At 63.0% G+C, this 40,646-nt stretch carries 30 protein-coding genes and 2 pseudogenes; 14 read left to right on the forward strand and 18 right to left on the reverse strand.

Features of this window, described 5'->3' with window-relative positions; genetic code table 11:
• Nucleotides 1-37: 37 nt before the first annotated feature.
• The 6 genes from JYP50_RS19355 to JYP50_RS19380 form a co-directional block, all read right to left on the reverse strand.
• Entirely contained in the window at nucleotides 38-637 is a 600-nt protein-coding gene (locus JYP50_RS19355; RefSeq protein WP_206562216.1) for a hypothetical protein, read from the reverse strand.
• Between the two features lie 27 nt (nucleotides 638-664).
• Entirely contained in the window at nucleotides 665-1,111 is a 447-nt protein-coding gene (locus tag JYP50_RS19360) for a GNAT family N-acetyltransferase (protein ID WP_206562217.1), read from the reverse strand.
• 99 nt (nucleotides 1,112-1,210) lie between these two features.
• Nucleotides 1,211-1,651: a GNAT family N-acetyltransferase gene (locus JYP50_RS19365; RefSeq protein ID WP_206562218.1), complete on the reverse strand. Its 441-nt coding sequence runs from the start codon at nucleotides 1,649-1,651 to the stop codon at nucleotides 1,211-1,213.
• 233 nt (nucleotides 1,652-1,884) lie between these two features.
• Nucleotides 1,885-2,670, reverse strand: coding sequence for a type 1 glutamine amidotransferase domain-containing protein (locus tag JYP50_RS19370; RefSeq protein ID WP_347136855.1), 786 nt, complete (start codon nucleotides 2,668-2,670; stop codon nucleotides 1,885-1,887).
• A 1,018-nt stretch (nucleotides 2,671-3,688) separates the two neighbouring features.
• Nucleotides 3,689-4,324, reverse strand: a complete 636-nt coding sequence (locus JYP50_RS19375; RefSeq protein ID WP_206562219.1) for a hypothetical protein — start codon at nucleotides 4,322-4,324, stop codon at nucleotides 3,689-3,691.
• A gap of 516 nt (nucleotides 4,325-4,840) precedes the next feature.
• Nucleotides 4,841-5,044 carry a hypothetical protein gene (locus tag JYP50_RS19380; RefSeq protein WP_206562220.1) on the reverse strand — a complete coding sequence of 68 codons (204 nt, stop codon included), beginning with the start codon at nucleotides 5,042-5,044 and terminating at the stop codon, nucleotides 4,841-4,843.
• Nucleotides 5,045-5,322: 278 nt separating this feature from the next.
• Here JYP50_RS19380 and JYP50_RS22295 point away from each other — a divergent pair.
• A pseudogene (locus tag JYP50_RS22295) lies at nucleotides 5,323-5,778 on the forward strand (phage integrase N-terminal SAM-like domain-containing protein); the annotation flags it as partial.
• A 70-nt stretch (nucleotides 5,779-5,848) separates the two neighbouring features.
• Nucleotides 5,849-6,154, forward strand: a complete 306-nt coding sequence (locus JYP50_RS22300; protein WP_206562221.1) for a tyrosine-type recombinase/integrase — start codon at nucleotides 5,849-5,851, stop codon at nucleotides 6,152-6,154.
• A gap of 54 nt (nucleotides 6,155-6,208) precedes the next feature.
• Here JYP50_RS22300 and JYP50_RS19395 read toward each other — a convergent pair whose 3' ends face one another.
• The 3 genes from JYP50_RS19395 to JYP50_RS19405 form a co-directional block, all read right to left on the reverse strand.
• Complete coding sequence (locus tag JYP50_RS19395; RefSeq protein ID WP_206562222.1) at nucleotides 6,209-9,319, reverse strand: efflux RND transporter permease subunit; 3,111 nt, start codon at nucleotides 9,317-9,319, stop codon at nucleotides 6,209-6,211.
• A gap of 2 nt (nucleotides 9,320-9,321) precedes the next feature.
• Entirely contained in the window at nucleotides 9,322-10,449 is a 1,128-nt protein-coding gene (locus JYP50_RS19400) for an efflux RND transporter periplasmic adaptor subunit (protein WP_206562223.1), read from the reverse strand.
• 266 nt (nucleotides 10,450-10,715) lie between these two features.
• Nucleotides 10,716-13,004, reverse strand: coding sequence for an arylsulfatase (locus tag JYP50_RS19405; protein WP_206562224.1), 2,289 nt, complete (start codon nucleotides 13,002-13,004; stop codon nucleotides 10,716-10,718).
• Nucleotides 13,005-13,231: 227 nt separating this feature from the next.
• Here JYP50_RS19405 and JYP50_RS19410 point away from each other — a divergent pair, with 227 nt between their 5' ends.
• Together JYP50_RS19410 and JYP50_RS19415 are read left to right on the forward strand one after the other, a co-directional pair.
• Entirely contained in the window at nucleotides 13,232-13,618 is a 387-nt protein-coding gene (locus tag JYP50_RS19410; RefSeq protein WP_206562225.1) for a hypothetical protein, read from the forward strand.
• Entirely contained in the window at nucleotides 13,611-15,203 is a 1,593-nt protein-coding gene (locus JYP50_RS19415) for a DUF4214 domain-containing protein (RefSeq protein ID WP_206562226.1), read from the forward strand. The genes JYP50_RS19410 and JYP50_RS19415 overlap by 8 nt, the downstream gene beginning before the upstream one ends.
• On the opposite strand, the gene JYP50_RS19420 is transcribed toward JYP50_RS19415, so the two are convergent.
• From JYP50_RS19420 to gpmI, 4 genes are all read right to left on the reverse strand, one after another.
• On the reverse strand, nucleotides 15,188-16,063 hold the full coding sequence (locus JYP50_RS19420; RefSeq protein ID WP_206562227.1) for a divergent polysaccharide deacetylase family protein: 876 nt from the start codon (nucleotides 16,061-16,063) through the stop codon (nucleotides 15,188-15,190). The genes JYP50_RS19415 and JYP50_RS19420 overlap by 16 nt on opposite strands.
• The gene (locus JYP50_RS19425; RefSeq protein WP_206562228.1) at nucleotides 16,008-17,324 is read right to left on the reverse strand and encodes a S41 family peptidase; all 1,317 of its coding nucleotides are present in this window, start codon (nucleotides 17,322-17,324) and stop codon (nucleotides 16,008-16,010) included. The genes JYP50_RS19420 and JYP50_RS19425 overlap by 56 nt, the downstream gene beginning before the upstream one ends.
• Nucleotides 17,325-17,407: 83 nt before the next feature.
• Nucleotides 17,408-18,580 (reverse strand): peptidoglycan DD-metalloendopeptidase family protein, encoded by a 1,173-nt coding sequence (locus JYP50_RS22205; RefSeq protein ID WP_206562229.1) that lies wholly within the window; start codon nucleotides 18,578-18,580, stop codon nucleotides 17,408-17,410.
• Between the two features lie 4 nt (nucleotides 18,581-18,584).
• Nucleotides 18,585-20,132, reverse strand: a complete 1,548-nt coding sequence (gene gpmI, locus JYP50_RS19435) for a 2,3-bisphosphoglycerate-independent phosphoglycerate mutase (protein WP_206562230.1) — start codon at nucleotides 20,130-20,132, stop codon at nucleotides 18,585-18,587.
• 182 nt (nucleotides 20,133-20,314) lie between these two features.
• On the opposite strand from gpmI, the gene JYP50_RS19440 reads away from it, so the two are divergent.
• From JYP50_RS19440 to secB, 9 genes are all read left to right on the forward strand, one after another.
• Nucleotides 20,315-21,739 carry a P1 family peptidase gene (locus tag JYP50_RS19440; protein ID WP_241263340.1) on the forward strand — a complete coding sequence of 475 codons (1,425 nt, stop codon included), beginning with the start codon at nucleotides 20,315-20,317 and terminating at the stop codon, nucleotides 21,737-21,739.
• 2 nt (nucleotides 21,740-21,741) lie between these two features.
• Nucleotides 21,742-22,299 (forward strand): RNA polymerase sigma factor, encoded by a 558-nt coding sequence (locus tag JYP50_RS19445; RefSeq protein ID WP_206562231.1) that lies wholly within the window; start codon nucleotides 21,742-21,744, stop codon nucleotides 22,297-22,299.
• Nucleotides 22,296-23,393: a FecR domain-containing protein gene (locus JYP50_RS19450; protein ID WP_206562232.1), complete on the forward strand. Its 1,098-nt coding sequence runs from the start codon at nucleotides 22,296-22,298 to the stop codon at nucleotides 23,391-23,393. Before JYP50_RS19445 ends, JYP50_RS19450 begins: the two co-directional genes overlap by 4 nt.
• Before the next feature lie 147 nt (nucleotides 23,394-23,540).
• Complete coding sequence (locus tag JYP50_RS19455; protein ID WP_206562233.1) at nucleotides 23,541-25,952, forward strand: TonB-dependent receptor domain-containing protein; 2,412 nt, start codon at nucleotides 23,541-23,543, stop codon at nucleotides 25,950-25,952.
• A gap of 323 nt (nucleotides 25,953-26,275) precedes the next feature.
• The gene (locus JYP50_RS19460) at nucleotides 26,276-29,632 is read left to right on the forward strand and encodes an amidohydrolase family protein (RefSeq protein ID WP_206562234.1); all 3,357 of its coding nucleotides are present in this window, start codon (nucleotides 26,276-26,278) and stop codon (nucleotides 29,630-29,632) included.
• A gap of 3 nt (nucleotides 29,633-29,635) precedes the next feature.
• Entirely contained in the window at nucleotides 29,636-32,944 is a 3,309-nt protein-coding gene (locus JYP50_RS22210) for an amidohydrolase family protein (protein WP_206562235.1), read from the forward strand.
• Nucleotides 32,945-33,332: 388 nt separating this feature from the next.
• Nucleotides 33,333-33,746, forward strand: coding sequence for a rhodanese-like domain-containing protein (locus JYP50_RS19470; RefSeq protein ID WP_206562236.1), 414 nt, complete (start codon nucleotides 33,333-33,335; stop codon nucleotides 33,744-33,746).
• Between the two features lie 15 nt (nucleotides 33,747-33,761).
• Entirely contained in the window at nucleotides 33,762-34,025 is a 264-nt protein-coding gene (gene grxC, locus JYP50_RS19475; protein ID WP_206562237.1) for a glutaredoxin 3, read from the forward strand.
• Between the two features lie 40 nt (nucleotides 34,026-34,065).
• On the forward strand, nucleotides 34,066-34,575 hold the full coding sequence (secB, locus tag JYP50_RS19480; protein ID WP_206562238.1) for a protein-export chaperone SecB: 510 nt from the start codon (nucleotides 34,066-34,068) through the stop codon (nucleotides 34,573-34,575).
• 239 nt (nucleotides 34,576-34,814) lie between these two features.
• Here the strand turns inward: secB and JYP50_RS19485 are convergent, their stop codons facing one another.
• The 5 genes from JYP50_RS19485 to JYP50_RS19505 all read right to left on the reverse strand — a co-directional run bounded on the left by JYP50_RS19485 (nucleotide 34,815) and on the right by JYP50_RS19505 (nucleotide 39,138).
• A complete protein-coding gene (locus JYP50_RS19485; protein ID WP_206562239.1) occupies nucleotides 34,815-35,291 on the reverse strand; it encodes a tRNA (cytidine(34)-2'-O)-methyltransferase in 477 nt (158 codons plus the stop codon).
• 32 nt (nucleotides 35,292-35,323) lie between these two features.
• Entirely contained in the window at nucleotides 35,324-36,727 is a 1,404-nt protein-coding gene (gene glnG / locus JYP50_RS19490; RefSeq protein WP_206562240.1) for a nitrogen regulation protein NR(I), read from the reverse strand.
• Nucleotides 36,711-37,781, reverse strand: coding sequence for a nitrogen regulation protein NR(II) (glnL, locus tag JYP50_RS19495; RefSeq protein ID WP_206562241.1), 1,071 nt, complete (start codon nucleotides 37,779-37,781; stop codon nucleotides 36,711-36,713). The genes glnG and glnL overlap by 17 nt, the downstream gene beginning before the upstream one ends.
• Before the next feature lie 270 nt (nucleotides 37,782-38,051).
• Nucleotides 38,052-38,588, reverse strand: a complete 537-nt coding sequence (locus JYP50_RS19500; RefSeq protein WP_206562242.1) for a DUF4124 domain-containing protein — start codon at nucleotides 38,586-38,588, stop codon at nucleotides 38,052-38,054.
• A gap of 61 nt (nucleotides 38,589-38,649) precedes the next feature.
• Complete coding sequence (locus tag JYP50_RS19505; RefSeq protein ID WP_206562243.1) at nucleotides 38,650-39,138, reverse strand: DUF4124 domain-containing protein; 489 nt, start codon at nucleotides 39,136-39,138, stop codon at nucleotides 38,650-38,652.
• Between the two features lie 1,184 nt (nucleotides 39,139-40,322).
• Between JYP50_RS19505 and JYP50_RS19510 the strand changes: the two are divergent.
• Nucleotides 40,323-40,646: pseudogene (locus JYP50_RS19510) on the forward strand (transposase); the annotation flags it as partial.

Raw genomic sequence — 40,646 nt, forward strand, 5'->3', positions numbered from 1 at the left:
GGCGAATAAGATGCGCAACGCGATGTCGCGCCACTATTCAGGGCGCCGAAATCACTTCCATCCTATCCGCGCGGCACAGGTTCTTACTTCTATCGAAGCTGCGAACGGGGTTGGTCACGTAGCGGACCCCCGACAATTTCACCGTTGCGCCTTTGGGTATGTCCCGCTTGACCGCGGTATCGTTTTCGTCGAGCTGGGCCGATGACCGGCAGTGGCGCTTCCAGTCGTCTCTTCCCTTTGCGTCAACCACGCCCGCTCCACGAAATATTCCGACAACATCCGGCAATGGCGCGTACTCGGGTGCCCAGGCAGGCGTGGGGGCTGGTTTCGTCGGCTCAAACTTTGCGTAGGCGGCCCGACATGCCTCAACCTCGGAGTCCGGCACCGAGGCGCCACCCTTTAGTTTCCTGGACGGAATCAGGCAGGCCCGGAAGCACTCGGTGTTCCTCGCCGAGCGACACTCCATTGCCTTCATCTCCAACTCTTCCCACAGCGTTTGTTGAGCCCGGGCAGCCGGGGTGAGCGCGCTGGTCAAAACCACTAGCGCGAGCGCAGTTTGTAAGGTGGTGCGGACCGATAACTTACCCATCAAGATATCCTTTTCAATGTAAGAATCGTTTTCGGAGGTATGTTTCATGCTTGGAGCAATACCTGGTCTGTGTCGCTAAATGTCAATATATAGCCGCAGCATATCCTTGTGTTGTATGCCATTTTCAAAAATTGGCGCCGAATAGTTGGATAGGAAATGATCCTTGATTATCGAATCCACTCTAAAACCGATGCGCTGATAGTAGCCGAGCTGATAGCCGAACGAACCCGTGCCGAGCTCAACCCTTTTGACGTCTCTATCCGCCAATGAAGCAAGGGTGAATTTCAGTAAATCAGAACCAATTCCGCGGCCTTGGTGTTCGGGATACACGGAAATATTATAGATTTCGGCGATCGCTGGGCCAATCATTCCGGCTACAGCCACGCCAAGGAGATCTGACTGCTGTGATACCGCAAAGCACCAGGAGTCGGGCAAGTAGGATGAAATGCTTTCCGTGGAAGGGTCGGCTTCGAGCAATAGACCAAGCGGTATGTCGGCACTGGCGATCTCTGAAAATAGCATTATGCAACCGGCCGCAGCGCTAGTCGCTGCGGTTTTTGATGTCGTGACTCGGGATTTCCACCAGGCCAAGGGCGCCCAGTTTTAGCGTACCGCCATGTGCTAAGTGTTGTATGTATAAAAGTGCCAAGTGCTTTTACCTGTATCCAAAGAGTCGTAGAGTTTTTGCGCGGTTTCATTACTCGGTGCCGTAACCCATTGTAACCTTGCCGCGCCATTTTGATCTGCAAAGCTTCGACAGTGTTCAATGAGTTTGCGAGCGATGCCCTTGCCACGATGATCGGGGCAAATATAGAGGTCGTTGAGGACAGCTACCTTTGCCGCGATTGTTGAAGTGAAGGTGAAATATACGGTGGCGAAACCAATGACTTTGCCTGATTCGCGGTAGGCAAATTGGCAGCCAAAGGGGTTGGCCTCATTGAACTGGGAAAAGAACTCGCGATTTCTCGAAGTTGATATATTTTTGACTTGGTAAAACTGCTGGTATTGCTCAATCAATGGCAATACTTCTTCAAGATCTTCTTCTGATACTGGCTCTATCACGTGATTCCTCATTGACGCCGACGAAGGCTAAATCCAAATATCCGCGAGTACCGCTGCCTTTGATTTATTCCGGCATAAAGTTGACCCATATATGACCCGGGGTCTCTTGCCAAATCCACTGTATCTTATTGCCAATGCACAGCACCGCCAACAGCGGAAGAACAAAAAGATATGTCGCGCGTGAGACACGACCTGTCCTGATTTACTGGGCGCCCTAGTACCCAGGCCTGGAATCATGGGTCATGACGCGACAGCAACCGCACCATTTCCTCCGCGACCAATGCAGCCGATGGCAAAAACATAGTTGAAACGATGCGTTGATCGACTACGACCGTATGCTTGTCAGCCAATGTGTCTTTATTCTGGGCGTGTGCTCCATTCTTGCGGAGTTGGTCCTCGACAAGGAACGGCAACAAGCTACCTTGCTTGGCCCATGACTTGGATCGTTCGGTCGAGTTCGGGAACCCCGCCACACGCTTTCCTTTCACCAGATAGCTGCCGTTCCTTAGCGTGGCATTGGCAAAGCCGCCAGGCCCATGTCCACAACCACCCACGACACCGCCATTTTCGTAAATGCCTCCGATGAGTTTCATTAGTTCCTCGTTGGACGCGACGTCGAACAAGATACCGTAGCCACCACCGACATACACGGCCTGATACTGGGCAATATCTATTTGACTTGGCTTTAGCGTGTTTGCAACCTTGCCCAAGAAGTTCTCATATTTTATGGCATAGCTACTAATGCCCAGCGGATCCATCATGAACTCAACTGGCCCGCCTTGAGGCGAAACGAAATCGACCTCATAACCGTGCATTACGAAGATATGAAAAGGTGGAGCATATTCCCAAAGGTTGTTTCGTGCATCGTGCTGCTCGGGGTCGCCCATGTCGACAACATTTGAAGCGACAAAGAGAATCTTGCTTTTTTCCGCAGAGAATGCTGCAGCCGGAGCAAGCACTAATGCAGCCAAGCAACACCTAAGCGCCAAAGCATACGCTTTCTTCGTCAATAGCTTCACGTTCAATGAGTCCTTTGTCTGGTGCACAATGCCTGTCGCAGCGGCATACCGCCGATATGCCGTCACATGTCTAAATCAAAATTGCAACCTTTGAAACTACTGTCGTACGGAGGTAGTAGATGAATGCTCGCTCCCCTCAGTCTACTAGCTTCAAATACCCCAACTGCGTTAACGACAAAACCCTCTAGATGTTCTCTATCGTAAGACTGGGAGATTTCCAAGGAAATTTTTGATCGAGCGCGTCCGGCTTGCATTGACTCGCAGTTGGGATACAAGAAATCTCCGTCGTAGGCGACTGCCAAAAAACCGTCTGTTTGAATCAGGTATCCTTCATAAACAACTAGATATTTTGTTAGCGAATACGTGTCAAACCTTTTTGTTTCCAGGGCTTTTGCGACGAAATGAATATCCTTGGCTTTGTCTTCCTCCGAGCGGAACTTTAGCCAGCAAGAACAAGCCTGCGCAGTTTGGGAAAACGATAAGGCTAGCATCAATGAAAGAATTCGCATGATTAGACTAATGCATAATGCAGGAATCAGCCGCCGAAGGTCGGCCTGGAAACTCTTGTTAACCGCGCCGCGACTAGCATTGGAAACCAAATACCAATCACTGCACAGATTTGAAAGTATGCAAGTCTATATGGGTGGGCCCAGCTTCCGGAATAGCCAACACTGAATCCTAGATAACTCACAAACAGCAGGCTTGTCACGCATGCAGCCAATAACGAGAACTTCGGAAATATCAAGTCCACAACTCCCTCTGCCATAGCCAGCACCCAATAAATTGCAGTGACTATACTTAAAGTCAAGCCCCAGGAATATCCACCCCTATACTCTCGTCCGATGCCATCGGCCACCAAGTGTCCCATACTGTAGGCAGCAACCAGTATCAGAACTCGAATCAGTGACTGCAACACAAGCAGGTATATCAGTCGCTTTTTCATCCCGGTTAGCGCTTCAAACAAAGTCCGGTTTAGAGCTGCGAAGCGGCGGGAAACCGGTCGCTGTGCAGCCGTTGGTTATGTTCTTCTCGAAATGCTGCACTTTCGAATTAATGGCGCAAGAGAGAAAGAATCAATCACCCCCGAAACCTGAACAAGCTCGCCTTTATTGATCGTAAGCAAAGCTTCTTTATGATTCTCCTCGAACACTGCGATGACATGGATACCATAATTTTGCTCATTTTTTGACGTTAAGCTCACCCACAAGTACCCGTCGCGCTCCTCGCTCACAGAAGAAAATGTAGCTGTCCAAGCCACTTTCTGCCCAACATAGTTCTTCTCGAACTGGTCCCGTTGTAGCTCCGTCAGATCCTTGTCTTTCCATGACTCATAAAAGAGATCCATATCATTTAGTAGCGAAGTTGACTCGACGATCTTCTCAAATTTATCGGCTCTATCCTCTAAAGTTTCCCCCGAAATTGGCTGATCCTGCGGGAGAGGCGAAACCGAATGTGTCGGGTTGGCATTAACCCTTTCCGGTTCGCTTCTCTGTAGTTGCTTTCGGATTTCTTCCACGTTGTTTTCAAGAACCGCTATCCGAAAATCCCGCGGTTTAACGAAAAGCACATCCATTACCTTCCATATACCCGCAACCAAAGGAATAAGCCCTGCAAAAAAACTAATGACAGGATTTTGTTGGATTATTTCCAGCACAAACTTTGTCCTCTATCAGACATAACGTCGCGTTAACCGGTGGCCTGCGGCGAAGCCGCGTTTAGGCTGTCCGGCGCCGCAAGGCGCGTAGTTGAACGCCTGGTTAATGGCGCTCTGGGAAAGCCATCCCGTGTACCCCGTTGCCGGAGCGAAAGCGTAGGCTTTCCTGAAACAAAGCCGCCGGGAACGGAACTACCAATAATGTCGTGCCCAGCGAAATCTACGCAAGCACCACCAGGAACGAAGCCACGTCTCCGCGGAGACGTTTTTGGGTTATAGATGGCACCAGGAACGGAAGCGCGTGGATATAAGTTGCGGAGAATTCCTGAGACTGGGTACTTTGATCGAAGTGCTTGAATCGTTGTGAACTCCATTTCTTGATTCCTTGGCGAATGCGCCCATTAACGCCCGCATTTGGGGCGGCGAAGCGACAGCGTAGCCGTCCCAGCCGCATGCCTTTTATGCGGCGAACAACATGCGCTTGTTATGTTTTGTAGCATCACTTTTGGATCACCTTTACTTATAAAACGTAACCTTCAGGCCATTTTTATTTTGTTCAAGGGACTTTACTTTTTTGCCGACATAATCAGGAAGCAAGTCTTTATTTCCAAGGTAGTAGGATTTACCTTTTTGGATAAGCGCTCCACTTTTAACCAATGACTCAAAATCTATCGGCTTTTCTAGTTCCTCATTCAACTTCTCATACTCCTCTCTATCCACAGTTCTTCTCCTTGAGAAACATAACAGTCCGTTAATGAGGCCTCCGGCCTCATAATATATATTAGGGGGTATACCTTTTAAGTTGCTGGCTTGGATGATTGCATGACAAGTCATTGATAAATCGAGCAAAATAAGTTGATCAAATTTGATGCTCGAAGAAAAAGGTAAAGCCCTCGATTCTTATCTCCGCAAAAGGTATAGCCGGCCTGCCGGAACATTTCAAGGACGAGGTGTGACCCATGGGGCGTTCGCCCTTTCTCAAGTCTGTCGAGGACTATATGCGGGTGCAGCGCTATAGCCGGCGGACGATCGACGCTTATTTGTACTGGATTCGTTACTTTATCCGTTACCACGGCATGCGGCAGCCCTCTGATTTGGGCGATGAGCATATCAAGGCCTTTCTCACTTTTCTGGCCACTGAGAGGCAGGTTTCCGCCGGTACACAGTCACTGGCGCTGAATGCTGTCGTTTTCCTGAAAACGAAATTTCTGGATCAGACCGTCGGCGATCTCTCGGGGTTCAGGCATTCCAGTCGGCAGCCGAAGCTGCCGGTGGTGCTGACTCGTGCCGAGGTGTCAGCGCTGTTGGGTGAGTTGCGCGGGCATCACTACCCGATGGCGGGCTTGATGTACGGCTCGGGTCTGCGTCGTATAGAGGTGGTGAGGCTGCGGGTGAAAGACGTCGATTTTGACTATCGTCAGCTGCGCATTATCAACGGCAAGGGAGGCAAGCACCGCCTGGTGACGCTGGCGGAGGAGTTGCTGCCGGCATTGAAGGCGCAGGTTGAGCAAGTGGGGTTAATGCTTGCGCAGGACCGGGGCGGCCAGGCAGTACGCCGGGGTGTGGTTGCCGGACGCCCTGGCCCGCAAGTACCCCAATGCCCCCTTCGAGCTGGGGTGGCATTACCTGTTCCCGGCTTCGCGCCTGAGTGTCGACCCGACCGGTGGCTGCCTGCGCCATTCCTTCGCCACGCACCTGCTCCAGGCGGGCGTGGATATACGCACGGTGCAGCAGCAGTTGGGGCATGCGGATGTGAAGACCACCGAGATTTCCACCCATGTCTTGCAGCGGGGTGCCCAGGGCGTGAAAAGCCCCTTGAGTTGCCTTTGAGGGGGGGGCGGTGCGAACAGCGGCCAGAGTCCGCTGTTCGCACCGTGGTGGAGGTTATGCCGGGCTCGGGGTCTTTGCGCCGATGGCGGACCGTTGTGCCGCCACGTCCCGGCCCAGGTACATGTACACCGCGGGCAGTACGTAGAGGGTGAACAGCGTGCCGATGGTCATGCCGGAGGCGATCACCAGGCCCATGGAGAAGCGCGCCGAGGCGCCGGGGCCGGTGGCGAACAGCAGCGGCACCATGGCCAGCACCAGGGCGGCGGTGGTCATCAGTACCGGGCGCAGGCGCACGGAGGCGGCCTCCTCGATGGCCTCGCGCTTGGCCATGCCCTCTTCCTGGAGGCGGTTGGCGAACTCCACGATCAGGATGCCGTGCTTGGAGATCACCCCGATCAGGGTCACCAGGCCCACCTGGGTGTAGATATTCAGGGTGGCGCCGGTGACCTGGAACATGGCCAGTACGTTCAGGCATAGCAGCGCGCCGCTGATCGACATCGGCACCGTCACCAGCATGATTATCGGGTCGCGGAAGGATTCAAACTGCGCCGCCAGTACCAGGTAGATCAGCAGCAGGGCAAAGAAGAAGGTCGCGACCAGCGAGCTGCCCTCGGTCTTGAACTGCCGGCTCAGGCCGGCGTAATCCACGGTGTACTCGCGGGTCAGCACCTCGTCGGCGATACCCTCCAGGGTGCCCAGCGCCTCGCCCAGGTCGATGCCGGGGCGCGGGATACCGCTGAGGGTGACCGCGTTCAGCTGCTGGAAGCCCTTCAGCGAGCGCGGTACCACCTCGGTCTCCAGCGTTACCAGCGTACTGAGGGGGATCAGCTTGCCGCTGCGGGTGCGGGTGTAATAGTTGCGCAGGTCCTCGGTGCTCATCCGTTCCTGGCGCTGCACCTGGGGGATCACCTTGTAGGAGCGGTTGTTCATCGAGAAGCGGTTGACGTAGCCGCCGGACAGCAGCGCGCTGAGGTCGGCGCTCAGGGTCTGCATGTCCACGCCCATCAGCGCCGCCTTGTTGCGGTCGATAAGCACCTTTTGCTGGGGCTTGTCGAGCTTCAGGTCCTGGTCGATAAAGATGAACTTGCCGCTTTCCCGGGCGCGCTTGAGCACCTCCCGGGCGCTGTCGTGGAGGATGGAGTACTCCAGCGTGGTGTTGATCACGAACTCCACCGGCATTACCCCGCTGGAGGGCAGCGGCGGCGGGTTGATCGCGTTCACCTGCAGCCCGGCGATGGCCTGGGCGCGGGGCTGGATGGTTTGCTCCAGTACCTGTGTGGAACTGCGCTGGCGCTCGTTCCAGGGCTTGAAGATAAAGCCGCCGAAGGCGCCGTTGGTGGTGCCGGCGCCGTCCGGGCTGGTGCCGTTGAACAGGAAGTTCACCGCGATTTCGTCGGTCTCGCGGGTGATCTGGCCAATCTCGTTGGTGTAGGTCTCCATGTAGTCGAGGGTGACGTAGGGGTCGGCCTCGGCGATGTAGAAGATCAGGCCCAGGTCCTCCGGCGGCGCCAGCTCAGAGGGCGAGCGCACGAACAGGAAGTAGCAGGAGGCGAGGATTACCGCGCCGAACACGATAACGCCAGCGCGGTCTTCCATTACCCGGTCCAGGTCGCGCTGGTATACCCGGCGCAGGGCCTCGAAGCGCTGGTCCAGCCAGTGCTCGAGTTTGTTGTCATTGCTGCCGGCGTCGCTCTTTAGCATCTTGGCGCACATCATCGGCGACAGGGTGAGGGCCACCACGCCGGAGATCAGCACCGCGCCCGCGAGAGTGAAGGCGAACTCGGTGAACAGGGTGCCGGTGAGGCCGCCGATGAAACCGATGGGCAGGTACACGGCCACCAGGGTGGTGGTCATGGCCACGATGGGCCAGGCCAGTTCCCGGGCGCCCTTGAGGGCGGCGTCCACCGGCGCCATGCCTTCCTCGATGTGGCGGTGAATGTTCTCCAGCACAATGATGGCGTCGTCCACCACAATGCCGATGGCCAGCACGATGGCCAGCAGGGTCAGCAGGTTGATGGAGAAGCCCATCAGCTGCATCAGGAACAGCCCGCCAATCAGCGACAGCGGCACCGCCACCGCGGGAATCAGCACCGAGCGCATGGAGCCCAGGAACAGGAAGATCACCACGATCACGATCACCATGGCCTCGATGATGGTGGCTTCCACGTCGTTGATGGCGTTCTCGATGTAGATGGTCGCGTCGTAGTTGATATTGCCGTTGATGCCCTCGGGCAGGCGCGGCTCGATGATGTTCTCGTAGACCTCGCGCACGCCGGCGATGACTTCCAGCGCGTTGGCGTCGGTGGCCACGTCCACCTGGATGAATACCGCTTCCTTGTCGATGAACATGGCCGAGGTGTCGTAGCCCTCGTTGCCCAGCTCCACCTCTGCTATGTCCCCCAGGCGGACGATGGCGCCGTCCTTCTCTCGCAGCACAAGCTGCTCGAAGCCCTCGATGGTGTTGATGTCGGTATTGGCCTTGAGGTTCACGGTGACCATGCTGCCCTTGGTGCCGCCCACCGCCGACAGTACGTTGTTGGCCTCCAGGGCGGCGCGCACTTCGCTGGCGGTTACGTCCAGGGCGCGCATGCGCTCCTGGTCGAGCCAGATGCGCATGGCGAACACCGCCGTGGTCTCCGCCGAGGCGCGCTGCACGCCGGGCAGGGTGGTCAGCTTGGGCTCCACTTCGCGGATCACATAATCCGCCACGCGGTTGATCGGCAGCTCGTCGCTGGTAAAGGAGATGTACATGCTGCCCACCTGCTCGCCGACGGCGAGGGTGATCACCGGGTTTTCGGACTGTCGCGGCAGCTCGTTGCGCAGCTTGTTGACCTTGGTCACCACCTGGGTCAGCACTTCGTCCGGGTTGGCGCCGGTGCGCACGTGGGCGGTGATGGTGCTGAACCCGCGGCTGGAGCTGGAGGTGATGTAGTCGATGTCCTCGGCAGTGGCGATCTCCTGCTCCAGGGGCGTGGTGATAAAGCCCTTGATCAGCTCGGCGTCGGCGCCGGTGTAGACGGTGGACACGGTGACGATGGCATTCTCGATCAGCGGGTATTCGCGCACGTTGAGTTCGTTGGCGGCGCGCAGGCCCAGCACCACCAGGAACAGGCTGATCACGGTGGCCAGCACCGGTTTGCGGATGAATATGTCGGTAAATTTCATGGTCAGCCGTTATCCGGGTGAGGTGCGAGACTGCTGGCGGGTTGTACCGAGTTGTCGATCTCCACCGGCACGCCGGTGTCCAGCTTCAGCAGGCCGCTGGTGGCGATGCGCTCGCCGGGCTCCAGGCCCTTCTCGATGGCCACCATGTCGCCGCGCACGGGCCCCAGGGTGACAAAACGCTGGGACACGGTCAGGCCCTCGCCCGCTTGCCTGATGACATAGACTGAGTTGCCGTAGGGCCGGTAGGCGATGGCGTTCTGCGGCACCACCACGCGCTCCACGTCCCCGCCCAGCGGCAGGCTCAGGCTGGCGAACATGCCGGGGCGCATCAGGTCGTCGCGGTTGACCAGGGTTGCCTGCAGGGCGAAGTTGCGGGTCTCGGGGTCCACCACCGGGGCAACGGCGGTGACCCGGCCCTCGAATGCCTCGCCGCCCAGGGCCTGCAGTGTCGCCTGTACCGGCATGCCGGTGGATACCTGCCGGCTGTACTGTTCGGGCAGGGTAAAGTCGACGTACAGTTGATCCAGCGATTGCAGCTCGATGATGGTGTCGCCCGCCTGCACGTAATCGCCCACGTTGTAGCGGCGGATGCCCAGGCGCCCGGAGTAGGGGGCGCGCAGGGTCTTCTGCGCGATGCGGGCTTTTTGCGCCTCGACCCGGGCCCGGGCCTGGTCCACCTGGCTGGCGCGCTGGTCGAGCTCCGACTTGGAGATGTTGCGCTGGGCCACCAGGCTGTTGGCCCGGCGCAGCTCGATCTGGGCCAGTTCACTGGCCGCTTCCAGGGCCGCCAGTTCCGCGCGGTCAGGGGCCGAGTTCAGGGTCATGATCACGTCGCCGGCGGCGACTTTGGCGCCGTTGTCGAAAAAGATTTCCTCCACCGTGCCCGGTACTTCGGTGGCCAGCTCCGCGCCCTGGATGGACGCCAGCGTGCCGACCGAACTTACCGCGGCCTGCCAGTTGGCGGTGGTGGCTTCGCCAGCGGTGATGATGGCGGTGGGCATGGGCATGTTGTCCATGAACTCGTTCATTTTCATTCGCCCGAACCACTGCATGCCCAGCAGGCCGCCAAAGATCAGCAGCGTGGCCAGCAGCATGAGCCACATGCGTTTTCCAAATAGCACTTTCTTCATAGACGTTGCACTTGCCGGTGATAGAGGTAAAAAACGACTACGCACAACCGTTCCGTGTGGATCTGGAAGATATGGTACGCGCGAGGACCGTTATGATACGCCTCAAGGGCGCGGCGGGAAACCGTCGACAGGGGTGAAAAACTGTGTGCAAGCGCGGCACCTGCGCGCCGATGCTACAGTCAGCTGCACGATATCGCCGGCCGGGTGGCCGGCGTTATATTACTGGAAAGAGTGCGGTAGAAAGGATGTGGAGGGGCGAACAGGCCCTAGTGAAGCTCGAGCGTCACCTGTTGCAGGCCGGCGCCGCTCAGGGGATAGCCGAGCGTCGCTTTGTCGGGGTAGCGGCCCGCCGGGGAACCGGTGTCGATACCCAGGTCAAAGGTCTCGTCGATGGAGAAAAAGGCCGGCGGCGAGGCCGCTACCCTGTCGCTGGCGACCGCCCTGCCGTTCACTTCCAGTTGAAAGCCGCCGCCCTTGGCGTATCCCGGGCCGTGGTAGTCGAAGCTTACCGCGAGCTGTTGCGCGCCCGCCGCCAGCGGCGCATCGCCCCGCAGGCGGATATGACCGTATTCGAACACCCGGTATTCGAACACCGGGTGGCCCGCGCCGTCCAGGTACAGCGACCAGCCCGCGGCAGTGCCGCCCACGGTGGCGATGACACCGCGCCCGCTGTTCGCCGTGGGCAACGCCAGCTCCGCTGAAATACGCCAGGAGCGGTTGGCCATAGTGGGGAGCTGGGCTTCGGGAACCCCCACGGTGCCGGGGTAGTAGGTTACTGACTCGCGTTCGCCGGCCAGGTTGGGCATGGGGGTGCGGGTGTCGGCGGAGCTGTGCAACGGCAGCATGTCCAGTTCCTCCGCCTTGGCCATGAACAGGTCCTTCATCGCTGCCAGTTTTTCGGGATGGGCCGCGGCGAGGTCGTTGGCCTGGCTGAAATCCTCCTCCAGGTTGTAGAGTTCCCAGCGGTCGTCCTCGAAATTCGAACCCCCGGCGCCCAGGCCCACGGTCCAGGGCAGGCGGTCGTGGCGGGCCGAGGCCATCCAGCCCCGATGGTAGATGCCGCGGTTGCCGTATACCTCGAAGTACTGGGTGGGGTGGAACTCGGGTGCGTCGGCGCTGGCAAAGCTGTCCAGCATCGAGCTGCCGTCCATGGGCAGCTGCGGCACGCCGTTGACCTGCTCTGGCATCGCGATGCCCGCCGCGTCGAGGATGGTGGGTGCGATGTCGTTGACATGGGAGAATTGGCTGCGCAGGCCGCCGTGTTTTTTTATGCCTTTTGGCCAGGTGACGACCAGCGGGTTGCGTGTGCCGCCCAGGTGGGAGGCCACCTGCTTGACCCACTGGAAGGGGGTGGTGAGGGCCCAGGCCCAGCCGGCCGGGTACTGGGGGTAGGACTCGGGGCCGCCGATCTCGTCCAGCTTGGCCAGTTGCAGGGCCAGCGGCTCCTGCAGGCCCTGCAGGGCGCCCATGTAGTTGATGCTGCCCGGGGGGCCGCCCTCGGCACTGCTGCCGTTGTCGCCCACCACGTAAAAGAACAGGGTGTTGTCGAACTGGCCGGTCGCTTTCAGGTGGTCGACCAGCCTGGCGACCTGGGCGTCGGTGTGGGCGAGGAAACCGGCGTAGGTTTCCATCAGCCGCGCGGCCACTTTCTGTTGGTCGGCGTCGAGGCTATCCCAGGCGGGAATCTGTTGTGGGCGAGGAGTCAGCCGGGTGTCGGCGGGGATGACGCCCAATTGCTTCTGGCGGGCGAAGCTCTCCTCGCGCATCGCATCCCAGCCGCGGTCGAACTGGCCGCGGTAGCGCTCGATCCAGGCCTGGGGCACCTGCAGCGGTGCGTGGGCGGCGCCGGTGGCGTAGTAGAGGAAGAAGGGCTTGTCCGGCGCCAGGCTGTGTTGCATGCGCAGCCACTCGATGGCCTCGCGGCTCATGTCCTCGGTGAAATGGTAGTTATCCCCCGCCGGGCGTGTCACCGGGTGGGTGCCCTCGTAGAGTGTGGGCTCGAACTGGTCGGTTTCGCCGCCCATGAAACCGTAGAACTTCTCGAAACCGACCCCGGTGGGCCAGCGCTCGAAGGGGCCGGCGGGGGAAGTCTCCCAGCTTGGCGCCAGGTGCCACTTGCCGATGGCGGCGGTGCTATAGCCTTGCTGGCGCAACATTTCGACCACGGTGGCGGTGTGGGGGTTGAGCACGCCCTGGTAGCCGGGGCGGGCGGTGGCGGTGTTCAGCACGGTGCCGACATTGGAGCGGTGGGATTCGCGGCCGGTGAGCAGGGATGCCCGCGTCGGCGAGCAGATGGCGGTGGTGTGGAAGCGGTTGTAGCGCAGGCCCTCGCTCGCCAGCTGGTCCATGTTGGGGGTATCCACCGGGCCGCCGAAGGTCGCCGCGGCGCCGAAGCCGACGTCGTCCAGCAGCACCACCACGACATTGGGGGCGCCCTCGGGCGCTCTTACCTGGTCGATGGTGGGGGTGTCCCGCGCCGCCCGGGCGGCCTGCGGCAGGCTGAGGGTCAGTAGCAGGGCGGCCAGGGCCCTGGCGATGGTGTGGCGAACGGTCATTTATTCTCCTTTGTCTCTGCGCGGCGGCTGCCGGTCGAATGCGGCCGAGGTCCAGGCCGAACACTACCCGGGTATCGCCGCCGGACTGAAGCCCGGGGGCCGCGGGGCGCGACAGAAATCCCGGCCTGGTTCAGCGTTGGCGACCGGCGCCGGTTCGGGCGTGGACTTGCTTAAAAATCTATTGATCACTATATTTCCTGCTTTTGTTTTTCGGGGGGAGTGCGGAGATGAGCTCATCTGCAAGGCGCCTGTTGTTGGCGTTTGGAATGGTCCTGGCCTGCGGGGAATCGTGGGCCGCGGGAGCGTCGGGAACGGTGCGCGAAGTCGTCGCGGTCGAGGCCGCCGGGCGCGTCTTCGAGCTGCGACACAGTCGCGGGGATGCGGGCAATGTGGTGGTTATCGCCAACCGCAGCTCACAGGTGTTGAGGCTGGTGTCGGCCGGCGGCCTGGACGCGGTGCTCGAATCGCTGGAGACCACGTCCTGGTCATGCGGTGCGGGGCGCTACGCCGACAACCTGGTGGTGGAGACGGCGACCGGCTATCACCTGGCGAGCCCGGCCCTGTCCTGCGGCGAAGTGTTGTACATCGACGACGGGGGGGCCTCGGATGAATAAGGCAGTGGTTGCCCTAAGGGCGCTGTTTCTGGGCCTGCTGTTGGTCGCGGGCAATAGCGCCGTGGCGGGCAGCGCGGATATTTCCGGTTCGTTTTCCTACGAAACCCTGGCCAACGGCCAGGTAAAGATGGAAATTGGCCGCATTACCAACAACTCGAGCAACAAGATCACCGGCACGCTCCATGTGACCCTGCGGTTTACCAGTGGCTCCTCGCCCTTTGGCAGCGGTTATAACGTGGCCCGGGCCTCCCTGGCCTTCAATGGGGGGACCGGACAGCTTGAGCCCAATGAATATTTTTATGGCGTGGTGCTCTATGACGACTTCGACGAACCGCCGCCTGGCACCTACTACGTGCATATGTTCGTGTCGGAGTATCCCAATCTCGACACCGCGCTCGACTATGTGACGTTCTCCAGTACCGCGACCATTGGCGGCGGCGGAGATGGCGGCGGAGATGGCGGCGGTGGCGGCGACGGCGGTGGCGGCGGCGATGGTGGCGGCGGTTCCGCGGAGGCGGAGATGTCCGGCAACCTGTCCTGGGAGATCGAAGGCGACAGCGTCATCGTGAGTGTGGATCGCATTCAGAACCAGACCTCCAACGTCACCACGGGAACCCTCTACGTCACGCTGCGTTTCACCGCCGGCAGTGATCCCTATGGTTCCGGCTACAATTCCGCGCGCAAGTCCCTGGCCTATATCAATGGCACCGGCCAGTTGAAACCAGGTGCTTCGTTTACCGGTGTGTCTTTTTCCGCCGACTTTGACTCGCCGCCGCCGGGCACGTACTACAGCCACGTGTTCATTTCCCAGTACCCGGATCTGGATACCGCACTCGATGTGGTGACCTTTAACGGCACGACGGATTTTGGCGGCGGCATTGCCATACCGGGGGTGCCGGTGCTGCAGGGCGCGAGCAACGGCCTGTACGGCGACCGGGTCTCCCTGAGTTGGGGCGCGGTACCGGGGGCCACCAGCTACCGGGTCTACCGCGCGAGCTCGCCCCAGTCCCAGGGCAGCCGTATCGCGACGGTCAGCGGCACCGCCTATGACGACTACAGCGCGGCGCAGGGCACCAGCTACTTCTATCGTCTGCAGGCGTGTAACAGCGCGGGTTGCAGCGATCTGAGCGCCGCGGATGAAGGCTGGCGCGGCAGCAGCGTTGACTCCGCGGTGTCGCGGGAGGAGGCGACGGCGATCGCCCGTCTGTACGCGGCAGCGTTTGATCGCTTTCCCAAGCGCGATGGGCTGAATTTCTGGATCGACAACTATGCTCGCGGACAGGGCATGGTCTATATCGCCAGCCGGTTCGTGGAATCGAACGAATTCCGCTCGCGCTACGGGTCGCTGGACAGCCGGGGTTTCGTGCGCCAGTTGTTTATCAATATCCTGGGGCGGGAGCCGGCGTCGTCGGGCATCCAGTTCTGGGTGCAGCACCTCGATCGCGGGGTGTCCCGGGCCAAGGTGTTGGCGGAGCTGTCGGCGTCGGCGGAGAACCGGCGCAAGACCGCCGACTATGACCTGCAGTTGCGCAGCGACGGCAGCTGGTTGTTCTGCACCTCGCTGACGGGCTACTGCGCGTACTGAGTGCCCTCGGCGATCGCGGCGGGCGCGGGCGCCCGCCGCTCCAGCACTTCCGAGACGGTGGCCAGGCGGTAACCCTGCCGCACCAGTTTTGGCAGGGCCTCGTGCAAAAAGGCGAGGGTTTCCGGATAGGGGTGACCGATGGCGACCGCCAGACCCTCTTCCCGGGCCAGCCGCTGCAGGTGCCCGAAACGCTCGGCAATGGCGGCGGGGCTGCGCTCGTTATCGAGGAATACCTGCCGCGACAGGTTGGGGACGCGCTGTTCGCTGGCCACGGTGGCGGCGACGGTCCCTGCCTCGGTGCGTGAATCCACGAAGTACAGGCCGCGCCGGGCCAGTTGTTGCATCAGCCATTCCATCTGCGTGCGGCGGCGCGTCAGGTCCGAGCCCATGTGATTGTTGACGCCCCGCGCGTGCGGCACCTGCTCCAGGGCGGCGGCCAGGGTGGCGTCGAATTCCGCACGGCTTAAATCGGGGGTCAGGGCGCCCCTGCCCAGGGGCTTGAGTCCGAGGTTGCTCATCGGCGCGTGCAGCAGTACTTCCTTGCCCTCGCGATAGGCCTGGCGCGCCAGCCGCTTGCCATAGGGGGTGTAGGGCAAAATCGCGTAATTGACCCGGCCGGGCAGATCGACCGCGGCGCGGCCGTTCGCAAGTTGATGGCCGAGATCGTCGATGATGATGACCAGCGTGTACCGGGCCGCCGCCGGCGGAATGTGATCACGCAGCGGGCACTGGCCCGGCAGGGTCACCGCGGCGCGGGTCGGTAGCGCGACGGCGACCAGCAGGACCGCCAGCCAGCGCGCGGGCTCAGGAATCGCTGGCGGCCGCCGTCCGCGCGTTGCGCTGCTGTTTTTGCCGGTCACGCATTCCCAGTATGTTCACGCCCTTGAGCAGGGTCAGGGCCTCGTAGAGTTGGTTGTCGCTCGACAGCAGGCCATTGACGGTGCTGCGCTCGTGGCTCGCCTCGCCGTTGGCGTTTTCCAGGTGGCCACTGAGGTCCGCCTCGCTCAACTGGCGGGAGGTGTCGTAGGCCTCCACCCGCGCGCGCTCCACCACGATGTCCGGGGCGATGCCCGAGGCCTGGATGGAGCGGCCGTTGGGGGTGAAGTACAGCGCGGTGGTGAGCTTCACCGCGCGCGACTCGGAGATGGGCAGCACGGTTTGCACCGAGCCCTTGCCGAAGCTGTTGGTGCCCATGATCACCGCCCGCCCGTGATCCTGCAGGGCGCCGGCGACGATTTCCGAGGCGCTGGCGGAGCCGCCGTTGATCAACACCACGATGGGAATGCCCTCGCTGGCGTCGACCGCCCGGGCCTCGTAGCGCATGTCGGAGTTGGCCAGCCGGCCCTCGGTGTACACCACCAGGCCGCCGTCCATGAACAGGTCGGCCACGTCGACGCTGGAGCGCAGGACGCCGCCGGGATTGTTGCGCAAATCCAGCACCAGGCCGTCCAGTTCGCCCTCGGCCCGGAGTTTCTGCAGCGCCTCACCCACGTCCTCGCCGGTGTGGGTCTGGAACTGGGCGATGCGGATATAGCCGTAGCCCGGCTCCAGGATGCGCTGGCGCACGCTGGCCACCTTGATGGTGTCGCGCACCAGGGTGACCTCGAAGGGCTGGCTCTCCCCGGGGCGGCCAATGGTGAGTACGATTTCGCTGCCCTTGGGGCCGCGCATGATCTCGATGGAGTCGGCGAGGCTCATGCCCTTCACGGGATTGTCGTCCAGTTTGAGAATGACATCGCCGGACAGCAGGCCGGCCTCGGCGGCGGGGGAGCCGTCGATCGGCGCGATGATTTTCACATAGCCGTCTTCCATGCCCACTTCCAGGCCCAGGCCGCTGAACTCGCCGCTGGTATTGGACTGCAGGTCCTCGAAGGCGTCCTTGGTGAGGTACACCGAGTGCGGGTCGAGGCTCATCAGCATGCCCTGGATGGCGTACTCGAGCAGGGTGGAGTCGTCGATTTCCTCCACGTAGCCCACGCGGATCTGGTTGTACACGTCGGCGAAGGTGCGCAGCTCGTCCAGCGGCAGCAGGGGCTCGTCCTCCACCGCCGCGGGGGAGGCCAGGGGGAGACTGAGCAGGACTGCGCCCAGCAGGGAACGGGTGACTGAAGGTGCTCGCATGATTACCGCCGCTGCGGCCCCGGAGGGCCGGTGAATATGTGATTGCCTTAGTGTACCCCAAAGGCCCCCGGGGTTGGTAAGGGCTAGCCCCGGCACCAGCCGGCGGGATCGACGGGCTTGCCCTGGTGGCGGATCTCGAAATACAGGGCCGGCCGCTCCAGGCCGCCGCTGTCGCCCACCGTGCCCACCGGGGTGCCGGCCTGCACCCATTCGCCCACCTCCCGCAGCAGGCTCTGGTTGTGGGCGTAAAGGCTCATGTAGCCGTCGCCGTGATCGACAATCAGCAGCAGGCCAGAGCCCCGGAACCAGTCCGCGTAGACCACCCGCCCGTGGTGAATGGCGCGCACCGTGCTGCCGGGCTCGGCGGGGATGTTAACCCCCTGCCAGCGCATGCCGCCGGCGTTGCGGGCGCGGCCGAAGCGGTTGCCGGGCTTGCCCGCCACCGGCCAGGGCATGCTGCCCCGGGCCGCGGCGAAGGACTGGTAGTTGTCCGGCAGCTGCATGTCGATGACCGCGCGCTGGATGGTTTCCAGCAGCTGCTCCAGTTCCTTGCGGTCCTTTTCCAGCTGCGCCAGCTGGCCCCCCTTGGCGGCGATATCCTCGGCCAGGCTGGCGGCGGCCTGCGCCCGCCGGGCCCGCCCGGCCTCGAGTTGCTCGCCCTGGGCCTTCAGCTCCGCCTGGCGCGCGGCGAGCGCGGCGCGCTGCCGCTCGATACCGGCGCGCACCTGCTCCAGCTCCGCCAGCGTGTCGCGGAAACGCTCGATCAGCGTGTTGCGGGCGTCGAAGAAATAGCGGTAGTAGGCCATGACCCGGGCCACGGTGTGGGGGTCTTCCTGGTTCAGCAGGACCTTGAGTTGCTCCTGGCGCCCCATCTTCCAGGCGGTTTCCAGCTCGCTGGCGATGCGTGCCTGCTGCGCCTGGCGCTGCGCTTCCAGGGCTGTTCGCCGGCCCTCCAGTTCGTTCAGTTCGCGCTCGGCGCCGGCGATGGCGGCGCGCGTGTCGCGCATCTCGCCCTGCAGGCGGCCCAGGGCCAGTTCCGCCTCGCGCAATTCGGCCAGCACTTGCTCGCGCCGGGTTTTGGCGCTGCTGAGATCGCGGTTCAGCTGCTTGATTTGGCCCTGCAGCTGCTCCAGCCTGGCCCGGGTCTGCTCTTCCTCGGTCTGGGCCGCGGCGCGTTGCGCCGCCGGCGCCAGCACCAGCGCCAGCGCCAGGAGGAGAACCAGCGGGGCACGCCGGCCTGTGGCGGCGCGGCGCACCGGCTCAGTCGGACAGCCGGGCGAGGCTGCGGCCGGTCATTTCCGGCGGTTGCTCAAGCCCCATCAGCGCCAGCAGGGTGGGGGCGATATCCGCGAGGATGCCGCCGGCGGGGTCGAGGTCCAGGTGGCGCTGGCCGAGATACACCAGCGGCACCTCCTCGGTGGTGTGCTGGGTGTGCCGCTGGCCGGACTCGTAATCCTGCATCTGCTCGCAGTTGCCGTGGTCGGCGGTGACCAGCGCCTGGCCGCCGCACTCCCGCAGGGCCTGCTCGACGCGGCCGAGGCAAGTGTCGAGGGCTTCCACCGCCTTCACCGCCGCGTCGTAGACCCCGGTGTGGCCCACCATGTCGCCGTTGGCGTAGTTGCACACGATCAGGTCGTACTTGCCGGAGCAGATCGCCGCCACCAGCTTGTCGGTCACTTCCGGCGCGCTCATTTCCGGCTTGAGGTCGTAGGTGGCGACATCGGGGGAGGGCACCATGATCCGCTCCTCGCCGGGGAACTCCTGTTCGCGGCCGCCGCTGAAAAAGAACGTGACGTGGGCGTACTTCTCGGTCTCGGCGATGCGCAGCTGGGTGCCGCCCCGTTGCGCCAGGTAGTCGCCCAGCACGTTGGTCAGGGCCTCCGGCGGGAAGGCGACGGGGGCGTCGATGTCGGCGGCGTATTCGGTGGTGGTGACGAAGCCGGCCAGGGCGGGGACGTGGCCGCGGTCGAAGCCATCGAAGTCCGTTTGCGTGAAGGCGCGGCTGAGTTGGCGCGCGCGGTCGGCGCGGAAGTTCATGAACAGCACCGCGTCGCCGTCGGCGATCGCCGCGTCGTCGCCGCCCACCAGGGTGGGCTGGACGAATTCGTCGGTCTCGTCGCGCTCGTAGGCGGCTTGCAGGGCTTGCGCGCTGGTGTCGGCGCTGAACGGGGCCTCGGCCCGGGTCAGCAGGCTCCAGGCCTGCTCGACGCGGTCCCAGCGGTTGTCCCGATCCATGGCGAAGTAGCGGCCCACGATGCTGGCCACGCGGCCACAGCCCAGTTCGCCGAACAGGGCGTCGGCTTTCTCCAGGGAGGCGCCGGCGCTGCGCGGGGGGGTGTCGCGGCCATCGAGGAAGGCGTGCAGGTACACCCGTTCGGCACCGCGCCTGGCCGCCATGCGCACCGCGGCGAACAGCTGCTCCTCGTGGCTGTGCACGCCGCCGGGAGACAGCAGGCCGAGCACATGCACCGCCCCGCCCTTTTCCACCGCCCCGTCGATGGCGTCGGTATAGGCGGCGTTGGCCTCGAAACTGCCGTCGGCGATGGCTTTGTCGATACGGGTGATATTCTGGTAGATCACCCGGCCCGCGCCCAGGCTCATGTGCCCCACCTCGGAGTTGCCCATCTGCCCCTCGGGCAGGCCCACGTCGAGCCCCGATCCGGAAATCAGGGTGTGGGGCGCCTCCGACCAGAGGCGGTCCCACACCGGGGTGTTCGCGTTGGCGATGGCGTTGTCGCGGCTGTCCTCACGATAGCCCCAGCCATCCAGTACGATCAGCACGGTGGGTTGCTTGGTGGTGTTGCTCATGTCTGTTCCAGGTTCATACAGCGAAGTGAAAGCGGCATTTTACATTGTCTGGACGGCGATGGCAGGGGGCGTCCGCGGCCGGTGATTGTGGCACACCGCCACCGCGTGTTTTCTCACCAGCCCCGGGCCGCTGTTCGCGGATAGAATGATTGTTGCCTTTATTAAAACTACTGGAGTCCCCGATGTTGTATCAGGTAGCCAAATGGCTGGGTTTTGACGTTGCTGGCGCGGGCGCGAGCCGCCTGCGCGGGCGCTATTTGGTCCCGGCGCTGACCCTCGGGCTCATGGCCGGCGGCGCCGCCGGACAGGAGCGGGAGGCGCTGCTGAATGCCGGCGAACGGGTGCTGAACTTCGACTGGCCGATGATCCGGGTGGGTACCGGTGAGTACGCCGACGGCCCCACCGGGGTGACGGTATTCCATTTCGCCGACAAGGTGCTGGGCGCCGTCGACGTGCGGGGCGGGGCGCCGGGCACGGTCAACACCGAATACCTCAAGCTGGGCTACGACCTGCCGGAGGTGGATGCCGTGGTGTTCGCCGGGGGCTCCTGGTACGGCCTGGAGGCGGCCACCGCGGTGGCCTCGGCCATGAAGGAGGACGGCCTGCGCGACGGCAACGCGTTCAGCGCCGAGCCCAATATCGCCCTCTCGGTGGGCTCCATCATTTACGATTTCGGCGCCCGCCGCCTGAACGAGGTGGTGCCGGACAAGCGCCTGGCCCAGGCCGCCTTCCGCGCGGCGCGCCCCGGCTGGTTTCCCCAGGGCGCCCAGGGCGCCGGTCGCATGGCGATGAGCGGCTATTTCTTCGGTTGCAACGCGATGTCGGGACAGGGCGGCGCCTTTCGCGAAATCAACGGGATCAAGGTCGCGGCCTTCACCGTGGTGAACGCGATCGGCGTGGTCACTGGTCGAGACGGCAGCGTGCTGGCCTGTAACCGCGATCCCGAGTGGCCCGCGGGGGTGGACACCGCCCAGCTGCTGGCTCGCACCAACGGTCCCGAGGGGATCGGTTCGACGGTGGCCGACCCCGCCGGCACCAACAAGAACACCACGGTCAGCCTGGTTATTACCAACCAGAAACTCAGCCCCGCGGAACTAAACCGCCTGGCGGTGCAGGTGCACACCTCCATGGGGCGCGGCCTGCAGCCCTTCGCCACCCAGTTTGACGGCGATGTGCTCTACGCGGTATCGACCGCCGAGATCGAGGAGCCCGTGCTGACCTCCGCGGAAATCGGCGCCCTGGCTTCCGAGGTGATGTGGGATGCCATTATCGCCTCGGTGCCGGAGCAGCCGCGCCACCCCGAGCCGCGCCCCGGCCTGAAGCTGGACCGGGGACTGCTGAAGCAGTATGCCGGCCGGTACGAGTTCAGTCCCAATGTGAGTCTCGAGGTGACATACCGGGACGGCGCCCTGCACGCCCGCGCGACCGGGCTGCGCGATGTCTTTGCCATCGGGCGCGATCGGGCGATCACCCTGACGCCGGTGAATGAAACGGAGTTCACGGTAGGTAATCGCTATCCCCTGACCCTGCGCTTCCAGCCCGACGGCCCCCTGGTCATCAACCCGGGCCACTGGCAGCAGGTGTCCCGGCGCCGACTGCCCATGTAGCCATGGCTCCCCCCGACGCCGTACTGAGTGATCGCGACAACCTGCTGGAGCGTTTGTTCGAGAACAACCGCCAGGAGTTGTGTCACTACCTGCGCGCGCGCTATGGTTCGGGTCCGCCGGACCCGGAAGACGCGGTGCAGGCGGCGTTCCTCAAACTGTCCCAGCTGGATGACCTGCACCGGGTGCGCAACCCCCGGGCTTTTCTCTACCGCGTCGCCCGCAACGCCTTGATCGACGGCCGGCGGCGCCACCAGACCCGGCAGAGTCACCTGGAGGCCGAGTGGGAGGAGGGGGATCGGGACAGTGCCGTTTGCGACCCCGCGCACGTCTTACAGGGTGAGCAGGAAGCGGTGGTACTGGAGTCGGCTATTATGAACCTGGATACGCGGGAGCGGGACTTCCTGCTGTTGTTCCGCCTTCACGGCCTCAGCTACACCGAGATCGCGCGGCGCTCGGGCATGTCGCGCAACGGTGTGAAGAAAGTGATCGCCAGGGCGCTCGCGGCTTGCGAGCAGGCACTGCTGGAATCGCCGCCATCGAAACGGGATAGTCAACGGTGAAACGCGCGGAGGAGCAAAACAGCCGACACTCGCGGGGCGAGGGCGCTGCGGGAGAGGCGGCGGTGGATGAGGTAGATGTGGTAGATGCGGCAATAGCCGAGCGCGCCAGGGACTGGGTGCTGAAGATCGCCGCCGGTGAGCTGTCCGCGGACGAGCTGCGGGCTTTTCGAGCCTGGCGCGATGCCGACAGCCGCCACGTCGCGGCCTACCAGCGTTCCCGGCGGGCCTGGCAGGCGGTGGGCGAACTCGACCACCTGCGCGGGGCCGTGTCCCGCGAGCTGCTTGCACCCGCCAGACGCGATAGCTGGTGGCGGCGCCTGTGCGCCCCCGGTGGTGCGCCGCGGATGGCCTGGGGGCTGGCCGCCGCGGCATTGGTCTTGGTGGCGCTGTGGCTGCCCGCGCAGCGGCTTGAGCCCCCGCCACAGGGGGGGCAGTACAGCAGCGGCACGGGGGAGGTGCGCGTGGTGCGTCTCGAGGATGGCTCGGCGGTCATCCTCGGCGCCGACTCTGCGCTGCGGGTGGAATTGACCGCGACCCAGCGCCGTGTGCGCCTGCTGCGTGGGGAAGCATTTTTCGACGTTGCCAGGGACGAGCAGCGACCTTTCCTGGTCAGGGTGGACGACGTGGCGGTCCGTGTACTGGGCACCCGCTTCGAGGTGCACAAAGGCGTGGCCGCTACCCGGGTGATGGTGGAGCACGGTCTGGTCACGGTGCAGGCCCCGGCGCCCGGGCGCAATGGAGAGAGCTCACACGACGGCGACACCGCGCTGCTGCTGGCCGCCGGTGAGGCCGCGGTCAGGGCGCCGGGCGATTCCTGGGCGCGACTGGGCCCCGGGCGTTCGCCGACCACGGGCTGGCGCGACGGTCGCCTGGCCTACGACGGCGCCCCCCTGCGGGAGGTGATTGCCGACGCCAATCGCTACTACGACCAGGTGATCGTGCTCGCCGATCCCGAATTGGGGGATCTGCGGGTAACGGCGTCCTTCCGCGCCCGCGAGATCGACCAGCTGATAGGCGTGCTTGAGGGCGCCGTCGGCGTGCGCGCCGAGCGTGTCGCCGACGGCCGGTTGATGCTGTTCACCCCGGACCTTTAATCCTAAGGTCCACCATATCCAGGCCCTGGCAAAACGGGGCGCAAAAAAAGTACGACGTCAGTGCCGTTTTTGTCATTCTCTCCGTCTTATCTGTGAACGGCAGCCTGCAATTGGTTGCCGACCTAGAATAATGAGGGAGTTGTTTGTATGTCCAGACGTTCACAGTCGCCGCTTGCCGGTATGTTCCGCAGCGGTGTGTTGGCGGGACTGCTTGCGGTTGGCGCCGCGCCGCCCGCCAGTGCGCAATCACCAGTGCACGATTTCAATATTCCTTCCGGCAGCCTGTCGCGCGCCCTATTGGCGTTTTCCGCGCAGGCCGATGTCACCTTGATGGCGCCCGATCAGCTGGTCGACGGCAAGTCGGTGTCCGCCCTGCGGGGGGAAATGAGCAGCGACCAGGCCCTGGAGGAGTTGCTGCGCGGCAGCGGTCTGCAGTATCGCCGCGAGCCGGATGGCGGCCTGGTTATATTTGCCCCGGCCGCGCGCGCCTCCGGCGATGCCCGGCGGGCGCCGGCGGCGGAGGCTAGCGCCCGGTCCGCGGCGCTCCGCCAGCGCATTGCCATCGAGGAGGTGGTGGTGACCGCGCAAAAACGCGAGCAGAGCATTCGCGACGTGCCCATCAGCGTCGCGGCCCTCGGCGGCACCGAGTTGCAGCAGCGGCGGATCACCGATTTTTCCGACCTGTCGATGGCGGTGCCCAGCCTGTCGATTCCCGAGCGGGGCGGGGCGGGGGACCGCTTTATCTTCCTGCGCGGCATGGGCAGTATCCAGGGCAGCACGCCCCTCGTGGGCATCTACCTCGACGAGGCCAGTGTCACTACCTTTCCAGGGGCCTCTTTGAACCTGCAAACCTACGACATGGCGCGGGTGGAAGTACTGCGCGGACCGCAGGGCACGCTCTACGGCGTGGGGTCGATGGGCGGCACGATCAAGTTCATCACCGAGGAGCCCCGGCTCGACGAGGTGGGTGGGCGCTTCGACGCTTCCGCCAGCACCACCCAGGGGGGCGATCCCAGCTACCGGCTGAACGGCGTGGTCAATATGCCGCTGGTGCGGGACGAAATGGCGCTGCGCGTGGTGGGGACCTACGTCAACGACGGCGGCTGGATCGACCAACCCGCGTTGGACCGGGACAATATCGACGACGAGGAGCTGGCGGAGGTCCGGGCCCGGCTGCGCTGGCTGGCCACCGAGCGCCTTGAGCTCAACGCCATGGCGATTGTTCATCGCGGCGACTCGGGCGCCCCGAGCACCGGGGAGGATGCCGACGGCAATTACACCCAGGCCTACCTCGATCCCACCACACCCTCCGGCGGTCACGACTACGAGTTGTACAACCTGACCCTGGACTACGACCTTGACAGCGCGCACCTGCTGTCCACAACCAGCTATGTGGATGCCGAGCGGCGGCAGCGGGAGATCGGTTATCGCGTGCCCTTCGGCCTGGACGAGGCCAGCCTCTTCCACGCCAAGTTCGACGAGGACAGCATCAGCCAGTCCTTTACCCAGGAACTGCGCCTGAGCTCCGCCGGGGCCGGGCCCTGGAACTGGTTGGTGGGCGCCTTCTACCGGGACGCGGAACTGGACAGCACCTTCGAGGACTTCAAGTTCGGGCCTCCGGGCGAGCCCTTCTTTTTCGATGTGCTGACCAACGTCCAAACCCAGTCCTGGGCGGTGTTCGGAGAAACCAGTTACAGCTTCAACGACCGGCTGGAGATCGGTGTGGGCCTGCGCTACTTCGAGGACCGCCAGGAGGCCTCGGACTTTGTCGCCGGTACCGAGGACGAGGCGACCTTCGATTCCGTCAGCCCGCGCCTGTTCGTGAGCTACGATCTCAACGACGAAATCAAGATTTATGCCAGCGCCTCGGAAGGCTTTCGCAGCGGCGGCCTGGCGGGTGGCATCGGCGTGCGACCCTTTGAGCCGGATACGGTATGGTCCTATGAACTCGGCTCCAAGATGGCGTTGCTACAGGGGCGGATGAATGCCGACGTCGCCGTGTTTTACTCCGACTACAAGGACACCCAGGTCGACAGTATCAACCTGGTGGGCGAGGATCTGCGGCAATTCACCAGCAACGCCGGCGACGCCGAAATCCAGGGTATCGACTGGGAGCTCTCGGTGCTGGCCACGGCAAACCTCAGCCTTGGCCTGGGCGGCGAAGTGATCGACACCGAGTTTGTGGAAATCAACGCCGTGTCCGCTTCCCACGCGGTGGGCGACCCGCTGGACTTTATTCCGGATTACCACGTGAGCCTCTGGGGGCAGTACGACACCGAGTTGTTTGGCTGGTCCGACAGCTATATCCGGGTGGATTACACGCAAAAAGGGCCCTCGCGCTACGGGAACCGCACGATCTGCTCCTGCTATGAGTCCTATTCCGGGACCATCAATATGCTGAACGCCATCGTCGGCCTGGGTGCCGAGGACTGGAGTATCAAGCTGTTCGCCAAGAACATCCTCAACGACCGGGGCTATGTCGACGCGGAGTCGATCGAGCAGATTGCCGCCCGGGCGCGACCGCGCACAATCGGCGTCGAAATCGGCATGAGTTTCTAGCGCGGATTTGTGGTAGCCAGGGGTTCGAGGCGACTCTGTAGATACCCCCTCGGAGCTCGCCAAGGCCTCTGGCTACCTCTTTTTTTCCGGCTGTGTGGTGTCAGTCGGAGGATTCCAGCGAGGAGTCTTCCGCTCGAATAATACTGATAAAAGTTTTTACCGTAGAAGCTGTTTGCAATCACGGAATGTCGGCTCCGGCGGGCCCGTGACCGGGGCGAACAAGCCGGCTTGGGGCCTCCCGCAAGCTCGGATTCCCCACCTTCGCGTCTGTGGCATAGGCGTCGTCGTCAACCAGCTCTACGGGCTATCGCGAGTTCTAGTCTATGTGCAAGAAAAATTCTTTGTGGCGGGTACCGGTAAGGAGCGCGGCGGTCGGCCTGATCAATCTATTCGTTGCCGGCGCATGGGGCGCATCGGGTGATGATTGGGATATTGCCAATACTGGCCAGCCGTACTATGACGCGGAGTTTGCCGTCGACGAAGGGACGTGGATGAGCGTCGATGTGAGTCCCGACGGTAAAACCCTGGTGTTTGACCTGCTGGGAGATATCTATCGCATGTCGTCCAGCGGCGGCGAAGCCTCGTTGGTGCACGGTGGTCCGGCGATACAACGCATGCCGGGCTTCAGCCCCGATGGGAAGAGGATCGTTTATATCAGTGATGAAAGTGGCAGCGACAACGTCTGGATCTCGGATGTCGATGGTGGAAACCCGCTGCAGGTCTCCCGCGAGACGGTTGATGTGATGACCTCGCCAACCTGGTCCGCGTCCGAAGACTACATTATCGCGACAAAGAAATACGCGGATTTCGCCAAGGTCCGCTCTTCCGAAATACGCCTGTTCCATGTGCAAGGCGGAGAGGGGCATTTGTTGGTGGAGACGCCGCCCAACCAGGAAATCGTTAACGAGGCGGATCTCAGCGACGATGGCCGCTACCTCTTCTTCACCGAGAAGGTGTCCGGTGCGAGTATTTTTATCGACGCCAACCACAAGAATTTTGTCATTAAGCGCCGGGATATGCTCAGCGGCAAGAGCGAAACCCTGGTCGAGGGCTTTGGCGGAGCTGTCACGCCGCAAGCATCGCCCGATGGCAAGAACCTGGCATTTGTGCGTCGGGTGAAAGACAAGACCGTACTGTTTGTTTACGACCTCGCCACTGGCGAGCAAAAGCCGCTCTACGACGCCCTCGACCGCGACTTGCAGGCGGAGTTTATCGCCCAGGGCACCTACTACCCGCAGTACGGCTGGTTTCCGGATAGCCGGCATCTGGCCATTTGGGGCAAAGGAAAAATCTTCCGCGTTGATGCCCTGACCGGCAAGGCGCAAGAAATACCGTTCACTGCCCACTCGCGTCACCGCTATACGCGTGTGGCGGATTTCAAGCAGGATCTGGCGCCAACGCGGGTCGCGGCCAAGGCGGTGAAGAGCCTGGCGGCATCGCCACACAATGACTGGTATGTGCTGGAGGCCCTGGGCGGACTGTGGAAAAAAGCGCCGACAGGGGAGGCGGTGCGTATCACCGAGTCCGGCGTGCGGGCCGCGGATCCCGCGATTTCCCCCGACGGGCGGCGAATAGCCTATGTGCGCTGGGATGATGAAAAGGGCAGTGCCATTGAGTTGATGGATGCCGAAGGCAACCGCGTCAAGACTGTCATCGCGTCGCGCGGCATTATTCGCCAGCCTTCATTCTCTGCGGATGGCAAGAAGCTGGTTTACCAGGTCGATTCCGGCGATATCTGTGTCGGCGGTTTCCCCGCCAAGGCCGGCCTCTACTGGGTTGATATCCGAAGCGGGAAAAACCACTTTGTCTCCGCGGCTGGCGAAACGCACTTCAAGACCGAGGCGGGCCCAAGGCCGAAATTCTCGTCCGATGGCCAGCGCATCTTTTACACCTACGTTTCCAAGGACGAGGAGGCTTCACACTATGGCTACGAGGCGCGAATCAGCAAGCTCGAAAGTGTGAGCCTGAACGGTTCAGACGTGGTGGTTCATGCGCAGGCCGCCGGAACCGATGTCTCGGATCTGACCCTGAGCCCGGACTCGCGCTGGCTGGCATTCAAGGCGTACCAGCAATACTACGTGATGCCGTATGTACAGAGCGGTCGTCCCATTACCGTATCCCCCCAGGCGGGAGTATCCGTGGCGCGTATCTCGGAGGATGGGGGCTATGGCCTCGCCTGGGCGCGGTCCTCTGATCGAGTGTACTGGTTGTTTGGCGACAAGCTTGTCGAAACAGCGGTTCCCGGAACCCCCTCTTCCCCGTCGCGGCATGACGGGGGGCAGGTATTGCCAGGCCGCGACATACCGCTTGAAATCTCGACGCCCGCGGATACGCCGGACGGTGTGTTGGCCTTAACCGGGGGCCGAATTATCACGATGGAGGGCGACAGGGTTATTGAAAACGGCACGTTGATTGTCGAGGCAAACCGGATTGCCGCGGTGGGAGAGCAAGGCGATGTGTCGATTCCCGAAGGCGCGAAAGTCATCGACGTCCGCGGCAAAACGCTGATGCCGGGATTGATCAATATGCACGGACATATCGAGGAGTGCTACTACGACACCGCCGGTATCACGCCGCAGAAACACCCGGCCCATTACGCCTCCCTGGCATTTGGTATTACGACGAATTTCGATCCCTATGCCTCGGAGCTGGCCAGCTACGCCGCCGCGGAAATGCGGCAAGCGGGCGAAACCGTGGCGCCAAGGCTGCTCAGCAGCGGCAGTGTGGTCTATGGCCGTCCGGGCAAGGTTGACGGAACCTATGTGCCGGTCCGGGGATACGATGACGCCGCGAGCCTTATGCGCAGGAAGCGTGCGTTGGGCGGGACGATTATCAAGAGCTACCGCCAGCCCATGCGCAGTCAGCGGCAGCAACTGGTCAAGGCGGGCCGCGAGGCGGGTATTGCGGTGGATGCGGAAGGAGAGAGCCATTTTTACCACAATCTTTCCATGGTGCTTGATGGACACCTGAACCTCGAACACAACCTGCCGCTGGCCAACTATTACGAGGACGTCGTTCAGTTCATGGCCCACGGGGGCACCGCGAATACTCCGACCCTGGTCGTCACCTTTGGTGAAATAGCGGGCGAAAACTATATGTATCAGACGACCCGGGCCTGGGACGACCCCAAGGTGAAGGCCTACCTGCCAAAGTCGGTTAGCAGTTACAGCGCGATCAATCCGCCTCCAGCGGCGCCGTTCCACGTGCGGAGTATGACCACGCTTCACGCCGCGGAGGAAATCTGGGATATCGGCTTCCGCGCTGTGGCGCGCGCCACCAGCAAGCTCGACAAGGCCGGGGTTACCATCCACGCGGGCTCCCACGGGCAGGTGCAGGGCCTGGGTCTGCACTGGGAAATGTGGTTGCTGGCGGAAGGCGGAATGACCTCGCAGCGCGTGCTGCGTGCCGCGACAATCAACGGCGCCAGGACCCTGGGCGTGGATCACCAGGTTGGGAGCATCGCCGTGGGTAAACTGGCCGATATTGTCGTGCTGGACAGGAATCCGCTGGAAGACATCCGCCATACCAACAGCGTGCGTTACACGCTGCTGAACGGCCGGATGTACGACGCGCTCACCATGAACGAGACGGGTAACTACGACCGCAAGCGCGGTAAATTCTACTGGGAAACCGGGGATTACAACGGGATCGAGTGGAACAAGGCGTGGGGGGGTAAGTAGGCCGTGCCGGGGATTAAAGGTGTGGGGGGCGTCGCCCTGGCGGCAATCGCCGCGTGCATGGGCATCCGCTGGGTACTGGTGCCGGAAAGCGCGGACTGGGATGTTGGCGACACGGGGCAGCCTTACTACGAGGCCGAATTTCGCGTCGATGAAGGCACCTGGATGAGTGTCGATGTCAGCCCGGACGGCAAGACATTGCTGTTTGATCTGTTGGGCGATATCTACCAGTTGCCGGTGGGCGGCGGGGAGGCCCGCCTGATTCACGGCGGGCCGGCCATGCAGCGCATGCCCGCCTTCAGTCCCGATGGAGCGCGCATCGTCTATATCAGTGATGCCGGTGGCAGCGACAATCTGTGGGTATCGGACAGCGATGGCAGTCACGCCAGGCAGGTCTCCCGCGAGACGGTCGATGTACTGACGTCCCCGGACTGGAGCGAGTCCGCCGAGTATATTGTCGCCACAAGGTACGATGCGGCCTTCGCCAATATGCGATCCTCGGAGATTCGCCTCTTCCACGTGGATGGCGGCCCGGGCCATCTACTGGTGGCAACGCCTTCCAATGGCCGGGATGTAAACGAGGCCCGATTGAGTGGCGATGGCAGGTTCCTGTTTTATTCCGAGCGCGTGGAAGACACGCATATTTACGTGGATGCCAACCACAAGAACTTTGTGATCAAGCAGCTGGATTTGCACAGCGGTGACCAGAAGACCCTCGTGGGGGGCTTTGGCGGGGCGATCTCGCCGCAGGTGTCGCCGAACGGCCGCTACCTGGCGTTTATCCGTCGGGTTAGGGACAAGTCGGTGCTGTTCAAATACGACAGGCAGTCGGGGGAGCAGACACCCGTCTACGACGGCCTGGAACGCGATCTGCAGGGCGACTTCGTGCCTCACGGCGCGTACTACCCGCGCTACGACTGGTTTCCCGACAACCGGCACGTGGCTATCTGGGCGGGGGGAAAGCTATTGCGTGTCGATATGGCCGGTGGCGGGGCGGAGCCGATACCGTTCTCGGTGACCAGCCGGCATCGTTATACCGAGGTTCCCGACGTGCCCGTCGAACTCGCGCCCGAGCATATCGCGGTCAGGGCCATCGGCGATGTGGCCGTATCGCCGAAGGGCGGGAACCTGGTGTTCAGCGCGGTGGGTGCATTGTGGCTCGCTTCGGCGGAAGGGAAACCGGTGAAGCAAGTAGGCGGGGACGATGCGTCTTTCGCCGCGGAACCCCGGTATTCCCCGGACGGCAGCAGGCTGGCCTACGTCAGTTGGGAGGATGCGAAGGGCAGCAGCTTGAATCTGGTCGGCGCCAGTGGCGAGGACCGGGAAACGGTTGCGGCGAGTCGCGGTGTGATTCGCGAGCCCGCCTTTGCGCCCAATGGCGACAAAATTGTTTACTGGATTGGGGCCGCCGATAAAAACCGGGGCGGCTATGGAGTAAAGCCGGGACTGTATTGGCTGTCGCTGGTCGATGACACTCGCGGCTACATCGATGTTGCGGCGAGGGCGCCGCGGTTCTCGGCCGATGGAGAGAGGATCTACTTCTCCCGGGTTATTACGGACAACGACACGGGATCGCTCTACGCGGGCGTTGAGCATATTACCCAGCTGGAAAGCACCCGCCTGGACGGCACCCAGCGGCGCATACACGCCCGCGGCGCGGATACGGATATTCACGAATTCCACTTGAGTCCCGATGGGCGCTGGCTGGCCTTCGCGAATTACCGGCACTACTACCTGATGCCCTATCGGGAGGCGGGCAAGCCAATTCTCGTCGCCAGGGAGGCCGCGGTGCCGGTCGGTCGAATTACCGAAACCAGTGGGCATAGCCTGAGCTGGGCGAGCGACTCCTCGCGAGTCTACTGGATGCGCGGGAGTACACTGCATGGCCGCGACCCGAGTGCGGTGATTGCCGGGGCCGGCGAGTCCAGGCCCGCGGTGGAGACGCGCCAGATAGAATTGACCCTGGCGACGGACGCCCCCACCGGGAGCCTGGCTTTGCTGGGTGGGCGAATCATCACCATGCGCGGCGAGGAGGTTATCGATAACGGGGTGCTGGTGGTCACCGGCAACCGGATTACCGCCCTGGGGGTCCTGGGTGAAACCGACATCCCGGCAACGGCAAAACGTATCGATGTCTCGGGTAAAACGCTGATGCCCGGTTTGGTGGACATGCACGGGCATATCGACTGCTGCGGTGACGGCGGCGTACCGCCGCAGAAGCAACCGCTGCGTTACGCGGCCCTGGCCCATGGCGTCACCACCAACTACGACCCGTACTCCACCGAGCTGTCCACCTACGAAAGTGCGGAAATGCAATTGACCGGGCGTATTGTCAGTCCGCGTTGGCTGGGGGCGGGCAAGGGGGTCTTCGGCCGGCGCGCCACCCCCGACAACAGCTTCTTCCCCATCGCTGGCTACGGGGACGCCGAGCGTGTCATCGCCGAAAAAGCTGCTCTGGGTGGCCGCGTACTCAAGAGTTATCGGCAGCCCATGCGTCGCCAGCGGCAACAGCTTGTCAAGGCGGGGCGCGAACACGGCATTCTGGTTGACGCCGAGGGGGAGAACCATTTCTACAACAACCTGACCATGATGCTCGACGGCCACATGGCGCTGGAGCACAACATCCCCGTGGCAAATTACTATGCGGACCTGGTGCAGTTCATGGCGCATTCCGGGACGGCGAACACACCGACGCTGATTACCCTGTTCGGGGAGGTCATGGGCGAGAACTACATGTACCAGAAGACCCGCGCCTGGGAGGACACAAAGGTACGCACCTATATCCAGGAAACCAACAGTAGCTACAGTCCGGTGAATGCTCCCCCGGCGGCGCCTCCCCACGTTCGCGGCATGACCACGCTCCACGCCGCGGAAGAGGTCTGGGATGTCGGTTTCCGGCCGGTGGCGCGCTCGATCGCCGCGCTCGACGCCGCCGGTGTCACCATCAATGCCGGGTCCCACGGCCAGATAGCCGGACTGGGTTTGCACTGGGAGATGTGGCTGCTGGCGGAGGGTGGGATGGACCCGCACCGCGTACTGCGTGCGGCCACCGTGAACGGTGCGCGGACCCTGGGTGTAGACGATCAGCTCGGAACCCTCGACGTGGGGCGTTTGGCTGACCTGATCGTTTTGGACAAAAACCCGTTGGAGGATATCCGCAATAGCAACAGCGTTCGCTATACCATGCTCAACGGTCGCTTGTACGACGCCTACAGCCTGGACGAAGTCGGTAATTACGATGTGCCCCGAACGCCCTTCTACTGGGAGCTACAGCAGTATAACGACGTGGATTGGAATCAGGCCTGGACGAACTAGTGCGTGTACGTGCCGTGTATATTCGCGTGGCGGCGAGTCTTCGGTTTCAATGGCCGTTCCTGTCCCGGGTGTTGTGGCCGCGACCAGTGGCCGGGCAACAAAGGCCGTGGTGACGGGAAGGTAGCGCGGGACCGATATGGCGGGTTCGCCGGGCGGCAACCGATCCATGAAGGATAATGAGAACCATTATCGCGCCTGGGCGAGCCTGACCGGCAGATGCCTGGGCCGGGGAGGGGCCCGGGCCCGTGCCGGCGGGCCCGCGGGGTTGGCTGCCTTCGCCGCCTGCCTGTATACTTGGCGCCTTTTTGAGCAGCGGTGGATTTCCGGTCGGTCGACGGTCCGGTAGCGCCGCCGGAATCCAGCCACCCAGACGGTTTACGACGCACGCATGGCCCTGTTTCTCGAGTTTCTCGCCCAGCAATGGATCCTGGCGGCCGCCCTGTTGGCGATGGTCGGCTTGCTGATCTTCCACGAGTCCCGCAAGGCGGGCCCCTCGGTGTCGCCCCAGCAGGCGATCAACCTGGTCAACAGCGAGAACGGGGTGTTCGTCGACCTGCGCGATGGCGGCGACTACAAGCAGGGCCACATCACCGGCGCCCTGCACCTGCCGGTGGGCAAACTCGACGCCCGCCTGTCGGAGCTTGAAAAGTACCGGGACAACCCCATTGTACTGGTATGCAAGATGGGCCAGCAGGCCGGCGCGGCGGGCAAGAAGCTCCGGGCGCAGGGTTTTGGCAAGGTCTACAAGATGGCCGGCGGCATGATCGAGTGGGGCAACCTGCAACTGCCGACCACCAAATAATACAAGCGCCACGACATGACAGCGAAAGTCACGCTCTACACCACCCCCTACTGCCCTTTCTGCATCCGGGCCAAGCAACTGCTGGACGGCAAGCAGGTCGCGTACACCGAGATCGGTATCGAGCGGGATCCGGCGCTGCGCCAGGAGATGATGCAGCGCAGCGGTCGTCGCACCGTGCCGCAGATATGGGTGGGCGAACGCCACGTGGGCGGCTTTGACGAGCTGGCGCAGCTGGAGCGTCGCGGGGAGCTGGACGACTTGCTGGTTCCGGCACCCTGACACAGTTAATCACTTTCTTTCACTAGCGGAGGACGGCTCCATGGCCGAAGAGCAAGCAGCAAACCAGCAGCAGGACCTGCCCCAACAGCAGTTCACCATGCAGCGCATCTACACCAAGGATCTCTCGTTTGAATCCCCCGGCAGCCCCGGCATTTTCCGCAAGCAGTGGCAGCCCAAGGTCAACGTGGACCTGAACACCAAGAGCGACAAGATCGACGACAACGGCAACTACGAGGTGGTGCTGACCATCACCATCACCGCCAAGGTGGACGATGAAACCGCTTTCCTGGTGGAAGTGCAGCAGGCCGGGATCTTCTTCATCTCCGGCATCGAGGGCGAAAACCTGCGCCGTGTGCTGGGCACCGCCTGCCCCAACATCCTGTTCCCCTACGCCCGCGAGAACATCGACGCGATTGTGGTGAAGGGCGGCTTCCCGCCGGTGATGCTGGCTCCGGTCAACTTCGAGGGCCTGTACCAGCAGGCGCTGGCCCAGGCTCAAGCCCAGGCCTCCGCGGAAGGCGCCGAGGGCGGCGAGGCGGCCACCCACTAGGGCTGTTCGCCGGCTGTGCCGAAGGGGCCCGAGTGGCCCCTTTTTCATGGGCGCGCTCGCCCCCCTTCATCGCGCGCTTGGCACGCCCCCTTCCTTGGCGCGCTTGTCACGCCCCCTTGTAGGGTCGAATTCATTCGACCAACCAGCGGCACAATGAATGGCGCCCTACAGGAGGTTCCCCCACCCCCCTGTAGGGTCGAATTCATTCGACCAACCTCAGCCGATGGCGACGCGCACAGTCAATTCAATCCGGGAAAATCCAGCTGCCGCAGGGCCTCGTACAGCACCAGCGCCGCCGCGTTGCTGAGATTGAGACTGCGGCTGTCGGCGCGCATGGGAATGCGGATGCGCTGGTCGGCGGGTAGGCTGTCGCGCAGCGCCGGCGGCAGGCCGCGGGTCTCGGGACCGAACAGCAGCGCGTCCCCGGACTGGTAGGTCACGCGATGATAGGCGGTGGCGCCGTGAGTGGTCATCGCCAGCAGGCGGGTATCCGGGTGCGCGCGCCGGTAGCTGTCCAGGTCGGGCCAGGTGCGCAGGGCGGCGAATTCGCGGTAGTCGAGGCCGGCGCGCCGCAGTCGCTTGTCGTCCAGCTCGAACCCCAGCGGCTCGATCAGGTGCAGGGGGCTGCCGGTGTTGGCGCACAGGCGGATGATATTGCCGGTATTCGGGGGAATCTCCGGCTGGAACAAAACGATGCTGGGCGGGGTGGCGGGCATGGCGGCAGTCTACCGGCCGCGCCGCGCCGCCGCTACATATTGAGGTCCTTCATCTTGCGGGTCAGGGTGTTGCGGCCCCAGCCCAGCAACTCCGCGGCGTCGCGCTTGCGGCCCTGGGAGTGTTGCAGGGCCACCTCGATCATCACCCGCTCAAACACCGGCACCGCCTGGCGCAGGATATGGTGCTTGCCCTGGATCAGCTCGTTGCGGGCCCACTTGTAGAGCAGGTCGCGCCAGTCACTGGGCTCGGCGCCCTCCGCCGGCGGCGGGGTCTTGCCCAGCTCCGGCGGCAGGTCGCGCAGGTGAATCTCGCGGCCCGAGGCCATCACCGTGATCCAGCGGCAGGTGTTTTCCAGCTGGCGCACGTTGCCCGGCCAGTCGAGTCCGGTCAGGTACTGTTCGGTTTCCGGCAGCAGCACCTTGGTCTCGCCGCCCAGCTCCTCGGCGGCCTTCTGGAAGAAGTACTGCATCAGCCGGGGGATGTCCTCGCGCCGCTCCGCCAGCTTGGGGATGTGGATGCGGATCACGTTGAGGCGGTGAAACAGGTCCTCGCGGAAATCCCCGGTCTGCACCAGCTCCTCCAGGTCCTGGTGGGTGGCGGCGATGATGCGCACGTCCACCTTCACCGGGGTGTGGCCGCCCACCCGGTAGAACTCGCCGTCCGCCAGCACCCGCAGCAGGCGGGTCTGGGTCTCCGGCGGCATGTCGCCGATCTCGTCCAGGAACAGGGTGCCGCCGTCGGCCTGCTCGAAGCGGCCCTCGCGCTTGCTGTTGGCGCCGGTGAAGGCGCCCTTTTCGTGGCCGAACAGCTCCGACTCCATCAGGTCGCGGGGAATCGCCGCCATGTTCAGGGCGATGAAGGGGCTGGCGGCGCGGGGGCTGTGGCGATGCAGGGCGCGCGCCACCAGCTCCTTGCCGGTGCCCGACTCACCGTTGATCAACACCGTGATATTGCTGTGCGCCAGGCGGCCGATGGCGCGAAATACCTCCTGCATCGCCGGCGCCTCGCCGATGATCTCGGTGCGCGGGATGGTCTCCGGCAGGGGCATTTCGCCGCGCTTTTCCCGGGCCTGGGCCAGGGCGCGCTCGGTGATGGCCACCACCTCGTCGATATCGAAGGGCTTGGGCAGGTACTCGAAGGCCCCGCGCTGGTAGGACTCCACCGCGCTGTCGAGGTCGGAATGGGCGGTGGTGATGATCACCGGCATGTCCGGGTGGCGTTCGTTGAGCATGGACAGCAGCGCCAGCCCGTCAGTGCCGGGCATGCGGATGTCGCTGATGATGACGTCGGGCTGCTCGTCCCGCAGTTGGTCCACGAGGGTCTCGGCGTCGGCGAAGCTGGCGTTGTCGATGCCCGCCTGGTTCAGGGCGCGCTCCAGCACCCAGCGAATCGAGCTGTCGTCGTCGACAATCCAGACCTTAGCTTGTCGTGTCATTGTGGCGTTCCATCGGTAGGTAAATCGAGAAGCGGGTGCGACCGGGTTCGCTCTCGCACTCCAGCTGCCCCCCGTGGCGGTTGATGATCGATTGCGCGATCGACAGGCCCAGGCCGGTGCCGTCGGCGCGCCCGGTCACCATGGGCACGAAGATCGACTGCTGCAATTCCTCGGGGATGCCGGGGCCGTTGTCGGTGATGTCGATACGGCATACCAGCCGGTGCCGGTGGGCGCCGATCGTGTACTGGCGCTGGGAGCGGGTGCGCAGGCAGATGTGGCACTGCTCGGGGGACGCGGCGGCCTGCAGCGCATTGCGCATGATGTTGAGAACCGCCTGGATCAGCTGGGTCCTGTCGCCCGGCAGGTCCGGCAGGCTCGGGTCGTAGTCGCGGCTGATCGTCACCCGCTGGTCCGACTCGGCGTCGATCAGGTTGCGCACGTGCTCGATGACCTCGTGCACATTGATCATCGACAGTTCCAGCTGGTGGTGCGGTCCCAGCAACCGGTCCACCAGATCCCGCAGCCGGTCGGCCTCGCGGATAATGACCCGGGTGTACTCCGCCAGGCCGTCGTCGGGCAGTTCCCGGGCCAGCAGTTGCGCCGCGCCGCGCACTCCGCCCAGGGGGTTCTTGATCTCGTGTGCCAGGCCGCGGATCACCGCCCGGGTGGTTTCCTGGGCCTGCTGCATGCCCTCTTCGCGGCTGATGCGCTGCAGGCGGTCCACCGGTTGCAGCTCCAGCAGCAGGGTTTCCAGTTCGCCCTCAAGGAGGATCGGCGTGGCGAACAGGTCGAGGTGGATCGGCGCGCCCGAGTGCAGCGTCAGCGACATTCCCCGGCGGGCCAGGGGGGTTCGGTCGGTGGTCACCTGGCGCAGGGTGGCCAGTAGCTCGCCCGGTTCGGCGCACAGCTGGCCGGCGTCCTGCCCCAGTACCCGGGCTTCGGAAACCTCCATCAGAGCCTGGGCGGAGGCATTGATGGCGGTGATCCGCAGCTGTGCGTCCAGGGCGATTACCCCGGTACTCAGATTGTCGAGAATGTCCTGCTGCTGCGTCATGCTTGCCCCACGATTGACCGCTTTGCCACGGCATGCATCTTGACTTAGCAAAAATAGAGCCAAAAAGATGCACCTGGGCCCGGAAAGCGCAAAAAATTGAAAAATCTTGCAATTTCAGGCAGCTAGCGGGTGTCGCGCGGAAGTGTGACGATCCGGCTCGCCCTGTTGGCCCCGCTTTGGTGCCAATGAGTGGCGCCTGAAGACGAATTGCGCACCATTATGGTGCGCTCACCGGCGAGGGCTGTCCAGCGCCGTCGCCGGCGGCCCGCCTCAGTTGTTCCGGAACTTGATGGAGGGACGGTGGACGTAGACGGTGACGGCGTCCGACGTGGTGAGCACCTCGCCCTTGGCGGACTTGCGCTGCACGGTCAACTCGTGGGCGCCGCGGAAGACGTTGGTCAGGTCCCAGTTGGTTCCGGTCTGCGCCGGGCCCCGGTCGGCGCCGTCGATCTGCAGTTGCAGCACCTCCCCCGCGCGCAGCGGCGGGAAGGTGGAGGCGACCACGGAGAAATTGCCGGGCCCCATGGGGATGGTGGACTCGTCGGTGGGGAATTTGATCGACACGGTATAGTCGGGGCCCGCGGGTTCCTCCGGGGCCGGCTCCCGCGCTGGCAGGGGCGTGGGTGCGGGGGTGGTATTGAGCTGCTTGAGCTTTACTTCCTCGGCCGCGCGATCGCCGGCGGGCGGCTGGTCGGTGAACACGACGTTGCCGTTTTCGTCGGTGGTTTTGTAGATCTGGCCGAGCGCGGCACTGGCGCACAGGAGGCTGGCACAGGCCCAGGCCATCAGTGGCTTCTTCGCGTTCATGGCGTCGCCTCGCTGTGTGATCGAACCTACCTTAACAGAATCCGTGTGGCCGACGAACTGCTCAGTCGCGCGGCAATATGGGCCGCATGAGCTGGGCGTTGCGGTGCAGTGCGCCGCCGCGCAGCGGAGGCCGGATATCGGGGCGCGATCTACTGTGGTGGTGTCGGCGGGGGTGGTAGACCGGGTAGGGATAGTAACCGGGGTTGTAGAGTTCGCTGTAGTACCGATCCACCGGCGCCCGGTCGGCGACCTGGCTGGCCTTGCGTGCCTCTTCGCGCAGTTGCGCCCGGTGCTGCTCGCGCTGGCGGCGGTCGGCGGCCATGCGGTCGGTGGTTGCGCGCATGTTGTCGAGCCGCTGCCGGGAGGCTGCGTCGGTGAGGGGCTCGGGGGTGTGGATTTGCAGGGTTTCGGTGGCGGCGCCATCTTCGGGCGGGGTATCGGAGAAGGTGACATGGCCCCGGTCGTCGACGGTTTTGTAGACGGTGGCGGGGGCGGCCTGCGCGGTGGTGGTCGCGGTGATGAGTGCCAGAAGCAGGAGTCTGATGTTCATGGCTCAAGTATAGCCGTGTAACGTACGCTTTGTTTTTCGTGTCTGTGTCTGTGTCTGTGTCTGTGTCTGTGTCATTGTCCTGATCCTGATCCTGATCCTGATCCTGATCCTGATCCTGATCCTGATCCTGATCCTGATCCTGGTGCTGGTGCTGGTGCTGGTGCTGGTGCTGGTGCTGGGGGCGGCCTGGCGGCCGCTGCGTCGCTCCGGCGCAGGCCAGGTGCTTTTTGGCCCTCTGCTACGGGGCATGCGGTGCGTTTGCCTTGTTGCTTCTTGCAGGGGGCGTTGCTTGGGGGGGAGGTTGGTCGACCCGGGTGATACTGATGATTGGGCGCGGTTGTTTGGGGGGTGTCCGGGCGAGTGGGCTGCGGGGTTGCTGCCACTAAGCGGATGTGGTGTTCGCGCCGACCCCTGCGCGCCGGGCCAAAAAGACCTGACCTACCCGCGGATCAACGCGGGGTGCCAATCGGTGGGTGAGGGTGCAATTGTCCGGCCTGGGGTTGGTCGAATGAATTCGACCCTACAGGGGGGGCTGCCTGCCCTTGTAGGGCGGAATTCATTCCGCCGCTTTTCGGCCGCATAAATTCGACCCTACAGGGGGGGCTGCCTGTCCTTGTAGGGCGGAATTCATTCCGCCGCTTTTCGGCCGCATAAATTCGACCCTACAGGGGGGCTGCCTGTCCTTGTAGGGCGGAATTCATTCCGCCGCTTTTCGGTCGCATAAATTCGACCCTACAGGGGGGCTGCCTGTCCTTGTAGGGCGGAATTCATTCCGCCGCTTTTCGGCCGCATAAATTCAACCCTACAGGGGGTGTGCTGCCTGTCGCTGTAGGGCGGACAGCGGGCCCCTCTTTTCGGGTCATTTATTCCGCCGCTGTTTGGTCGAATAAATTCGACCCTACACGAAAGGCAGCAACGATCGCACTGAACGGCTCGTCAACGTTCCCCGCGTTGGGACGCGGTGGGTGGTGCCTCTTTTGTGCAGCGCAGGGGAGTCGGCGCGAGCACTGCATCGATTTAGTGGCAACGCGACCGCGGCACCCTCCAGCGGACTACCGAGGTTACGAAGCCCTAAAGCCATGCCCGGCAATCGGGCCATTCGAAGTTAGGAGCAACTTGGAGTGGTTCAATGGATGTGGCCAGCCCAGTTAAGGGATAATACCCTCAACTGGAGACTGTACTACATGACCTCGAGAAAGAAGTATTCGAAAGAATTCAAGCTGGACGCGATCAGCCTCGTGCTGGAGCAAGGTTATAGCCGTGCGGAAGCCGCCCGCAGCCTGGAGATCAATGCCAATATGCTGGGCCGCTGGATCAAAGAACACGCAAAGGGCGATGGAAAGGCTTTTCGTGGCAATGGCAAGCTCACGGCGGAGCAGGCTGAAATCCGGAAGCTCCGGGAAGAAAATCGCCGCTTAAAGATGGAGAAAGACATCTTAAAAAAGGCAACGGTCTTCTTTGCCAAGGAAACGCGGTGAAATACGCGTTCATCACCCGACACAAGAAGA

It is taken from the genome of Parahaliea mediterranea, assembly GCF_017255185.1.
Taxonomy (GTDB): domain Bacteria; phylum Pseudomonadota; class Gammaproteobacteria; order Pseudomonadales; family Halieaceae; genus JAFKCZ01.

Excerpts from the sequence above, each read along its gene's own strand:
- JYP50_RS19355 (WP_206562216.1), bottom strand. The coding sequence starts at position 637 with ATGAAACATACCTCCGAAAACGATTCTTACATTGAAAAGGATATCTTG.
- JYP50_RS19360 (WP_206562217.1), bottom strand. The coding sequence starts at position 1,111 with ATGCTATTTTCAGAGATCGCCAGTGCCGACATACCGCTTGGTCTATTG.
- JYP50_RS19395 (WP_206562222.1), bottom strand. The coding sequence starts at position 9,319 with ATGAAATTTACCGACATATTCATCCGCAAACCGGTGCTGGCCACCGTG.
- JYP50_RS19400 (WP_206562223.1), bottom strand. The coding sequence starts at position 10,449 with ATGAAGAAAGTGCTATTTGGAAAACGCATGTGGCTCATGCTGCTGGCC.
- JYP50_RS19405 (WP_206562224.1), bottom strand. The coding sequence starts at position 13,004 with ATGACCGTTCGCCACACCATCGCCAGGGCCCTGGCCGCCCTGCTACTG.
- JYP50_RS19410 (WP_206562225.1), top strand. The coding sequence starts at position 13,232 with ATGAGCTCATCTGCAAGGCGCCTGTTGTTGGCGTTTGGAATGGTCCTG.
- JYP50_RS19415 (WP_206562226.1), top strand. The coding sequence starts at position 13,611 with ATGAATAAGGCAGTGGTTGCCCTAAGGGCGCTGTTTCTGGGCCTGCTG.
- JYP50_RS19425 (WP_206562228.1), bottom strand. The coding sequence starts at position 17,324 with ATGCGAGCACCTTCAGTCACCCGTTCCCTGCTGGGCGCAGTCCTGCTC.
- gpmI (WP_206562230.1), bottom strand. The coding sequence starts at position 20,132 with ATGAGCAACACCACCAAGCAACCCACCGTGCTGATCGTACTGGATGGC.
- JYP50_RS19440 (WP_241263340.1), top strand. The coding sequence starts at position 20,315 with ATGTTGTATCAGGTAGCCAAATGGCTGGGTTTTGACGTTGCTGGCGCG.
- JYP50_RS19445 (WP_206562231.1), top strand. The coding sequence starts at position 21,742 with ATGGCTCCCCCCGACGCCGTACTGAGTGATCGCGACAACCTGCTGGAG.
- JYP50_RS19455 (WP_206562233.1), top strand. The coding sequence starts at position 23,541 with ATGTCCAGACGTTCACAGTCGCCGCTTGCCGGTATGTTCCGCAGCGGT.
- JYP50_RS19460 (WP_206562234.1), top strand. The coding sequence starts at position 26,276 with ATGTGCAAGAAAAATTCTTTGTGGCGGGTACCGGTAAGGAGCGCGGCG.
- JYP50_RS19470 (WP_206562236.1), top strand. The coding sequence starts at position 33,333 with ATGGCCCTGTTTCTCGAGTTTCTCGCCCAGCAATGGATCCTGGCGGCC.
- grxC (WP_206562237.1), top strand. The coding sequence starts at position 33,762 with ATGACAGCGAAAGTCACGCTCTACACCACCCCCTACTGCCCTTTCTGC.
- secB (WP_206562238.1), top strand. The coding sequence starts at position 34,066 with ATGGCCGAAGAGCAAGCAGCAAACCAGCAGCAGGACCTGCCCCAACAG.
- JYP50_RS19485 (WP_206562239.1), bottom strand. The coding sequence starts at position 35,291 with ATGCCCGCCACCCCGCCCAGCATCGTTTTGTTCCAGCCGGAGATTCCC.
- glnG (WP_206562240.1), bottom strand. The coding sequence starts at position 36,727 with ATGACACGACAAGCTAAGGTCTGGATTGTCGACGACGACAGCTCGATT.
- glnL (WP_206562241.1), bottom strand. The coding sequence starts at position 37,781 with ATGACGCAGCAGCAGGACATTCTCGACAATCTGAGTACCGGGGTAATC.
- JYP50_RS19500 (WP_206562242.1), bottom strand. The coding sequence starts at position 38,588 with ATGAACGCGAAGAAGCCACTGATGGCCTGGGCCTGTGCCAGCCTCCTG.
- JYP50_RS19505 (WP_206562243.1), bottom strand. The coding sequence starts at position 39,138 with ATGAACATCAGACTCCTGCTTCTGGCACTCATCACCGCGACCACCACC.